Source organism: Janthinobacterium glycogeni (assembly GCF_051380725.1).
Lineage (GTDB): Bacteria > Pseudomonadota > Gammaproteobacteria > Burkholderiales > Burkholderiaceae_D > Janthinobacterium.
The window spans coordinates 451,877-506,317 of record NZ_JBNYXP010000002.1 but is presented as its reverse complement, the minus strand read 5'-3'; the positions used below and the strand labels follow the sequence as shown (position 1 = coordinate 506,317).

Genomic DNA, 54,441 nt, shown 5'->3' with positions numbered 1-54,441 from the left:
TAAAAACAATTCGCATTCATGTTTATAATGCTGGTATTGTCTCGGACGGTCGCCGTCTGGACACATTGAAAGGCCGCTTGTCGGTAATGCGCAACAGTTGCGTTTTACCTCACAACATCGGGGCATGCGCCACGCGCAGCAGTCTGTCCCCGGTGTTCTTAATTTGAACGGAATTTGCTCATGACTCTAGTTCCACCCCTGATGACGCTCGACGCGCTGGCAGTCGGCCAGAGCGGCACGGTGTTGCATATCACGCCCCACGCGGCAGGACAGACGGAAGATGGCGTCGACCTCGTCCGCCGGTTGATGGAGCTGGGATTCGTTCCCGGCGAACGTATCCGCATGCTCAAGCGCGGTATTCCCGGCGGCGATCCGCTGGCCATCAAGGTCGGCAATGCCACGTTCGCACTGCGCCGCTTCGAAGCGGCGCTGATCACGATTCAACCGCTGCTTCAACCGGAATAAATATGGGTGCCGTAGAAACTATCGTGGAAGCGGGCGCGCACAAGCCGCCGCACCAGCCACAAATCGCCTTGTTGGGCAATCCGAACTGCGGCAAGACCGCCCTGTTCAACCGTTTGACGGGCGCGCGCCAGAAAGTGGCGAACTACGCCGGCGTGACCATCGAGCGCAAGGAAGGTCATTTCACGTCGCCAAGCGGCAAGCCCGTGCGCGTGCTCGATCTGCCGGGCGCCTACAGCCTGTCGGCCACCACGCCCGACGAAGCCATCACGCGCGACGTGGTGGGCGGGTTGCGCCGCGGCGACCCGCGTCCGGACGCCATCATCTGCGTCGTCGACGCCACCAATCTGCGCTTGAATCTGCGCCTGGTGCTGGAAGTCAAGCGCCTGGGCCTGCCCATGCTGCTGGCGCTGAACATGACGGACGTGGCGCGCAAGCGCGGCATGCTCATCGACACGGCCAGGCTGTCGCAGGAACTGGGCATGCCCGTGGTGGAAACCGTCGCGGTGCAGCACGACGGCGAAAAAGCCCTGCTCGACGCCATCGACGCCATGCTGCCGCTGCCGGTGGTGGACGCGAAACCGCTGGCGGCCATCGACGCCGTGACCGTCGAAGAGACCCAGCGCGAAGTGCGCCGCATCCTGGCCGCCGTCAGCAACGACACCAGTGATAGGGGCAACCTGACGGAAAAGATCGACGACGTGGTGCTGCATCCCGTCTTCGGCCCCCTCATCCTGGCCGTGCTGATGTTCCTGATCTTCCAGGCCGTGTTTGCCTGGGCTGCCACGCCGATGGAAATGATCACCGATGGCGTGGGCCACCTGGGCGCCGTGCTGACGGCGAACATGCCCGACGGCCACCTGAAAAGCCTGCTGGTCGAAGGCATCATCGGCGGCGTCGGCAGCGTGCTGGTGTTCCTGCCGCAAATCCTGATCCTGTTCTTCTTTATCCTGAGCCTGGAAGACTGCGGCTACCTGCCGCGCGCGGCTTTCCTGCTGGACCGCCTGATGGGCGGCGTGGGCCTGTCGGGGCGCGCCTTCATCCCGCTGCTGTCGAGCTTTGCCTGCGCCATCCCCGGCGTGATGGCGGCGCGCACCATCCAGAATCCGCGCGACCGCCTGGTCACCATCATGATCGCGCCGCTGATGACGTGCTCGGCGCGCCTGCCCGTGTATGCGCTGATCATCGCCGCCTTCATCCCGCAGCGCGAGGTTTGGGGCTATCTGAGCCTGCAAGGCCTGGTGTTGTTCGTGCTGTACTTCGCCGGCATCATCTCGGCCATGGCCGTGGCCTGGGTCATGAAGCGCAGCATGGGCGTGCGCGGCAACCAGCCGCTGATGCTGGAACTGCCGGCCTACCACTGGCCGCATCTGCGCAACCTGGCCGTCAGCCTGTGGGAGCGCGCGAAGATCTTCCTCACGCGCGTCGGTACCATCATCCTGAGCCTGATGATCATCCTGTGGTTCCTCAGCACCTTCCCCGGCGCGCCGGACAACGCGATCCACCCGCCGATCTATTACAGCCTGGCCGGCATCCTGGGCCGCGGCCTGGAAGTGATCTTCGCGCCCATCGGTTTCAACTGGCAGATCTGCATCGCGCTGGTGCCGGGCATGGCGGCGCGCGAAGTGGCCGTCGGCGCCCTGGGCACCGTGTACGCGCTGTCGCAAACGGGCGACGCGCTGGCCTCCACCTTGGAACCGCTGATCGCCCATTCGTGGTCGATGGCCACCGCGCTGTCCTTGCTGGCCTGGTATGTATTCGCGCCACAGTGCCTGTCGACCCTCTCCGTGGTGAAGCGTGAGACGGGAGGCTGGCGCTATCCGCTGCTGATGGCCGGCTACATGTTCGCCCTGGCCTACGCCGCCTCGTTCATCACATACCGCGTCGCCCTGCTGCTGGGCGCTTAGGAGAAAACCATGTGGCAAACCCTCATCGTCGCCCTGATCGTCGCAGCCGCGCTGCTGCATTTCTCGACCAAGTACCTGCCGGCGGGCGTGCGCCGCGCCATCGTGCGGGGCCTCGTGCGCTGCGGCCTCGATGAGGCGAAGCTGTCGACTTTCTTCAGGGTGGCGCCGGGTTGCGGCAGCGGCTGCGGTTCCTGCGGCTCTTGCGACAGCCCGCCGCCGCCGTCAAACACGCCGCCGGCCGACGGCAGCAGCAAGCGCGTGATCCTGATGCAGGTGCAGCGCCAGGACTGATGTTGATGTACGTCTGGCCACGGGTGCGCCCTTGGGCTACACTGGGCTTTCCGCATGGCAAGGAGTGGCAATGGCGATACTGTTGATCTTCATGTTTTTATTTGCGGTCGCCACCTGGCTGCTGGCCAGCCGGCGCGGCCGCCACGGGGCACTCTGGTTCGGCATCGGCTTGTTGCTCGGGCCCTTTGCCTTGCTGGCGGTGGCGGCCCTGCCGCCCGTGTCGACGCGCTGACCCTGTATGGTTAAAACCCGCAATCGCGGGTTTTTTTACGCCTGCGCATCCGCGTGGCGCAGCCGGTACTGGCGCGGCGAGCACGCCATGATGCGCTTGAAGGCGTGGCTGAAGGCGCTGTCCGATTCGTAGCCCAGCGCCTGCGCGATCGACGTCACGGTCGCGCCACTGTCCCTCAGGCGCCGCGTGGCCAGGCGCATGCGCCAGCGCAGCAGGTAATCGAGCGGCGTCACGCCCACTCTGTTCTTGAAGTGCAGGGCAAAGGCGGAGCGCGACTGCCCGGCGACGGCGGCCAGTTGCTGCAAGGTCCAGCGCTGCGCCGGCTGCGCATGCATGGCCTCGATGGCGGCGCGCAGCCGGGGATCGGCCAGCGCGAACAGCCAGCCTGCCGGATGCGACGCCTGCGCTGCCAGGTACTGGCGCAGCATCTGCAGCAGCATCATGTGGCCCAGGTGGCGCGTCATTAGCGCCGCGCCGGGCGCCGTCGCCTGCAGTTCCTGCGCCAGGCGCTGCAAGGCCCAGTGCAGCACGCTGGCCTGGTCCGTATCGCCGCGCACGTGCAGCAGGGGCGGCAGGCAGTCGAGCAGGATGGACGCCTCGTCGCCAAAGCTGAAGCGTCCGCCGATGAGGAAAAAATCGTGTTCCGGCGCGCCGTGACGGGCCACGCCCTGCTGCGCGTGCCGGTACACGTCCAGCGCCGGCGCGGCCGGCAAGCCGGGCGTGCTGGCCAGGGTAAACGCGCGTCCGGGCGCCAGCAGGAAGCAGTCGCCCGTCCGCAGCCGCACGGGCGCGTCGATGCCCGCGACCGTCAGCCAGCAGCTTCCCTCGATCACGGCATTGAACTTGATGCCGTCCGGGGGCGGAAAATCGATGGCCCACTCGCCGCCCGCCTTCAGGCCGGCAAAATAGGAGCTGCACGTATCGAGCAGCGAGAGTACATCGGAGAGCAAATCCATGGCGGATGCAATTCTGGACGATGGCGACAGTATTGCGGATTTTACGCCATTCACAGTCCAGTTCCTTGCGCGCACAATGTCCATCTCGCCAGCCATTCGGACTGGCGCCACTTGCAAAGGCAGACCCCATGGACAGCATCGGCAACAAACAAACTCCCCTGCGCTCCGGCTTCGACGCCGGCACGACCGCCACCGAGGCGCTGGCCGGCCGCGACCTGTCCGGCGTGCAGGCCATCGTCACGGGCGGCGCGTCCGGCCTGGGGCTGGAAACGGTGCGCGTGCTGGCCGGCGCCGGCGCCAAGGTACTGGTGCCGGCGCGCGACCCGCGTCAGGCGCAAGCGGCCCTGGACGGCATGGCCGGCGTGGAGGTCGCCGCGCTCGACCTGCTCGATCCGCAGTCGATCGATGCCTTTGCCGCCGCCTTTCTTGCCACCGGCCGCACCCTGCACGTGCTGGTCAACGGCGCCGGCATCATGGCCACGCCCTTGCTGCGCGATGCGCGCGGCTACGAGGGGCAGTTCGCGACGAATCACCTGGGGCATTTCCAGCTGACCGCGCGCCTGTGGTCCGCCCTGCGGCAGGCGCAGGGCGCGCGCGTGGTGTGCGTGTCGTCGCTGGGCCACCGGCAGGCGGGCGTCGACCTGGACGACCCGCATTTCCTGCGCCAGCCGTACGACAAATGGCGCGCGTATGCGCAGTCGAAAAGCGCCAATGCGCTGTTTGCCGTGGAGCTGGACCGGCGCGCTGCGGCGCACGGCGTGCGCGCCTTTTCGCTGCATCCGGGCGCCATCCTGACGCCGCTGGTGCGCCACCTGGACCTTGACGACTTGCGGCGCGTGGGCGCGCTCGATGACGAGGGCCAGGTGAATCCGCCGCCGCAATCGGGTTTCAAGAATGTGGCGCAGGGCGCCGCCACCGCGGTCTGGTGCGCCACCAGCGCGCAGCTCGAGGGTATGGGGGGCGTGTATTGCGAGGATGGCGACATTGCCGCCCTGGTGGCGGACGACAGCGCGGGGCCGGGCGTGCGGCGCTGGGCGGTCGATCCTGCGCAGGCACGCCAGCTATGGGTGCTGAGCGAACAGATGACGGGCGTGCGCTTCGATTGCGACGCGGCATAAAAAATGCCGGGCAATGCCCGGCATGTACAGGATGGCGGCGTGAATTTACGCCTTGCCCGCCAGCTTGTCGACGACCGGCACCAGCGCGGCCGGGCGGCAGCCGAAGGCGGCCAGGCGGCCTTGCGCGTGGGGCGCCAGATCCAGGTCGTAGGGCAAACGGCCCGCCACCAGCCACAGTCTGTCGTGCGGCAGGGCCTCGACCAGGCGGCGCTGGCCGTCGACGAACATGGCGTTATACGTTTGCAGCACGATCTGCTGCGCACCTTGCGCAAAAGCGATGGCCTCGTCGACCTCTTCGTCCAGCGCCTCGGCCGACAAGGCATACTCGCGCACGTTCAGGCCCGCTGCCAGCAGCGCCGGCAGCATCGAGCTGCGCGCTTCCTTGTTGCGGCCTAGCGCCACTTCGTCGATTTCGCTGCGCGAACGCACTTCCACCGTCAGCAGGGTCACGGGCAGGCCCGCGTCAAGCGGGCGGTAGTCGCCTTGCACGCGCAATGCCGCCTTTTGCAGCAGCTGCGACAGGGCCATGGCGGCCGGCTGCATCAGCGCCGGCGGCGTGACGGGGCGTTCGCGCCAGTCGCGCACGGCGCGGTTGCGCTTGAGTTCCGCCACGCGCGCGCAAGCCGCCTCGATGCGGGAGAGCGCGATGTCGCCGCGCTCCACGGCGGCGAGGACGGCGTCGATGGCCGCCGTCTGCTGCGCTTCGCGGTGCGAGATGAGGACGATGTCGGCGCCCGCCTGCAAGGTGGCGACGGCGCCCTGGGCGATGCCGATGCCGTCGGCAATCGCCGCCATTTCCAGGCAGTCCGTGATGACGACGCCCTTGTATTTCAACTCGCCGCGCAGCAGGTCCGTCAGCACGCCTTTTGAAAGCGTCGCCGGCACGCTGGTGTCGGCCTCGAAGGCGGGGAAGACCACGTGCGCCGTCATGATGGCGTCCACGCCGCCGGCGATGGCCGCGCGGAAGGGCGCCAGTTCCACGGCGCGCAGGCGTTCCTTGTCGTGCGGGACCAGCGCCATGGCGTAATGCGTGTCGGTGGCCGTGTCGCCGTGGCCGGGAAAGTGCTTGGCGGTGACGGCCACGCCGCTGGCGCGCTGGCCGCGCATGGCGGCCATGCCGTAGTCGATGACGGTGGCGGCATCCTCGCCGTACGCGCGCACGCCGATGACGGGGTTGTTGCGGTTGTTGTTCACGTCCAGCACGGGCGCCAGCAGCAGGTTGATGCCCACCTGGCGCATTTCATCGCCGCTGATCTGGTTCATGCGTTCGCAGTCTTCGATGGAGCCGGCCGCCTGGAAGGCCATCGCCGCGGGAATCGGCGTGACGCCCTGCTCGATGCGCATGACCATGCCGCCTTCCTGGTCGATGGAGATCAAGAGCGGGATGTCGGACACTTCCGCGTTGATTTCCTGCAGTTCGCGGCACAGGGCCGACACTTGCGCGGGCGTGTGCACGTTGCGGCGGAACAGGATCACGCCGCCCACTTTCTTTTCGCGGATCAAGGTCTTGATATGCTCGTCCGCCTGCAGGGCGTCGAAGCCCACCATGAACAACTGTCCTACTTTCTCGCGCAAACCCTGCTCCATGCTGCAACTCCTCCTGTATGTATTGTGACGACGGCATACGTATTCTGGCACCGTGGTGGCGCATCGTGGCGGTCACCGGAAAAGCTGCCTTGGTTTTGTACTTGTTTTGGTATTGTATTGGATTTGGGTTTTTGCGCAAGTGGTTATTAAGTGGTATTGCTCCACTTGCGCAAACACCGTATCAATCGAGGCGTTGGAACGATGCCGATTGCGCTTTGGGCCAGTACAGGCCGAACACGGGCGGCAGCTGCGGCAGCTGGCTCGGGTCGAGCAGCTGGCCCGCTTCCAGGAAGGGCAGCAGGGCCGAGGCCAGTTTGACCTGATTCGGCGAGATGCGCCGCACCAGGTGGTGCGGGCGCAGTTCCTGCGGGTGCGCCAGGCCGGCGGCGGCGATCAGTTCGGCCAGCGCCTTCATGGTGTTCTGGTGGAAGTGCGCTACGCGGGCGATCTTGTCGGGCACCACCAGCGCGCGCTGGCGCTGCGGGTCTTGCGTGGCGACGCCCGTGGGGCAGCGGTCCGTGTGGCAACTTTGCGACTGGATGCAGCCCAGCGCGAACATGAAGCCGCGCGCCGAATTGCACCAGTCGGCGCCCAGCGCCAGCAGGCGGGCGATGTCGAAGGCCGTGATGATCTTGCCCGAGCAGCCGATCTTGATGCGCTCGCGCAGGTTGGCGCCCACGAGGGTGTTATGCACGAGTACCAGCGCTTCCTGCAGCGGCGTGCCCACGTGGTCCGTGAATTCCAGCGGTGCCGCGCCCGTGCCCCCTTCGCTGCCGTCGACGACGATGAAGTCGGGCGTGATGCCCGTTTCCAGCATGGCTTTGACGATGGCGAAAAATTCCCACGGATGGCCGATGGCCAGCTTGAAGCCCGTCGGCTTGCCACCCGAGAGCGTGCGCAGGCGGTCGATAAAGTGCAGCATTTCCAGCGGCGTGGAAAAGGCGCTGTGCGCCGCCGGCGAGACGCAATCCTCGCCCACCATCACGCCGCGCGTGGTGGCGATCTCGATCGTCACTTTCGGGCCCGGCAGCACGCCGCCGTGGCCCGGCTTGGCACCCTGCGACATCTTCAGCTCGATCATTTTCACCTGCTCCGAGCTGGCGTTGGCGATGAAGCGTTCCTCGGAAAACGTGCCGTCCTGGTTGCGGCAGCCGAAGTAGCCGGAGCCGATTTCCCACACCAGGTCGCCGCCGTTTTCGCGGTGGTAGGGGCTGATGCTGCCTTCGCCCGTGTCGTGCATGAAGCCGCCGCTGCGGGCGCCGCCGTTCAGGGCCAGGATGGCGTTGGCCGACAGGGCGCCAAAGCTCATCGCCGAGATATTGAAGACGCTGGCCGAATACGGTTTGGCGCGCGGGCAGTCCGGATGGTTGCCGATGTCGATGCGGAAGTCGTGGCCCGTCACCTTGGCGGGGGCGATGGAGTGGTTGATCCATTCATAGCCCGCCTCATATACGTCGAGCTGGGTGCCGAACGGGCGCTTGTCCGTCTGCTCCTTGGCGCGCTGGTAGACGATGCTGCGCTGGCTGCGCGAGAACGGCGTCGCCTCGCTGTCGCTTTCCAGGAAATACTGGCGGATCTCGGGGCGGATGCTCTCGAAAAAGAAGCGGAAGTGCGCGAGGATGGGGTAGTTGCGGCGCAGGGCGCGCTTCGTTTGCAGCAGGTCGCTGATGCCGACCAGGGTCAGCGCACCGGCCAGCACGGGCAGCCAGTAATGGTCATAGTAAAACAGGGACAGGACAAAGATGGCTGCCGTCGCAATGAAGGTCAGGTAGCGAAATGGTACTAGGTGCATGGGCACTCCGGTGAATTCAGACTGATACTGCTGAGTGTACCGGTGATTTGTATATCTTGCTGACTGGCAAAGTGTACTGTCAGAGTGACGCTATCCATACGTGCGACACCTGACAAAACCGTAGCGAGCGGCAGCGATTTGTGGCCGAGAAGCGCAACCATACTTTAGTACGGTGAGCATCGCCGGCCGCAAAGCGCGACGCGCAGTAGGTTTGGTCAGGTGGTCACCGCTGAGCGGCGCGGATGCGTGCGACGCGTTCGACGCTGGCCGGATGGCTCGACAAATAGGGCGTGCCCTCGTCCAGCTTGCCCAGGGCGACAAACACCTGCGCCAGGTGTTCCAGCGCGATGCCGTTCTGGCGCAGCATGGCGATCGCGTAGTCGTCCGCCTCGCGCTCGACGTCGCGCGAATATTTCAAGTCTAGCAGCAGCGGCGGCAAGGTCGCCACCACGGTCGACACGTCGCCGAACAGCAGCGCCGCGCCGGCGCCCACGGCCGAGGTCTGGATCAGGCGGCGCGTCAGGTGGCGCTGCTGCAGGTGCCCCAGTTCATGCGCCAGCACGCCCATGATGGCGTCGTCGTCCGGCAGCAGCTCCACCATTTCATCGGTCAGCACGATGTCGCCGGATGGCAGGGCAAACGCGTTCGGACCGATCTTGCTCTTGCGGAAAACGATGCGGTGCACGGGCGCGCTGTCGCCAGGCGTTGCCAGGCGCGCGAAGCGGGCGCGCAAGGCTTGCTGGCGCGCGCCATCGAGCTTGCTCGCTTCAAACACGTGCTTGTCGAGGAAATCGAGCACGCCCTGGCCCAGCTGGCGCTCGACGGACTGGGGAATCGCATACGCGACCCCTTTCGCCACCACGGGCAACAGGTACTGATAGCTGAGCCACAGGGCCAGCACGGTGGCGACCGTGGCCAGCAGGGCGCCGCGCCAGCTTTGCTGCAGCCGCACCACCCAGCCATCGCGGTGGCCCGTCTCATGCAGCACGTCGTTGAAGGCCGCCTGGTCGGCGATCTCCAGATAGGCGCCGTCGGGAAAGCTGACCTTGCGCACGGCGTGGCTGCTGCGTTCGGACACGTGCAGCTCGCCGAGCGGGCAGCTGCGCTCGATATCGCCGGCCAGCAAGGCCATGCCATCGCGCACGCTGAGCGTGACGTGGTACAGGCGCGAGGTCTGGCCGTCGAAATAGCGCGCGGGCACGGGGGCCGCGCCCGGCGCGTGGTGATCGAGCGTCATGCTACAGCGACAGGTCGAAGTCCAGCAGATCGACCATGCCTTCGCCCGTGGCAGAGACTTGCTCGCCGGTGGCGGCGACAAAGGCGTCCAGGCTGCCGTGCACCAGCATCGACGTCGCTTCCAGGCGGTACTTCAGCCAGCGCACCTGGGCGAATGGCGAAAATAGGCCCAGGGTGACGACGATACCGAGCAGGTTGGTCAGCATGACGAACGTGGTGCGGCCCCAGGTCAGCTGCGACTGAAACTGGTGCTGCTGCAGGCGCGTGTGGTTCCAGATCAGGTTCTGGATCATGGTCAGGAACAGCGGCAGCACGATAAAGGCCCACGCATACAGGGCGGCCACGGCGCCGAAGATGCTGCCGGCCTTGGTGACATCGTTGGCGTTGCTGGCAAAGGTGGCGAAGACGCTGGCGAAGACGACAAAGATCAGGACCAGGAAACCGGCCAGCAGCAGGGCGAAGAACAGCAAATAGGTCTTGTAGAAGCTGCCAACCGAGGCATCAAAACTGAAATTGCTGCTGCCGAAGCGGCTTTGCGTGTGCTGGAAGCGCTTCAGGCGCTGGTGCAGGAACGGCGTCATCAGGCCAGCCGTGAAGGTGTTCAGGATGGGCAGCCACAGGAAGTATTTGTAGGCTTCCCTGGCGCTGCCGTCGAAGCCGAAGCGGATGCCGCGGTAGCTGGTGTTGTACAGCTTGAACTGCAGGCTTTTCCAGACCAGCCATGGCAGCACGGCCATCATCAGCACGAGCATGATCAGGCCGACGATGGGCGAGATCTGGAAGGCGATGTTGTAGCCGCCGATCAATACCACGGCCGCGATGCGGCCCTTCAGGATGGCGACGGCATTGCCGTGGTATTCGAAGCTGCTGCCAGCGAGGTGGGTGCTGGAATAGAAATAGCGGTTGCGGCGGACCTTGGCCCAGGCGGAATAAATGCCCAGGGTGACGATGCTCAGCAGCAGGTTGACGATCCAGATACGGAAGTATTCGCTGCCGGTGGCGCTGAAGGTAATGGCTTCACGCTTGGGCGTGGTGTTGTTGGTGTCGAAATCCACAGGGGGTTTCCTTACTTATTGGAAACAAAACAAGATAAGGGAAGATTGAAAAGTTATCAATTGAAAATAGTGTTTTTCGCAATTATTTTTGGTGCACGGCCCCTGCGGCCGCGATTTTCCCGTCCCGGCTATACTGGGACTCAACCATTGCCAACGGAAATCGCCATGATCGTCGTCCACCATCTGAACAATTCGCGCTCGCAGCGCGTGCTATGGCTGCTCGAGGAGCTGGGCCTCGACTACGAGGTCAAGCGCTACCAGCGCGACCCGAAAACCATGCTGGCGCCCGCCTCGCTGAAGGCCGTGCATCCGCTGGGCAAGTCGCCTGTGATCACGGACGGCGCCAACACCATCGCCGAATCGGGCGCCATCATCGAGTACCTGGTCGAGCGCTACGGCAATGGCCGTTTGATCCCGGCGGCCGGCACGCCCGAGAAGCTGCGCTGGACTTATTGGCTGCATTTCGCGGAAGGCTCGGCCATGCCGCCGCTGCTGCTGAAACTGGTGTTCGACAAGATCGAATCGTCGCCGATGCCGTTTTTCGTCAAGCCGATCGCGCGCGGCATCGCCGGCAAGGTCAAGAGCAGCTTCATCATGCCCAATATCAACAGCCAGCTGGCCTATATGGAAGCGGAGTTGGAGAAAAGCAAATGGTTTGCCGGCAATGAATTCACGGCGGCCGACATCCAGATGAGCTTTTCGCTGGAGGCGGCCGCCATGCGCGGCGGGCTCGATGCGCGCCAGCCGAAACTGACGGCCTTCCTGCAGCGCATCCACGCGCGCCCGGCCTACCAGCGTGCTCTCGAACGTGGCGGACCCTACGATTTCGCCAAATAAGGGGCATGCAAGGCCGATATGCGGGGAACCATACGGTAAAATGCCCGATTCAACCAGCATCGACTAACCGCATGGCCAGACTCCTCGCTATCGACGGCTTGAATATCGTACGTCGCGTCTACGAAGCCAGTCCTGAACCCGATTCCGACCTGAAGGCGGAGATCGCGCTGCGCCATGCGCTGTCGTCGTTCCGCACCCTCATCAACGACCACGAGCCGACGCACATCCTGCCGGCCTTCGATTTCGGCGGCCCCACCTGGCGCCACGCCCTGTACGCCGGCTACCGCGAGGGGCGCCAGCCCATGCCGCAGGTGCTGCGCGACGCCTTGCCCGGCTTTTACGCCACCCTGGCCAGCTTCGGCATGCACGTGGTCAGCATTCCCGAGGTCGAGGCCGACGACGTGATCGGCACGGCCGTCATGCGCTGGCTGCACGAGGGGCGCGGCGCGGCCGTCATCGCCACCACGGACAAGGATTTGCACGGCCTGATCGCGCACGGCGCGCTCGTGTGGGACCATTTCAAGGGTGTCTGGCACGACCACGCCTGGGTCGAGAAAAAGTTCGGCGTGCCGCCGGAACTGCTGCCCGACCTGCTGGCGCTGATGGGCGATGTCACCGACAGCATTCCCGGCGTGTCGAAGATCGGACTGAAGACGGGCGCGAAACTGTTGCGCGCTTACGGCAATATCGACGCCGTGATGGCCGGCGCGGGCATTTTGCCCGGCGCGCTCGGTGAAAGCCTGCGAAAAGAGCGGGAAATACTGTATCTTTCAAGAAAGTTAGTGGAACTCAAGACGGACGTGACCTTAGGCGTGACCTGGAACAAGCTGGCGTGGGAGAAGTAAGCGCCGGCGCAACACAAGAACAATCAAGCAAGGGATGTAAATCATGATGTTAAAGACAGTCCTGATCGATAGCAGCGCCGTGGCGCGCGGCCTGCTGAACACGGTCCTGACCGATGGCGGCTACGATGTCTGCGGGCAGACGCATACGAGCGCGCTGGGATTGGCGCTGCTGGTCAAGCACCACCCGCATTTCGTCTGCATCGCGCGCGAGCAGGTGGAAGACGGGACGAATGTGGTGCAAACCATCCGCGCCCAGTATCCGAAGACGCTCATTTTCATGGTCTCGGGCGGCATCGACGCCGCCTCGCTGCAGGCGGCCCACGCCATGGGCGTGTCGGGCTTCATCGTCAAACCGTTCATGGCCGACACGGTCCTGAAAACCGTGCGCAATACGGTGATTGCCATGGTGCGCAAGCAGCAGCAGGCGCTTGCTGCCGCTGCGCAATCGAGCAACCAGCCCGACTGAGCTGTTGGCATTGTCAGTGGGTCAGGTAATACAGTGCCTGGCCCAGTGATTTTCCGAGATGCAGCAAACAGTACGCTGTGGCGCCCAGCAGCAAGCTCGCTTGCAGGACTACGGGTAAGGCATTCCATGCGGCGACAATCCGGGCGTGCAGTGTGTGCATCAGCGTATCCTTTCAGTCCATGATCAGGGCATGCCCGTGGCGCTGGCGATGATGCCGCCACCGAGGCAAACGTCCCCATCATACAACACGGCCGACTGGCCCGGCGTGACGGCCCATTGCGCCTGGTCGAAGGCCAGGCCGAAGTGTTCATTCCCGTCCGGCAGCAGCTGGCAAGCCACGTCGGCCTGGCGGTAGCGCGTCTTGGCGCTCAAGGCGCCTGCCTGCGGCGCCGTGCCGGCGACCCAGCTGGCCTGATCGGCGCTCAAGGCCGGCGACAGCAGCCACGGGTGGTCGTGGCCCTGCACTACCCACAGGGTGTTGTTGGCGATATCCTTGCGCGCCACATACCAGGCGTCGCTGCTGCCGTCCGCGTTCTGGTACGACTTCACGCCGCCGATGCCGATGCCCTTGCGCTGGCCCAGGGTATAAAAACTCAGTCCCACGTGTTCGCCCACGGTCTTGCCGTCGGCCGTCTTCATGGGACCCGGCTTGTACGACAGGTAGCGGTTCAGGAATTCGCGGAACGGGCGTTCGCCAATGAAGCAGATGCCCGTCGAATCCTTCTTCTGCGCGTTCGGCAGCGCCAGTTTTGCGGCGATCTGGCGCACCTGCGTCTTCGGGATTTCACCGAGCGGGAACAAGGTCTTGGACAGCTGCGCCTGGTTCAGGCGATGCAGGAAGTAGCTTTGATCCTTGCTGGCGTCGACGGCTTTGAGCAGTTCATAACGGCCCGCGTCGGTCGGCGCCTGGCGCACGCGCGCATAGTGGCCGGTGGCGATCAGGTCGGCGCCCAGGGTCATGGCGTGATCGAGGAAGGCCTTGAACTTGATTTCGGCGTTGCACAGCACGTCCGGATTCGGCGTGCGGCCGGCCTGGTACTCGCGCAGAAAATCGGCGAACACGCGATCCTTGTATTCGGAGGCGAAATTGACGGCTTCGATATCGACGCCGATGACGTCGGCCACGCTGGCCGCATCGATCCAGTCCTGGCGCGTGGAGCAGTATTCCGAATCGTCGTCATCTTCCCAGTTTTTCATGAACAGGCCGATGACTTCATAGCCTTGTTCCTTCAGCATCCATGCCGCGACCGAGGAATCGACCCCGCCCGACATGCCGATCACGACTTTCTTCTTGCTCATCTTGCTTTCCAGTTACTTTTAGATAATATTGCTATGCGCTATTGAAAACGGACGCATGCGTGTGCAGCAGGGCCAGCGGCGCGCGCCGGCCAGCCAGGTATTCATCCACGCACTGCAGCACCAGCGGGCTGCGGTGGCGCTCCTGGCACGCCGCCAGTTCGTCGCGCGTCATCCACAGGGTGCGGATGATGCCTTCGTCCAGCGGGCGATCGTGCTCGGCGCCGGCCGTGCCGCAAAAGGTGAAGCGCAGATAGGTCACGTCCTCGCCCGTGCGCAGTGACTGGTAGCGCGACATGTACATGCCGACCAGTGCCGTGGGGATGAAATCGTAGGCCGCCTCTTCCAGCGTTTCGCGGATCACCGCCTGCTCCAGCGACTCGAACGGGTCGAGGTGGCCGGCTGGCTGGTTGAGCTTGATGCCTTCGCTGGTCTCTTCTTCAATCAGTAAAAACAGGCCATCGCGCTCGACGATGGCGGCCACGGTGACAGAGGGTTTCCAGATTCTCGGCATGATTCCATCCTTGAAAGAGCCGACATTTTATCTTGTTCTGCGCGCGCGGTTTGAAGCCGGCCTTTTGTTGCGCGGACATATTGATAAATGACAACGTTTTAGCAAATAGCGGTGGGAGGTACTTACGTCTTTCCCGGGGAGCGCACTAGCATGGGGGCTTAGTTGGCAAGATGGCAGGAAGCGCCCGCTAATATAGGCTTTCCCTGTGGTCAAAACAAGCGCGCACGCTTGCTCGACTGTGGTGAGATTGACACACCTTTCCCACAATATGGGCGCCGCGCCGCATGGTGAAACAAATCATGGATGCGGATGAAATTAGTGTCGTACGACTAAAAGTTGCTGGTTCACAAACGTTTAACGCGCTGCTTTCCGTGTTAGATTCTAGTCAGTTTATCAATTAGCGGAGGCATCATGAGGATAGGCATACCGGCCGAAACACGGCCTGGTGAAACCCGGGTGGCAGCCACGCCCGAGACAGTCAAGAAGCTGGCAGCCAAGCATCAAGTCGTCGTGCAGTCGGGAGCGGGCCTGCAAGCCTCGATTCCCGACGAGGCCTATGCCGCCGCCGGCGCGCAGGTCGGCACCGCACAGGAAGCCTATGGCTGCGCCATCGTGCTCAAGGTGCGCGCGCCCGATGCCGAAGAACGGGCCCTGATGGCCAGCGGTACGGTGCTGATCGGCATGTTGAACCCGTTTGACGCGGACAATATCGCCGCCATGGCCACGGCCGGCCTGTCCGCCTTCGCCCTCGAAGCCGTGCCGCGCATCACGCGCGCGCAGTCGATGGACGTGCTGTCGTCGCAGGCGAACATCGCCGGCTACAAGGCCGTGCTGGTGGCGGCCAATACCTACCAGCGCTTCATGCCGATGCTGATGACGGCGGCCGGCACCGTCAAGGCGGCCCGCGTGCTGATCATGGGCGTGGGCGTGGCAGGGCTGCAGGCGATCGCCACGGCCAAGCGCCTGGGCGCCGTCATCGAGGCGTCCGACGTGCGCCCGCCCGTCAAGGAACAAGTGGAATCCTTGGGCGCCAAATTCCTCGACGTGCCGTTCCTCACGGAGGAAGAAAAGGAAATCGCCAAGGGTTCGGGCGGCTACGCGCGCGCCATGCCGGCCGACTGGATGCGGCGCCAGGCCGAACTGGTGCATGAACGGGCGAAACTGGCCGACATCATCATCACCACGGCCCTGATCCCCGGCCGCGCCGCGCCCGTGCTCATTTCCGAAGAGACGGTGAAGGCCATGAAACCGGGTTCCGTCATCGTCGACCTGGCCGTCGAGCAGGGCGGCAACTGCCCGCTCTCGGAACTGGGCAAGACGGTGCTGAAACACGGCGTCTACATCGTGGGCGAGCCGAACCTGGCGACCCTGGTGGCGGCCGACGCCTCGGCCCTGTATGCGCGCAACGTGCTGGACTTTTTAAAGCTCATCATCGACAAGGACGATCAATTGCTGATCGACCGCGAGGATGAAATCATCAAGGCCAGCCTGGTTTGCGCGGACAGCGTGATCTTGCGTAAATAAGTTACGAAAATAATGCGGCACAGGGAGAAAACAACATCATGGAAATCAGTCACACCATCACCAACCTGATCATCTTCGTGCTGGCCATTTATGTCGGCTACCACGTCGTCTGGACCGTCACGCCGGCGCTGCATACGCCGCTGATGGCCGTCACCAACGCCATTTCCGCCATCATCATCGTCGGCGCCATGCTGGCGGCCGGCCTGACCGATGGCCCGCTAGCGCAAGTGGCCGGCACCCTGGCCGTGGCGCTGGCCGCCGTCAATGTGTTCGGCGGCTTCCTCGTCACGCAGCGCATGCTCGAGATGTTCCGTAAAAAAGAACCGAAGGCCAAGCAAGGAGCAAAAGAATGAGTCACGCCATGAGCTTCGTCACCATGAACCTGGTGACGATGATGTACCTGATCGCCTCGGTGTGCTTCATCCAGGCCTTGAAAGGGCTGTCGTCGCCATCGACGGCGCGCCGCGGCAATGCCTTCGGCATGAGCGGCATGGCCATTGCCGCCGTCACCACCGTGGCGCTGATCCTGAAACTGAAGGAACAGCAGACGGGCGGCATGGGCCTGACCCTCGTCATCATCGGCATCGTCACGGGCGGCGCCATCGGCGCCTACCTGGCGAAAACCGTGGAAATGACGAAGATGCCGGAACTGGTGGCGGCCATGCACTCGCTGATCGGCCTGGCGGCCGTCTGCATCGCCGTGGCGGCCGTGTCGGAACCGTGGGCCTTCAATATCGCGAAACACGGCGAGGCGCTGCCCATCGGTAACCGCTTCGAACTGTTCATCGGCACCTTTGTCGGCGCCATCACGTTCTCCGGTTCGGTGATCGCCTTCGGCAAGCTGTCGGGCAAATACAAGTTCCGCCTGTTCCAGGGCGCGCCCGTCAGCTTCAAGGGCCAGCACATGCTCAATCTGGTGCTGGCGCTGGTGATGGTGGGCCTGGGCCTGGCGTTCTGCTTTGCCGACGGGGTGGAGCCGGCCTGGACGCCGTTCGTCATCATGACCCTCATCGCCTTTGCGCTGGGCGTGCTGATCATCATCCCCATCGGCGGCGCAGACATGCCGGTGGTGGTGTCGATGCTCAACAGCTACTCGGGCTGGGCCGCGGCCGGCATCGGCTTTTCGCTGAATAACTCGATGCTGATCATCGCCGGCTCATTGGTCGGTTCGTCCGGCGCGATCCTGTCGTACATCATGTGCAAGGCCATGAACCGCTCGTTCTTCAACGTCATCCTCGGCGGTTTCGGCGGCGATGCGCCGGCCGCAGGCGCGGCCGGCGCGCAGGAACAGCGCCCGGTCAAATCGGGGTCGGCCGACGATGCCGCCTTCATCATGAGCAATGCGGAAACCGTCATCATCGTGCCCGGCTACGGCCTGGCCGTGGCGCGCGCGCAGCACTCGTTGAAAGAACTGGTGGAAAAGCTCACGCACAAGGGCGTCACCGTCAAGTACGCGATCCACCCTGTGGCGGGGCGCATGCCGGGCCACATGAACGTGCTGCTGGCCGAGGCGGAAGTGCCGTACGACCAGGTCTTCGAGATGGAAGACATCAACGGCGAATTCGGCCAGACGGACGTGGTGCTGGTGCTGGGCGCGAACGACGTCGTCAACCCGGCGGCGAAGGACCCGAAATCGCCGATCGCCGGCATGCCGATCCTCGAAGCCTATAAGGCCAAGAGCATCATCGTCAACAAGCGCTCGATGGCGTCCGGCTATGCGGGCCTGGACAACGACCTGTTCTACCAGCCGAACACGATGATGGTGTTTGGCGACGCCAAGAAGGTGATCGAGGATATGCTCAAGGCAGTTGAGTAAGGTAATGCATTAGGCAACTGAAGATGGCCCGCCTTGCGCGGGCCGTTTTTATTGGGCGGCGGCGACGACTTTATTGCGTCCCTGGTGCTTGGCTGCGTACAGGGCCTTGTCCGCTTCCGACATGGCCGCGTCCAGGCTGACGCCTTGCACCAGCGACGCCACACCGATGCTGATGGTGACGTGCAACGGGCCGCCGTCAGGCAGTACGGTGACAGCCGCCGCCACGGCCGCGCGGATGCGTTCGGCCACCTGGTGCGCCTGCTGCAGGCTGGCGTCGGGGAACAGCAGGCCGAACTCCTCGCCACCGAGGCGCGCTGCCACGTCGGTGATGCGTCCCGTGTCGCGTAGCGCCTGCGCCACCGTGCGCAGCACGGCGTCGCCCACGGCATGGCCGTAGCGGTCGTTGATCTTCTTGAAATGGTCGAGGTCGGCCACGCCCACGGTCAGGGCGGCGCCGCTGCGTGCCGCGCGCGCCATCGCTTGCTCGGCTTGCGCTTCATAGGCGCGCCGGTTGGGCAGCGACGTCAGCGCATCGTGCAGCGCCTGCTGTTCCAGCTGCGCCAGCAGGCTGGCGTTCTTTGCCGCCAGTTCCCGCCGTTCGCGCACGTCGAGCAAGAAGGCGCCGAAATAGCGGATGCCGTCGACCACGCCCAGGTCCAGCGCCTTCATCTCGATGGGAATCATTTGCGCATCGCGGTGGCGGATGGCGAATTCGCGTATCTTGCCCAGCACGCTGGAGGTGCGCGAGCTGCGGATGTAATTGATCACGTGGTTGTCGTGCTGCGCGCCGACGGCGTCGGGCAGCAGGCCGTTCAGGGTCTGGCCCAGCAATTCCCCGCTGGCATAGCCCGACAGCGCCTGCATGGCGCCATTGATATAGCGGATGCGGCAGTGTTCATCGATGATGATGACGGCGTCGAGGGCGTCTTCCAGCAGGCGGGAAAAGAGCACTTCGGGAAGAGCGGCAGGCGGTGCTGCGGGCAATGCATCTGTCATGGAACGGTCGCCAAAAACCAGGTGACAGCCATTGTCGCATCCGCAGGCCGTTTACTCCATGCCGGAGATGTCCCCTGTTTCTTTTTCGCCCGTGCCCTTTACTTATTGCCAAGGTTCAGCGGCGGCCGTACATCATCAGCGTGGCCAGGCTTTTGCGCGCGGGACTGAAAACGTCCAGCAAGCCCAGCGACAGGCCCAGCAAGCCTTGCGTGGGGGCGCTGCCCGTGAAGATGCGCGCCATGGTGTCGGTGACGCGCACGGTCAGGCCCCGGTCGGCCTGGCGCAGGCTGGCGTAGCGTTCCAGCCCGGCCGGGCTGCTGTCCTGCGCCAGCACGCGGGCCAGCACGGCGGCGTCGCGCAAGCCCAGGTTCAAGCCCTGTCCCGCCACCGGATGCAGGGTTTGCGCCGCATTGCCGATGGCGACCGTGCGCGCCGTGCCGTTCGCCTGCGCGTTCAGGCCCAGCGGATAGGCCAGGCGCGCCGTCGTGTGCGTAAAGCGTCCCAGGCGGCTGCCGAAGGCTGCGCCCAGGCGGGCCAGGAAGGCAGCGTCGTCCAGGGCCAGCAACTGCTCGGCGCGCGTGGGCGGCACGCACCACACCAGCGCGTAGCCGTCGTCCTGCGGCAGCAGGGCCAGCGGGCCTTCGTCGGTGAAGCGCTCATATGCGCGGTGCGCGATGGGGGCGCTTGTACGCACATGGGCGATGATGGCGCTTTGCCCATAATCGCGGCTGACGGCGCGTTCCGGCTGCTGGCCGAACAGGCCGCCCTCGGCCTGCACCAGCAGGCCGGCGCGCAAGCTTGACGGGACGCCCGCCTGGTCGATCTGCACGGACACGCCATCGGCATCCTCCGCGCTGCCGGTCACCAGCGCCGGACGCAGGCTGGCCACGCCCAGGCGCTCGCATACGTCGGCCAGCGCGCTGACGACGGCGCCGTAACGGGCGACATAACCGAGCGCCTCGACGCCATGCTCGCTGCGGTCCATCAGGCTGCGCCCGAAATGGCCGCGGCGCGACACGTGGATCTGGTGAATAGGCGTCGCCTCGACGGGCCAGGCGCCCGCTTCCTCGAGTATCTGGCGGCTGCCGTGCGACAGGGCGATGGTGCGCGGGTCGCGCCGGGCCTGTTCGATGGATTTGGCGTCGAGCAGGGCGATGCCGGCGGCGCGGCTGCCGCGCTGCACCAGCAGGGCGGCCAGCGCCATGCCCACGGGGCCGGCGCCGCAGATGGCGAGATCGAAAGTGGACGGTGTATGCATGCGGCGGGGTTAATCCTGTGACATCAATTGTTCGATTTCAGCGACGCTCCTGGGCGCCGTGCTGAAGACTTCATGGCCTTGCGGCGTGACCAGCACATCGTCTTCGATGCGGATGCCGGTATGCCAGAACTGCTCGGGCACGCCCGTACCCGGGCGCACGTAGATGCCTGGTTCGACCGTCAGCACCATGCCCGGTGCCAAAGCGCGCCACGGCTTGCCGGGTGCGGTGGTGTCGCGGTAGGCGCCCACGTCGTGCACGTCCATGCCCAGCCAGTGGCTGGTGCCGTGCATGTAGAAGGGCATATAGGCCTTGTCGGCGATGACGTCCTGCGCGCTGCCGCTTTTCTGGCGGTCCAGCAAACCCAGGTCCAGCATGCCTTGCGCCAGCACTTGCACGGCCGCTTCGTGGATGGCGCTGTGCGGCAAGCCGGGGCGCACCATGTCCAGCGCCGCCTGTTGCGCCGCCAGCACCAGCTCGTACAGCGCCCGCTGCGGGCCGCTGAAACGGCCGTTGACGGGCCAGGTGCGCGTGATGTCCGAGGCATAGCCATCGAGTTCGCAGCCGGCGTCGATCAGGACCAGCTCGCCGTCCTTTAATACCGCGTTGTTGGCGCTGTAGTGCAGGATGCAGGCGTTGCCGCCGCCCGCCACGATGGAGGAATAGGCGGGAAACTGCGCCCCGCTGCGGCGAAATTCGTACAGCAGCTCCGCTTCGAGCGCATATTCGTGCATGCCGGGCCGCGTGGCACGCATGGCGCGTACGTGCGCGGCGCTGGAAATGGCGGCCGTGCGGCGCATCAGCTGCTGTTCCTGCGTGTCTTTCAGCAGGCGCATGGCGTCGAGCATGCCATTGATATCATGCGCGATGGCGGGCGCCGTGACGCCGCTGCGGGCCTTTTGCCGCACGTTATGCCGCCACAGCTTCACTTGCGCATCGAGGCTGCCGCCCAACGCATAGTAGATGGCGGGCGAGTCGGCCAGCAGGCGCGTCATTTCCACGTCGAGTTCTTCGATGGGGAAGGCGGCGTCAAAGCCGAAACTGGCGCGCGCCGCCTCGGGGCCGTGGCGGAAACCGTCCCAGATTTCGCGTTCCGTACTCTTGGCGCGACAAAACAGGATGGCGCGCGCGGGCGCCGTGGCGCTGGCGGCCACGAGGGCCACGGCGCTGTCGGGTTCCGTGTAACCGCTCAGGTAATAGAAATAGCTGTCGTGGCGATACGGATAATCGCAATCGCTGTTGCGCGGCACTTCGGGCGCCGTGGCGAGGATGGCCACGCTGCCCGGCAGCATCTGCGCCAGCAGCGCCGCGCGCCGTGCCGCGTAATTGGCCATCATGTTGCGCTGGCCTTGGCCGTGATGCCGTTGAGGGCGTCGAGCTGAGCCGGCGTGCCCACATTCGTCCATTCACCCGGATAGACTTCGCCGCCCACGCGGCCTTGGTCCGCGTAGCTGCGCAGCAGGTCGCCCAGTTTGGCGTGGCTGCCGGGCGCGATGCCATCGAACATCTCGGGACGGTATACGCCGATATTGGCGAAGGTCCACTTGGTCTCGTCCGTATTGTTGATCGCGAACAAGGTCAGGCCGAAGTCGCCCTTGGGATGGAAGTCGGGATTGGGCACCAGGTAGGCCCAGGCGATGTCGCGCTGGTCGGCCGGATACGGCGTGCCCAGCACATCCTTGTCGGCAAGCACGTCGAGCACTTGCTTGAAATCAAAGTAGGGGCAATAGATGTCGCCGGAAATGGCGAGGAACGGTTCCTCGCCCAGCAAATGGCGGGCCTGGGCGATGCCGCCCGCCGTTTCCAGCGGCGTGGTCTCGGGCGAGTACGCGATGCGCGCGCCATACGCGCTGCCGTCGCCCAGGGTTTCCTCGATCAGGTGGCCCAGGTGGGAATGGTTGATGACGATGTCCGTGATGCCGGCGCGCACCAGGTTCAGCACATGCCAGACGATCAGCGGGCGGCCGCGCACTTTCAGCAGCGGTTTGGGACAGGTATCGGTGAGCGGACGCATCCGTTCACCGCGGCCTGCGGCAAAGATCATGGCTTTCATGGGTAGTCTTTTCTGATTTGTTCAGTAATTTTTCTGTGGTTATGACATCGGACAAAACTGTAGCGAGCGGCAGTGATTTGTGGCCGAGAAGCGCAACCGTACTCTAGTACGGTGAGCATCGCCGGCCGCAAAGCGCGACGCGCAGCAGGTTTTGGCCGGTGTCATCAGAATGTGTAGCCGACTTGCGGCGTCTTGTTTTCGAGGGCATCGAGCAAACGCACCAGCGGCTTGAGTTCCGTGTAGCGGTTGGCCGTCTTGCGCACATAGTCGAGCACGGTCGGCAGGTCGCCCATGTACAGATCCTTGCCGTCGCGGTAATTCAGGCGCGCGAACAGGCCGAGGATTTTCAGGTGGCGCTGCAGGGCCGTGAATTCGAAATCGCGGTAGAAGGCGTCGATGTCGGGATTGACCGGCAAGCCCAGCTGCTTGGCGCGTTGCCAGTAGCGGATCACCCAGTCCAGCACCAGTTCTTCATCCCACTGGATATACGCGTCGCGCAACAGCGAGGCGATGTCGTAGGTGACGGGACCGAAGACGGCGTCCTGGAAGTCGAGGATGCCGGGATTGGGGATCGAACCATCATTGATGTGCATCAAATTGCGCGAATGGTAGTCGCGGTGCATGAATACTTGCTGCTGCGACAAGATATTCGCGGTGATGGCTTCGAAGACCTTGTCCAGCTGAGCTTGTTGCACATCCGTCAAGGTGGCGCCCAGGTGCTTGCCGATAAACCATTCCGGGAACAGATTCATTTCGCGCAGGATGAAGGCGCGGTCGAATTCGGGCAGCACGTCGGGTTGGCTGGCCAGCTGGATTTTCATCAAGGATTCCAGCGCTTCGGCATACAGCACGCTGGCATTGTCGTGGTTCAGGGCGTCGAGATAGGTGGTCGTGCCCAGATCGGACAGCAGCAGGAAGCCCTGCTCCAGGTCTTGCGCGAGGATTTCGGGCACGGACACGCCGGCGCCTGTCAGCAAGCCGGCCACCTTGACAAAGGCGGGCACGTTTTCGCGCTCAGGCGGCGCATCCATGGCGATCAGTGTCTTTCCTGATAATGTTGTGTTGCCTGGCAGCACATCGAGACGGTAGTAGCGGCGGAAGCTGGCGTCGCTGGAAGCGGGGCGGGCGGATTCGGGCGCGACGAGGTTAAGCGAGGTCAACCAGGCTTTCAACAGGGTCAGGCGAGCGTCGGCGGAGACCGGCGCGGTGGAGGAATTGGGGGAGAATGACATTAAGCGGCCTGTGGAATCGGGTTGATGGTGCAGATTCCCATATAATAAGGGATTCAAATTAAAAAATCGCCTGTCAATGGTGCTTGCCCCTTCCAATTCATGAGCTGGTTTTCGGCCTCCCCCCCTTCGCAGCGCTGGGCTTTCGCCATCAGCGCGCTCGTCGCCGCCACGACGGTGCCTGTCCACGCCCAGAAAGCACCGCGTCCGGTTCATGTGGAAGATCCCGACGCGCCCACCGTCATGACGGCGAACAGCATGAACGGTCGACCGGAAAGAGAGATCAATCTCGACCAGAATGTCGTGATTGAGCGCGGAAAAACCACAAAAATGACGGCCGATACAGCTTGTTACAAACAAGTTGAAGATCAGTTCGACGCCGAGGGTCATATCAAGATGTGGCGTTTCGGGGATTACTACACGGGTGACGTCTTGAAGCTGAACATGGAGACCGGCAAGGGTTTCCTGCTCAACCCGACATATCGCTTCGCAGTGGGCGGCGGCCAGGGCAAGGCCGAGCGCGTCGACTTCATCAATCCAGACGAAGCCAATGTTATCGAAGGCACCTACAGTACCTGCGAAGGGCCGAATCCGGACTGGTACCTGAAATCGAGCACCTTGAACCTCGATACGGGCCGCGACGTGGGCACGGGCAGCAAGACCATCATCTATTTCAAGGACGTGCCGATCCTGGGCACGCCGGGCATCTCGTTTTCGTTGTCGGGTGCGCGCCGCTCGGGCTGGCTGGCGCCCACGCCGGGCTTTGCCTCGAAGAACGGTTTCGAGCTGCTGATGCCGTATTACGTGAACATCGCGCCGAACCGCGACCTGACCCTGTATCCGCGCTACATCCAGCGGCGCGGTATCCAGCTCGGCGCGACGGGCCGCTACATGGGCGAGACGGATGCCGGCTTGTACAGCGGTGAAACGTCGTTTGAGTTCTTACCGAACGACAAGCAGACCAAGACCAACCGCTACATGATCAAGTCCAAGCACGAGCAGGCGCTGGCCAAGGGCTGGACTTACAGCTGGGATCTGCGCGAGGCGTCGGACAATAATTACCCGAACGATTTTTCGAAAACCGTCGCCACCGCCACCGAGCGCCAGTTGCTGCGCGAATTGCGCACCGATTACCGTACCGAGGACTGGAGCCTGACCGCGCGCGTGCAGAATTACCAGGTGCTGCAGGATCCCGATCCCAACGTGGTCGTGCCACGCCCGTATGACCGTTTGCCGACGGTGAACTTCCATGCTGGCAAATACGATGTCTGGGGCGGTTTCGACTGGACCTTTGACGCGGAAGCGACGCGCTTCGCGCATCCGACACAGGTGCAAGGCTCGCGCTTCGTCGCCGTGCCGCAGGTGAGTTTCCCCATCATGCGCCCTGGCTACTTCATCACGCCCAAGCTGATGCTCAATGCCAGCGCGTATCAGCTCGACAATGACGCTCGGACCAAGGCGCTATTTAAAACCACCTCGTTTACGCGCGCCGTGCCGACCTTCTCGGTCGACAGCGGCCTGGTGTTTGAACGCGACACGAATCTGTTTGGCGCCAAGGGCGGCACGCAAACGCTGGAGCCGCGCCTGTTCTACGTCTACACGCCGTACCGCGACCAATCGCAGTTTCCGAACTTCGATACGGCCGATGGCACGTTCAACCTGACGCAGATCTTCACGGAAAACCGTTTTGTCGGCAGCGACCGCATCGGCGACGCCAATCAGGTCACGGCCGCCATCGTATCGCGCTTCCTGCAATCGGACGGCACGGAGCGTATGCGCCTGACCTTCGGCCAGCGTTTCTATTTTGCCGACCAGCGCGTGCAGCTCAATTCGACGACGCCCGTCAACCAGTCGCGTTCCGATATCCTGCTGGCCGCAACGGGTCGCGTGTCCGAGACTTGGACCGTCGACAGCCTGGTGCAGTACAATCCCAGCGATCGCCAGTTGATGAGCTACAACTACACCTTGCAATATCAGCCTGGTGCCAAGAAAGTATTGAATTTCAGTAACCGTTTTCAACGTGGCGTGCTGCGGAATGCGGAAGTGTCGACGCAGTGGCCGTTGACGGACCGCCTGTACGGCGTGGGCCGCATCAGTTACTCCATCAAGGATCGCAGCATGCTGGAAAGCCTGGTCGGCCTCGAATACAAGGGCGACTGCTGGGTGTTCCGCATGGGAGCGCAGCGTTTCGTGACGACGACCAAGACTGTCTCGACGCCGATCTTCTTCCAGCTGGAATTGACGGGCTTGTCGAGTGGCCTGGGTCTGGGCGCGAATGGCCTGGAAACTTTTACAAAAACTATCCCTGGTTACCAGACATTGAGCCAGCCACTCCGTTAAGATAGTCACCGTTGCCGCCGCCGGTGTTCCCGGCGCTGGCACAAACCGGTTTTTTTCATTCACCTGAACTCATGAGCGCTCTACACATTATGCGTAATGCCAGTATGCACCAACTCAAAATTGCAACGGTTTTGTTGTGCGCCATTTCCGGCGCCACGACCAGTAGTGTCTGGGCGCAACAGGCTGCGCCAGCTCCTGCGGCCAAGCCCGCTGCCGCTGCCCCCGCGCCAGTCAAGGGATTTACGCCACCGGCGTCGAGCAGTGGCCAGACCATCGACTCCATCGCCGTCGTCGTCAATGACGATGTGATTACGCGCAATGAAGTGGCGGCCCGTATCAAGAGTGTGGAGCAGCGCATGAAAGCGCAGAACGTGCCCTTGCCCGATCCTGCCGACCTGCGTCGTCAATTGCTCGAACGTATGATTGTCGAGCGCGCACAAATGCAGCTGGCCAAGGAAATGGGCGTCCGCGTGGATGACCTGACTCTGGACCGCGCGATTGGGCGTATTGCTGAACAGCAAAAGATGACGGTGCAAGAGCTGCGCAACCAGATGGAAAAAGAAGGCACGCCGTTTGCGACCTTCCGCGAAGAAATCCGCGATGAAATCATCATGCAGCGCCTGCGCGAACACGAAGTTGACGCCAAGATCCAGATTTCCGACTCCGAAGTGGATAACTTCCTGGAAGCGGAAAAAGCGGCGGCCAGCGAACAGGTGGAGCTGAACCTGGCGCAAATTCTCGTGCGCATTCCGGAAAACTCCAGCCCGGAACAGATCGCCGCACGCCGCGCGCGCGCCGAAGAAGTCAGTCGCCAGCTGCGCACGGGCGCCGATTTCGCCAAGATGGCCGCCACCTATTCCGACGCCAGCGATGCGCTGAGCGGCGGCGATATCGGCTGGCGCAACAGCGACCGTCTGCCGCCCCTGTTCACGGAGCAACTGCTGAAATTGAAGCCGGGCCAGATCACGCCCATCATCAAGAGCAATACGGGCTTCCATATCCTGAAACTGGTGGACCGCCGCAGCGCCGCCGAGGCGCAAGCCGTGGCCGCCGTGCAGCAGACGCATGCCCGCCACATCTTGCTGAAAGTGACGCCGACCCTGTCGGCGGCCGAAGCCAAGCGGAAATTGCTGGAACTGAAAGAGCGTCTCGATAACAAGGCCGCCAAGTTCGAAGACCTGGCCCGTTTGTTCTCGAACGACGGTTCCGCGGCCAAAGGCGGCGACCTGGGCTGGCTGTATCCGGGCGACACCGTGCCGGAATTTGAAACGGCGATGAATGCGCTGAAACCGGGCGAAGTGAGCCAGCCGATCGAATCGAGCTTTGGCTTCCATCTGATCGAAGTGCTGGAACGTAAGAGCGACGACGTCTCGAAAGAGAAGCAGCGCGCTGCCGCACGCAATGCCTTGCGCGAACGCAAGCTGGAAGAAGCGACGGAAAACTGGGCGCGCGAAGTGCGCGACCGTGCTTACGTCGAATTCCGCGCGGACGACCAGTAATGCTGCTGACTGATTGCGCATGAGTAACTTGCCTGTTGTACGCCGCCCGGCCATCGCCATTACCTGTGGCGAACCGGCCGGTGTCGGCCCGGAAATTTCCATCCGCGCCGCCTGGGCCATGCGCCACGAGGTCAACTGCATCTTGCTGGGCGACGCCGCCTTCCTGGCACTCACCGCCACCCTGATCGATCCTGAGATCCGCCTGGCGGCGCTGTCGCTGCAAGCCGTGCGCAACAGCGGCTTGCCCCAGTTCGGACCCGGCCGCCTGGCCGTGATCGATATTCCCACTGTGAACAATGTCATTCCTGGCGTGCTGGACAAGGAAAACGGGCGTTCCGTGCTCGCGACCCTGGACGCGGCCGTGGAAGGCATAGCCGCCGGCTGGTTTGGCGCCATGGTCACGGCCCCTTTGCAGAAGAGCACGATCAACGACGCGGGCGTGGCCTTTTCCGGCCACACGGAATACCTGGCAGAAAAAACCGGCACGCCGCAAGTGGTGATGATGCTGGCCGGCGAACCGGGACACGGCGAGCCGACCCTGCGCGTGGCGCTGGCCACCACGCATTTGCCATTGAAGGACGTGTCCGCCGCCATCACGCTGGACAGCCTGGCCGTCACCCTGGATATTCTCCAGCTTGATTTGCAACAGAAATTCGGCATCGCCGCGCCGCGCATCCTCGTCACCGGCCTGAACCCGCATGCGGGCGAGGGGGGGTATCTGGGGCGCGAAGAAATCGATGTCATCACCCCGGCGATTGCGGCGGCGCAAGCGCGCGGCATCGATGCGCGCGGACCGTACCCAGCGGACACCTTGTTCCAGCAAAAATATCTGGCGGACGCCGACTGCGTGCTGGCCATGTACCACGACCAGGGTTTGCCGGTGCTGAAATACGCGACCTTCGGGCGCGGTATCAATATCACCCTGGGCTTGCCGCTGATCCGCACCTCGGTCGACCATGGCACGGCGCTGGACCTGGCCGCGCAAGGGCTGGGCCTGGCCGATTGCCACAGCATGGAACAGGCCCTGCAAACGGCGCTCGACATGCTGCGCGCGAGTACCCCGACCAGAGCATAGAGCGTAGGTCGGGTTCGCCGGCACGGCCTAACCCGACGCTGCTTGCTCAACCGATCCCGCCGGCCTGTGCCGGCTTTACCGCATTGATAGAAAACACATTATGAAACACGTTGCCCGCAAACGCTTTGGCCAGAACTTCCTGCATGACCGCTTCGTCCTTGACGACATCACGGCCGCCATCGGGCCGCAGCCGGACGATGCCATGGTCGAGATCGGCCCCGGCCTGGGCGCCATGACGGAGCAGCTGCTGCGCCATCTGAAGCAGATGCACGTGGTGGAACTGGACCGTGACCTGATCGTGCGCCTGGAAAAAACGTTTAATCCGGCCAAGCTGACGATCCATTCGGGCGACGCGCTGAAATTCGATTTCGCGCAAATCCCCGTGCCAGCCGGCCAGAAGTTGCGCATCGTGGGCAACTTGCCATATAACATTTCCAGTCCCCTGCTGTTCCACCTGGCGGACTTCGCGCCGCTGGTGCAGGACCAGCATTTCATGCTGCAAAAGGAAGTGGTCGAACGCATGGTGGCCGAACCGGGCAGCAAGGCGTATGGCCGCCTGTCCGTGATGCTGCAATGGCGCTACAAGATGTCGCTGCTGTTTATCGTGCCGCCGACGGCCTTCGACCCGCCGCCGAAAGTGGAATCGGCCATCGTGCGCATGATTCCCGTGGCCGAGCGCCTGGCGTGCGACCAGGCCACGCTGGAAGCTGTGGTCATGAAGGCGTTCTCGCAACGCCGCAAGGTGATCCGCAACTGCCTGGCCGGGATGTTTACGGAAGAGCAGATCAAGGCGGCCGGTATCGACCCGACCCTGCGTCCGGAAACCGTGGGCCTGGAGCAATACGTGGCACTGGCGAACTTATTGAAAGCGCCCGCGTAAACCTCGGGTTTCACTTAAAACCAATGATCGACCTGCTGCAAATCCTGGCGCAACGCTGAAAAACAGTCGTCCACATGGTGATTGCGGCTGATTTCATTGCGCCGCATCAGGGCGATCTTGCGCTTGCACGTGGGTTGGCGCAGCGGCGCCACATGCAGATCCTCGTCGTTGAGGAACGTCGTGTACAGGCTGGGCATGATGCCCACGGCGATGCCGGCGCGCACCACGCCGTACAGCGATTCGCTGTGGATCATCTGGTACAGGTTTGACGGGCTCAAGCCATGCTGGCGCAGGGCGCTCGAGGCGAACTCCCAGATGCTGCCCTTGGTAAACACGACGATCTCCTGGCCCGCCAGCTGTTCCCAGCGCACTTCCTTGAGCGGCGCCAGCGCATGGCGTCCCGCCGTCACCAAGACCAGCTCGTCCTCGAACAGGCCCACGCTTTCCAGCGAGACGGAACCGGGCACCTCGATGCCCACGCAAAAGTCCAGCTGGCCCGAATGCAGCGCATGCAGCAAGCCGTCGTTGGGCATGTCCGACAGGACGATTTCCACTTCATCGCCATGCTGCTCGCAGTAGCGCGCCACCACAACGGCCGTCATCGCCATGGCCGAGGGAATGGCGCCGATGCGGATACGGTGCCGGCCGCTGCCGATGGCGCGCTGGATATCGGCAAAGGTATTGCTCGCCGTATTCAATAAATGCGTAGCGTAGTCGAGTGCCAGCTTGCCTTCGCGCGTCAGTTCCAGCTGGTGGGTTGTGCGGTTAAACAACTTTTTTCCCAGTTGATTTTCCAGCAGCTTGATCGACGCGCTGAGGGCCGGCTGGGTCACGCACAATTCCTGTGCAGCCTTGCTGAAGCTGTTTACCCGGGCTAGGGTGGAAAACGCTTGTAAATGTCGTAAGGAAATCTTCTTGCTCAGTTCATGCATGGGCGTTGCTTATTAGAAAAAGTAATGGATTTATAAAAATAAACAAATTTTCTTATCCCGCAATTTACCATATTCTGGACTGGTCCTTACTTGTCTTGAAAGCAACAATATTCAGGAGAAGAGCCTGGAATGCGGTGCCGGCATGTGCGGCGGCGCACCAGGCAAGGGATGCATCAATAAAATAATTCCAAAAAAACTCAGGGTTTATTCTTTTTAGGGTGGCGGCGATGAACAAATGGATGACGGGAACGATGGTAGTGGGTGGCTTGCTGGCGGCGCACGGCGCGGCGCAGGCGCAAAGCAGCGTGCAAGTGTATGGACTGCTGTCGGCCGGTATCGGCTATGTGTCGGATGAGGGCAAGGGCAGCCGCACGCATGCGCTGAGCGGCACGAATCAGAATCCCCGCATCGGTTTCCGCGGCCAGGAAGACCTGGGCGACGGCACCAAGGCTATCTTCGTGCTGGAAAACGGTTTTAACGTGATGACGGGCACGGCTTCGCAAAGCGGCCGTCTGTTCGGCCGCCAGTCGTATGTCGGCCTGTCGAGCAACGACAAGGGTACGCTCACCCTGGGCCGCCAGTACGAAGCCGTCAAGGATCTGCTGGGTCCCGTGGTCATCGCCAGTAACGGCGTGCACATCGGCGACAACGACAATGGCTACAACAACCTGCGCGTGCAAAACGCCGTCAAGTATGTCAGCCCGAATATCAGCAACCTGTCGTTCACGGGCTTGTACGGCTTCAGCGAGAACCCGGAAGATTCGAACCGCAACCGCGTCTACAGCATGGGCGCCGGCTATAAGGTCGATGCCTTCAGCTGGGCCGTCGCCTACACCAAGATGGATCGCCCGAACAGCCCCGATGCGCCGAATGGCGCCATCGGCAATGATTATGCCAGTTCCCTGTTGATCTTCAACAAGAGCGCCGTCAAGGGCGCCGGCGTGGACAGCCAGGCCATCGCCGGCACGGGAGGCTTTTATAATGTGGGCAAGACCAAGTTTGGCGCCTTGTACACCAACGTGCGCTACCACTACCTGGATCAAAGCAATCTGACCCTGCAAAACGTGGACCTGAACGTGAACCACAAGCTGACGGAAGCGTTGAACCTGGGCGCGTCGTATTTCTATACCACCGGTAAATATGACGTGATCAACAAGACGCCGAAATGGCATCAAGTTAACTTCCAGGCCGATTACTTCCTGTCCAAGCGCACCGATGTCGCCATCACCTGGAGCTACCAGAAAGCGGCCGGCGATGCGACGTTCGCCCGCGTGTTCGGCTTTGGCGCCTCGGGCGGCAAGACGCAAAGCGTCCTGATCGTCGGCATGCGACATTATTTCTGAGTCTGATTCATCTTTACAGGCGCTGTCCCGCAGCGCCGTCCCCTGAAAGGAAGCATCTTGAAAAAGCACCTCATGTTGGCGTTGAGCCTAGGCTTGCTGGCCAACGCCGCCCACGCGGAAAAACGCGAGCTGGTCATTTCGGCCTATCCGATTGCCCAGCCCTTGTTCATGAAGTATGTGTACGAGCCGTTCAAGGCCAAATGCGGTTGCGATATCAAGGTGGAAACGGGGAATAATGCGGACCGCATCGCCAAGCTGGTGGTGCACGCCAAGAACCCGGTGATCGACCTGGTGCTGCTGTCCGATTCCGGCATGCTGGAAGCGGCGCAAAAAGGCGTGATCCAGCCCATGGATTACTCCAAGCTGAGCAATTACAAAGCCCTGTACGACGTGGCGAAAAACCCTATCGGCGGCAACTTCGCCGTCGGCTACACCTTGTATTCCGTCGGACTGGTGTACCGCAGCGACAAGGTTGCCCCGCTGACATCCTGGAAGGACCTGTGGCGCCCCGAACTGAAGGGCCGCGTGGCCTTTCCCGACGTGAGCACCACGCAGGGGCCCCTGATGCTGCGCATGGCCGACGCGGCCTGGGGCGGCAAGACGGACGACTATGCCACCGGCTTTGCGAAGATCGTCGGCATGAAGGGCAACGTCGTCACGTTCTCGAAAAACAGCGCGCAGCTGGCCGCGCTGTTCGCGCAGGATGAAATCTGGGCCGCACCCGTGGCGCGCTTTACCTGGTCGCAAATGCTCAAGACGGGCCTGCCCCTGAAATGGAGCATCCCGGCCGAAGGCCAGGCGGCCGGCATGAACGTGATGGGCATCGTTGCCGGGTCGAAGAATGCGGACCTGGCCTACCAGCTGATGGACTTCTGGCTGTCCAAGGAAGTGCAGACGCAGCTGGCGACCAATCTGGTCGACTCGCCCGTCAACAAGGACGTGCGCCTGTCGGTGGCGGCCGCGCAATTCAATACCTATGGCGCCGATCAAATCAGCTCGCTGAAATTCGTCAAGCCGGAAACCATCATCAAACAGCGCAGCAACTGGATGACGCAGTGGAACAAGGCCATGAGCAAATAGTGGTGACGAGGAGAAAACACCATGTTTGCTGATCCAAAAAAGCGCCTGGGACTGCTGCTGGTACTGCCGGCGCTGATCTTTATCGTCGTCTGCTTCCTGCTGCCCGTGCTGGCCTTGCTGATCGACGCCTTCCGCGTCGGCGACGGCATGCAGTGGGGTGTTGAGCGCTTCATCGCATTTTTCTCGCAGGAATTCAACCGCACCATCTTCTGGCGCACCCTGCGCATCGCCGCGCTGGTGACCCTGGCGTCGATTATCCTCGGCTATCCGGCCGCGCAAGCCGTGGCGCGCGTGTCGCCGAAGTGGCGCGGGCTGGTGGTCGGCATGATGATCTTGCCGCTGATGGTCTCGCCGATCGCGCGTACCTATGCGTGGATCGTGCTGCTGGGCCGTAACGGCGCCCTCAACGCGGCGCTCGTCAACATGGGTTTCACGGACGAGCCGCTGCGTTTGCTGTTCAGCGAGTTCGCCGTCTTTGTCGGCCTGCTGCAATTGCTGTTGCCATTGATGCTGATGTCGCTGGCGGGCGCGCTGGAAAACCTGCCGCGCGACGTGGAACCGGCTGCCGCCACCCTGGGCGCCAATCCATGGCAAGTGTTCTGCAAGGTCACCCTGCCGCTGACGCAGGAAGGCCTGGTGGTCGGCGGCACGCTGGTGTTTACGGGCTGCGTGACGGCCTATGTGACGCCGGCCCTCTTGGGCGGCACCAAGGTGCTGATGCTGGAAACGCTGCTGTACCAGAAGGTCAGCGTGGAGAGCGATTTCGGTGCCGCGAACGTCATCGCCGTCATCCTCGTCTGCATGACCCTGCTGGTGAATGCCGGCCTTAAACGTATTTCCTCGAGCCGGAGTTCCGTATGAAAGAAAGCCTGTTTTCACGTGCCGTCTTATGGCTGGTATTCCTGTTCCTGCTGGGGCCTTTCGCCATCGTCGTGCTGGCCGGCTTTTCCGGCGGCGAAACCCTGGCGTTCCCGCCCGAGTCGTACTCGCTGCGCTGGATCCTCGAAGTGTGGGCTGCGCCCGAGTTCCGCCGCGCCTTCCAGACCAGCCTGGAAATCGGCCTGATCGCCACCGTCATCGCGCTGCTGCTGGGCATACCCGTCGCGTATGCGTTTTCGCGCATGCCGCCGCCCGGTATCGGCGCCATCCGGCAAATCCTGACGTCGCCGCTGATCATTCCCGCCATCCTGGTCGGCCTGGGCTTGCTGCACCACCTGGTCCTGACGATCAATGCGCCCGTCTACGTGGGCCTGCTGATCGGCCATATCGCGCTGTTGATCCCGTACTCGGTGCGCGTGGTGTACGCCAGCCTGGTGAACCTGCGCGTGGATATCGAGGATGCCGCCATCACCCTGGGCGCGTCGCGCCTGCGCGCCTTCTTCATGATCGTGCTGCCGAATATCCGCAACGCCGTGATCGCCGCCTTCTTCCTCGCCTTCGTCACCTCGTTCAACCAGGTGCCCGTCTCGCTGTTCCTCACGGGCCCCGGCATCAGCACCTTGCCGATCGAGATGCTGGGCCATATGGAAAACAGTTTCGATCCGTCGATCGCTGCCCTGTCGACCTTGCTGGTCTTGTTCACCATGGCCTTCGTGATGGTGACCGAGAAGGTGCTGGGCATTTCTAAATACATGTAAGAGGCAACACACGATGAGTTATCTGGAACTGCACAAGCTGAACCTCGGCTACGCCAAGAACACGACGTCCGTGAAAGACCTGGACCTGCACGTCGAGCAGGGCGAGCTGATTTCCCTGCTGGGCCCCAGCGGCTGCGGCAAGACCACCACCATGCGCGCCATCGCCGGCCTGATGCCGCTGCAGTCGGGCCGCATCGTGCTCGACGGCCGCGAAATCGGCAAGCTGGCGCCGAACAAGCGCAATATCGGCATGGTGTTCCAGTCGTACGCGCTGTTCCCGCACCTGAACGTGTACGACAACATCGCATTCGGCCTGCGCCTGCGCAAGGTGGCGCCGGCGCTGCTGAAAACGAAAGTGGAAGCCGTGATCGCCGCCGTGGGACTGACAGGGTTCGAGACGCGCCTGCCGGCGCAGATGTCCGGCGGCCAGCAGCAGCGCGTGGCGCTGGCGCGCGCCATCGTCGTCGAACCGGCCTTGCTGCTGCTGGACGAGCCGTTGTCAAACCTGGACGCCAAGCTGCGCGTGCAGATGCGCGCCGAGCTGCGCCGCATCCAGCGCGAACTGGGCATCACCATGCTGTACGTGACGCATGACCAGGAAGAAGCGCTGGCCCTGTCCGACCGCATCGTCGTCATGAATGGCGGGCGCATCGAGCAGCTGGCCGCGCCGGAAGCCGTCTTCAATACGCCGTCGACGCGCTTCGTCGCCAACTTCATGGGTTTCGAAAACCTGTTCGATTACCGCGACGGCGCGCTGCACCACGCCGGCGCCAGCCTGCCGTACACGTCTCCCGTCGCTGCCGGCACCACGGTGCTGGGCTGGCGTCCGGACAAGGTGCGCGTCTGTGCCGCCGACGACGCGGCAGGTAACTACCCGGGCACCGTGCTGGCGCGCGGCTTCCTGGGCGACACCGTCGAATACCTGCTGCAAACGCCGCTGGGGCAGGTCAAGGGTATTTGCGCGGCTGGCGGCGCCGCCTGGCGCGAAGGCACGGCCGTCTCCTTCGTGCTGCCGTCCGACAGCGCGCTGTGGCTGGCTGCCTGATTTTTAACCTGAGACCATCATGACCCAAGCCTTGAAAAAGATCTGGCTCGACACCGACCCCGGTTTCGACGACTGGCTGACGATGCTGCTCCTGGGCAGCAATCCCGATATCGAGTGGCTGGGCGTGAGCGTGGTGGCGGGCAATGCGCCCGTCGTCATCACCTACGACAACGCCTTGCGCATCAAGGCCCATGACGGCTTGACGGTGCCGATCTACCGCGGCTGCGAAGAACCGCTGGCCGGCGTCATCGAGACGGCGCAGCGCATCCTCGGCGACAGCGGCATGCCGACCACGGGCGAGATCCTGCCGCCCGGCGCCGCCAGCGATGCGGCGGGCCATGCCGTCGACGCGCTGATCGCCGCCGTGCGCAAGTATCCTGGCCAGATCACCATCATGGCCATCGCGCCGATGACCAACCTGGCGACAGCCTTGAGCCGCGCCCCCGATATCGCGGAAAAAATCGTCGAAATCATCCTGATGGGCGGCTCGACCGACCAGGGCAATCATACGGCGGCGGCCGAATTCAATATCTATGCGGACCCGGAAGCGGCCGCCCAGGTCTTCCAGGCCGGTATTCCGCTGCGCATGTTCGGCTTGAACCTGTGCCGCCAGCTCTTGGTGACGAATGCGGAAGTGGAACGCCTGCGCGCCCTCGGCACGCCGCGCGCGCAGCGCCTGGCCGGCTACCTGGAAGCGTATGTGCGCATCCGCAGCGCCGACGGTTCCGTGCCCATGCCCATGTACGACCCGGTGGTGGCCCTGTACCTGGAAGCGCCGCAGCTGTTCCAGTTCCAGCCGGCTCACGTGGCCATCGAATTGACGGGCGAACTGACGCGCGGCATGACGGTGTGCGAATTCCGCGTGCCGCGCCGCGCCGCCATCAACACGCAAGTGGCGATGCTGGCCGATGGCCCCGCCGCCATCGAGCGCCTGATGCGCCGCCTGGCCGCCATTCTCGTCTGACCCACTTCACTACGAAACGAGCTTCATGTCTAATTCCCCCCTGAGCATCGAACAGTTTTTACGCGCCATGCCGAAGGTGGAGCTGCATTGCCACCTGTTCGGCACGGTGCGCCAGGCAACCTTCCGCGCGCTGGCCGCCAAGACGGGCAATGTCGTCACCCCCGAGGAAATCGACGCGTTTTACACGCGCGGCGACAAGCCCGTCGGCGTGCTGCGCGTGCTGCGCGCGCTCGACGCGCACCTGATCGTCTCGCCCACGGACCTGTATTGCCTCGCCTATGAATACCTGGAAGACGTGCATGGCCACGGTGTGCGCTATGCGGAGTTTTTCTGGAATCCGACCGGCACGGTGCGCGTGTCGGGCATCCGTTACGAGTCGGCGCAGGATGCCATCGTGGCCGCCATCCGCGACGCGCAGCGCGACTTCGGCGTCATCGGCCGCCTGATCCCCAGCATCGACCGCGAAGCGGCTCCCGCCGAAGCCGTGCAGATGGTGGAATGGATGAAGGCTTACCGCGCGCCGGAAGTGATCGGCATCGGCATCGACTACCGCGAAAACGACCGGCCGCCGGAACTCTTCATCGAAGCCTACCGCGCCGCGCGCGCAGCCGGCTTCAAGTGCACGGCGCACGCGGGCGAATTCGGCATGCCGTGGATGAACGTGGAGACGGCCATCGAGCAGTTGCAGGTGGACCGGATCGACCACGGCTACACTATCGTCGACAATCCTGAATTGGCGCAGCGCTGCGTGGAGCGGGGCCTGGTATTTACGGTCGTGCCCACCAATTCGTATTATCTGCGCACGCTGACGCCCGAACGCTGGGCGCTCGACCACCCGATCCGCGCCATGGCCAAGCTGGGTCTGAAACTGCATCCGAACACGGACGATCCAACCCTGCACCACGTGACGCCGACGGGCGCCTGGATGATGATGCGCGAATTCGGCTTCGGCCTCGACGACATGCGCGGCTTTATGCTGAATGGCCTCGACGCGGCCTGGATAGACGAGTCCACGCGGCGCGACTGGCGCGCGGAATTTGCGCGCGAATTCGACGCGCTGCGCGCAAGAGTCGTCGAAGAGTCTTAAGCCGATACGGGCGGCGGCAGCAGCAGTGACGGAAACGCCCGCTGCGGGCAGCTTTGGCGCTCGCACACCTTGCAGCCCGTGCCGATGGGCGTGGCGCTGGACGGGTCGTGCAAATCGAGCCCCTTCGAATAGATCAGCCGGTGCGCCTGCGAAATGTCGCAGCCCAGCGCCACGGCAAAGGTCTTGCCGGGCGCGCGGAAGCCTGGTGACGCCGTGCTGACCTGGCGCGCGATCCACAGATACGTGCAGCCGTCGGGCATGCTGGCCACTTGCGTCAGTACCTGGCCCGGATAGCTGAAGGCGTCGTAGACGATCCACAGCGGGCAGGTGCCGCCCACCCGTGAAAAGTGAAAGTCCGTGGCCGACTGGCGCTTCGAGACATTGCCCGCGCGGTCGACGCGCACGAAGAAGAAGGGCAGCCCCGCCGCATCGGGACGCTGCATGGTGCTCAGGCGGTGGCACACGGCCTCAAAACCCACGCCGAACTGGTGCGCCAGGCGCTCGATATCGTAGGCGCGCGTTTCCGCCGCCTGCAAAAAACGCTGGTACGGCATCAGCAGGGCGCCCGCAAAATAATTGGAAAACGCCAGGCGCGCGCCCGTTTGCGCGGCCGCGCCGGAGAGTCCCGCCGCCAGCACGAGGGAGTCGATCAGATCGCTGTGCTCGAGCAGGCTGATTTGCGCCGCCATCTGGAAGGCGCGCTGGCCGCCCGTCAGGGTGTCGGGCAGCCACAGGATGTGTTGCTGGGCGTCGTAGCGGTGCTTGCGCACCATGCCCGCATCGCCATCGGACAAGCGCACCTGGATGCCGTGGCGCTCCAGCAGCCGGCTTTGCAGCGCGTCGAGCGTGCGCAGTTGCGGGTCGAGTTCGCCCGCCACCAGTTCCGCCGCCCGGTCCAGTTCATCGATGTAGTTTTGCCGCCGGTTCAGGTATTCGCGCACTTCCTCGTCCGTGGAGGGCGCCGCCGAGCTGGCGCCGCGGCTGCCATCGTCGAGGCGCGCGGCCAGGGTATCGGCCCGTTCCGCCATCACGCGGTAGCGCCGCTGCAAGAGCAAAATCGAGCGCGCCAGTTCCGGCATATTCTCCACCAGCATTTTCAGTTCCGCCATCGAGGTGGGCGGCGCGTCGGGCAATTCGCCGAACACGTCGCGCACGTCGGCCACCAGGCTGGCGCTGTCGTGCTCGGAAAAGATCTGCGGATCGACCCCGAGTACCGTGCCGATGCGCAGCAGGATCGGCACCGTCAGCGGGCGCTGATTGCGCTCCATCTGGTTCAGGTAGCTGGGCGAGATGCCCAGGGCCTTGGCCAGCGCCACCTGCGTCATGCGCCGTTCCTCGCGCAGCCGCTGCAGGCGCACGCCCATGAAAACCTTCGCCATCGCGTTTCCTCTTCCCCGTTTGTGGAATCTGCAAATTTACAATCTTTGCAGATTAACAGATTCAGCTTTGCATTATCTCGCATTTTCACGCCTTGTTTGCAGCGGCGATTGTGCGAATAATGCAAACAGACCTATACCCACACCAGGAGACACCGAGTGACCACGCAAACCGCAATTCCGACCGTTCCCCTCTTGATCAACGGCGAGTGGGTTCAATCCCGCACCACCGTCTGGCGCGACGTCGTCAACCCCGCCACGCAGGAAGTCCTGGCCAAGGTACCGTTCGCCACGCCGGAGGAAGTGAACGCGGCCATCGCCTCGGCCCAGCGCGCCTTCAAAACCTGGCGAAAGACGCCGATCGGCGCGCGCGCGCGCATTTTCCTCAAGCTGCAACAGCTGATCCGCGAAAATATGGCCGACCTGGCCGCCACCTTGACCATGGAACAGGGCAAGACCCTGCTCGACGCGGAAGGCGACGTCTTCCGCGGCCTGGAAGTGGTGGAACATGCCGCCAATATCGGCACCCTGCAGATGGGCGAGTACGCGCAGAACGTGGCCGGCGGCGTCGATACCTACAGCGTGATGCAGCCGCTGGGCGTGTGCGCCGGCATTACCCCATTCAACTTCCCCGCCATGATTCCCCTGTGGATGTTCCCGATGGCGATTGCCTGCGGCAATACCTTCGTGCTGAAACCATCGGAGCAAGATCCGCTCGTGACGGAAAAACTCGTGCGCCTGGCCTTGCAGGCGGGCATCCCGGCTGGCGTGCTGAACGTCATTCACGGCGGCGAAGACGTGGTCAATGCCCTGTGCGACCATCCGGATATCAAGGCGATCTCGTTTGTCGGCTCCAGCAAGGTCGGCACGCATGTGTACCAGCGCGCCAGCCTGAACGGCAAGCGCGCGCAATGCATGATGGGCGCCAAGAACCACGCCGTCGTCTTGCCGGACGCAAATAAAGAACAGACCTTGAACCAGCTGCTGGGCGCCGGTTTCGGCGCGGCCGGCCAGCGCTGCATGGCCGCCTCTGTCGCCGTGCTGGTGGGCGAGGCGCGCGAGTGGCTGCCGGAACTCTCTAGCAAGGCGCAAACCCTGACGGTCGGTGCGGGCAAGGACAATCCCGACCTGGGTCCCGTCATTTCTTGCGCCGCGAAAGAACGCGTGTTTGGTCTGATCGCCAAGGGTGTGGAGCAGGGCGCCGTGCTGACGCTCGATGGCCGCGACGTGAAAGTCGATGGCTATCCGAACGGCAACTTCGTGGGACCGACGATTCTCTCCGGCGTGAAACCCGGCATGGTCGTGTATGACCAGGAAATCTTTGGCCCCGTCCTGATCGTCGTCGAAGTCGACACCCTGGACGAAGCGATTGTCCTCGTCAACGCGAATCCGAACGGCAACGGCACGGCCTTGTTCACGCAAAGCGGCGCCGCCGCCCGTTACTTCCAGGAAGAAATCGATGTGGGCCAGGTCGGCATCAACGTACCGATTCCCGTGCCCGTTCCCCTGTTCAGCTTTACGGGGTCGCGCGGCTCCAAGCTGGGCGATCTGGGCCCGTTCGGCAAGCAGGTCGTGCTGTTCTACACGCAGACGCAGACGATTACCCAGCGCTGGTTCACGGATGCGGCCTCGGTGGGCAAGGTCAACACCACCATCAGCCTCAAGTAAGGAGCTGCCATGGACTTTGAACTGAGCGACGAGCAGCGCGAGTTCCAGCAGGCGGCGCGTGCGTTTGCCGAAGGTGAACTGGCGCCGCACGCGGCGCATTGGGATGCGGAATCGATCTTCCCGGTGGAAACCATCGCCAAGGCGGGCGAGATGGGCTTTTGCGGCCTGTACACGCCGCAGCGCTGGGGCGGCCTGGGCCTGTCGCGCCAGGACGCCGCCATCGTCTTCGAAGAGCTGGCCGGCGGTTGCACCTCGACTACGGCCTACATCACGATCCACAACATGGCCACCTGGATGCTGTCGCGCTGGGGCCAGGAAGCCCTGTGCGACGAGTGGGTGCCGGCCCTGGCCGCCGGCCAGAAGCTGGCCAGCTATTGCCTGACGGAACCACAATCGGGTTCCGACGCGGCCTCCTTGCGCACGAAAGCCGTACGGGATGGCGACTTTTATGTACTCGACGGTACGAAAGCGTTTATCTCCGGCGCGGGCCAGACGGACATGCTGATCGTCATGGCGAGAACCGGCGGCGAGGGCGCGGCCGGCATTTCCGCCTTTGCCGTGCCGGCGAATCTGCCCGGCATCGTGTATGGCAAGAAAGAGGAAAAGATGGGCTGGAACAGCCAGCCCACGCGCATCATCAGCTTTGACCAGGTAAAAGTGCCGGTTGGTAACTTGCTGGGCGCGGAAGGCGAGGGCTTTGCCATCGCCATGAAGGGCATCGATGGCGGACGCATCAATATCGCCGTGTGCTCGGTGGGCACGGCGCAGGCTGCCCTCACGCGCGCGCAGGTCTACATGAAGGAGCGCACGCAGTTCGGCCGCGAGCTGGCGCAATTCCAGGCCTTGCAATTCAAGCTGGCCGACATGCTGACGGAACTGGTGGCGGCGCGCCAGATGGTGCGCCTGGCGGCCTGGAAACTGGACCAGGAAAGCCCGGATGCCACGGCATATTGCGCGATGGCAAAACGTTTCGCCACGGATGTGGGGTTTAATGTGGCCAACGATGCGCTGCAATTGCATGGCGGCTACGGCTACATCCGCGAGTACCCGCTCGAGCGCCACGTGCGCGACACGCGGGTACACCAGATCCTGGAAGGGACGAATGAAATCATGCGCCTGATCGTCGCGCGAGCGATCTTGAAAGACGGCGCCACGGAGACCTTACGATGAGCAAAGTGTATACAAATTTACTGCTGGAACGCCGTGGCCATACGGCCCTGGTGACCCTCGACAACCCGCCCGCCCACACGTGGACCCTGGCCAGCCTGAACGCGCTGAGGGACCTGGTGGCCGACCTGAATGGGGATCCGGACGTGTACGCGCTCGTGATCACGGGCGGCGGCGCCAAGTTCTTCTCGGCCGGCGCCGACCTGAACGTGTTTGCCGACGGTAACAAGGATACGGCCTTCGCCATGGCGGCCGCCTTTGGCGAGGCGTTCGAGGCGCTGTCCGCATTTCGCGGCGTCAGCATTGCCGCCATCAATGGCTATGCCATGGGCGGCGGGCTCGAATGCGCGCTCGCGTGCGACATCCGCATTGCCGAGGAGCATGCGCAGATGGCCTTGCCGGAAGCCTCGGTCGGCCTGCTGCCATGCGCGGGCGGCACGCAGCACTTGCCGTGGCTGGTGGGCGAAGGCTGGGCCAAGCGCATGATCTTGTGCGGCGAGCGCGTCGACGCGGCCAAGGCCCTGGCCATCGGCCTCGTCGAGGAAGTCGTGCCGACCGGCAAGGCTGCCGCCACGGCGCTGGCTCTGGCCGCCAAGGTGGCGCGTCAGAGCCCCAGCAGCGTGACGGCGTGCAAGACCCTGATCCAGGGCGCGCGCAGCCATCCGCTCGTCGATTCCCTGCCCGATGAACGCACCCTGTTCCTGGGCCTGTTCGATACGCAAGACCAGAAGGAGGGCGTGCAGGCCTTCCTGGAAAAACGTCCGGCGGAGTGGAAGAATGGCTGAAATCGTCAATGTTGAGACAGTGAAACTGGAAGAGCGCGACTGTCCTGGCGGCATGAAGCTGGGCGTCATCACCCTCGACGCGCCGAAGTCCTTGCACGCGCTGACCCTGGACATGATACGCGCCATCGATGGCGCTCTCGTGCGCTGGGCCGCTGACGACGCCATCGCCTGCGTGGTGCTGCAATCGTCGACCGACAAGGCCTTCTGTGCCGGCGGAGACGTGCGCAGCCTGCGCACGGCCGTCGTCGAGCAGCCGGACGTTGTGCCGAACCCGCAGGCGCTGGCCTTCTTTGCCGAGGAATACCGGCTCGACCACCGCATCCATACCTATGTGAAACCGTTGCTGGTATGGGGCGGCGGTATCGTCATGGGCGGCGGCCTGGGCCTGATGGCCGGCGCCAGCCACCGCGTGGTCACGGAAAGCACGCGCATCGCCATGCCGGAAATCACGATTGGCCTGTTCCCCGATGTGGGCGGCAGCTGGTTCCTGGGCCGCATGCCGGGGCGCAGCGGCCTGTTTCTGGGCTTGACGGGCGCGCCCTTGAACGCGGCCGATGCCCTGTTCGCGGACCTGGGCGACTATTTCCTGCGCCAGGAAGAGCGCGCCATGGTGCTCGATGCGCTGGCGCTGGCGCAATGGCAAGCCAGTCCGCAGGCGAACAGCGAGCAACTGGACCGCCTGCTGCGCGGTTTCTCGGCGCCCACGGCCATGCTGCCCGTGTCCGAAGTGCGCGCCAACTTCGACGCCATCGCCGCGCTGACGCAAGCGCCGACCCTGGCCGAAGTGGTGGCCGCCATCGCCGCCTACGACGGCGATTCGGTGTGGCTGCAAAAGGCGGCCCACTCGCTGGACAAGGGCGCGCCCAGCTCGGCCGCCCTCGTGTGGGCCATGCGTGTACGCACGCGGCATCTGAGTCTGGCGCAAGTGTTCCAGCTGGAACTGATCGTCGCCGTGCAATGCTGCGCTCATGCAGACTTCAGCGAAGGCGTGCGCGCCTTGCTGATCGACAAGGACAACGCGCCGCAGTGGCAGCCGGCCAGCCTGGCCGAGGTCGGCGATGCGTATCTGAATGAATATTTCACGGCGCCATGGACACAGCATCCATTGGCCGACCTGCATTAAAAGAACAACAGGAGATCTACACATGCAACATATCGCTTTCATCGGCCTGGGCAACATGGGCGCGCCGATGGCCCGCAACCTGGTGGCCGCCGGCTTCCACGTATCCGTGTTCGACCTGGCGCCGGCCGCCGTGGCGTCGCTCGTCGAGGCGGGCGCCACGGCGGCCGCGTCCGCCAGCGCGGCCGTGCAGACGGCCGACGCCGTCATCACCATGCTGCCAGCCAACAAGCATGTGCAGGAGCTGTACCTGGCGGCCGGCGGCGTGCTCGATTCGGCCAAGCCGGGCGCCCTGTTCATCGATTGCAGCACCATCGCCGCCGACGTGGCGCGGCAGGTGGCGCAGGCGGCCAGCGAGCGCGGCTTTGCCATGATCGATGCGCCCGTCTCCGGCGGCACGGCGGGCGCGGCGGCCGGCACCCTGACTTTCATCGTCGGCGGCAGCGAAGCGGCCTTGCAGCAGGCGCGTCCCCTGCTGGAAAAGATGGGCAAGAACATCTTCCATGCGGGCGAGGCGGGCGCGGGTCAGGTGGCGAAGATTTGCAACAACATGCTGCTGGGCATTCTGATGGCGGGGACGGCCGAGGCGCTGAACCTGGGCGTGGCGCATGGCCTGGATCCGAAAGTGTTGTCCGACATCATGGCCAAGAGTTCGGGCCGCAACTGGACCCTGGAAGTGTATAACCCGTGGCCCGGCGTTATGGACGGCACGCCCGCGTCGCGCAATTACACGGGCGGCTTCGGCACGGCGCTGATGCTGAAAGACCTGGGCCTGGCGCAGCAGTCTGCCCTGTCGGCCAACGCGCCCACGCCCTTGGGCGGGCTGGTGCGCCAGCTGTACCAGATGCATGCGCAAGCCGGTTATGCGCAGCAGGATTTCTCCAGCATCGTGCAGATGCTGCAGCCGGGCTTGAACAAGCCTGCCTGAGAAATTTTGGACAAAAAAAAGCCCGCTGGTAAAAGCGGGCTAAATCCAATTCTTGGAAGAGTTGGAGGAGACAGATGCATTATGCTGCATCGCCACATATAACTCCAATTTATCTTTGGAATATCAGTTATATATTTCCGTGATATCTCTTCCTGGCAGCCGCGTGGCGGCTGCCAGCGCCGTAGCGTTAGCCCGGATTGCAGGCGATCTGCACGGTGGTCACGTTTGCTTCACCCATGACGCCGACGCCCGTGTTGGGCGCCACGCTGCATTGCAAGCCTGTTGGCTGGGTAAAGACGCTGATGCCATACTTGTCTCCATCGGCCACAGGCGACGCCAGGGTGAAGGTCGTGCTGCCTTTGGCCACTGTGGTTTGCGCATTGCCGTTGATCAGGATCAGGCCGTCGGCTGTCAGGCCCGTCACCGTGCCGCCTACCGTATACACGTTTCGCGCACAGGAAACCGATGCCTGGATACTCACGTAGTGACCGGCCGAGCCGGTTCCGCCGCTGACGGTGCATGTCATGTGGGCTGGCTGGGTCTGCACGGTGATGTTGTAGTCGGTGCCATAGTCGATGCGCTTGGCAAAGGTAAACGAGGTCTGGCCGGCTTTGATCGGGAGGTTGACGCCGCCATTGGCCAGGACCAGGCCTTCGGTGTTCAAGTTGCTGACGGTGCCGCTGACATCATACGAGGCCTTGCCGCCGCAAGCAGCCAATCCCAGGGTCAACAGCAGCGCGGCGAGTGGGCGCAGGCAGGATAACTTCATGTATTTCTCCAATCCAATATAGTGGTGACGAATCGCGTGGCTTACTGCGCCGTGCAGTTCAGTGCGGCGCCGGTCGTGGCGGCTGAGCCCATGGTGCCGACGACATCGCGGCCGTTGGCGCTGGCAGAGCCCACGAACTTGCACGTCTGGCCCGTTGGATACGTCGCTATGGAAATATTGTAGGCGATGCCGTCATTGACATTCGGGAACGTATAGCTGGTGCTGCCTTTCAGCGGGCTGGTGGTGGTATTGCCGATGGCCAGGGTCAAGCCGTCGGCGGTCAGGCCTGTGATCGTGCCGCTCAGCGGGTAGGTATTGGTCACGCAGCTCACCAAGGCAGTGGTCACGGTATAGCTCGATGCCTTGCCCGCGCCATTGGTAATCGTGCACACGGCGCCTTTTGGCTGTTGCGCAATGGTGATATCGTAGCGGTCATCGGTGTTGACCAGCTTGGTGAAAACAAAGGAAGTCTGGCCTGAGGAGACAGGCAGGCGTTCGCCATTATTCAGGAGAATCAGGCCATCTTTTGCCAGATTGACGACTTGGCCGCTCAGATACAGATTGCCGCCGCTGCCGCCGCAGGCCGCCAGTGTGACGGCGCAAGCCGTCGCCAGCATCGAGCGCAGGTACAAATTTTTCATACATTCTCCAAAACGAATTAGGGTGGGTAGCGCAACGCGGACGCTGGCGCCGCATTGGAATGGCGCCTATTTTAGTCTATCTGGCAAGCCGGATGATCTTGCCTTGTATCACCCTGTAACAATTTTTTGCCGGGAAGCGCCGGCCCGGCCCCATTTCAACGGGGCGCCGCCATGCCGGCGGCGGCGATCGGTGCGACAATAGATGCAGGCTGCGCACCGTGACGCGGCATCTATAGTGAGTTCCATGTCTCTTGTCCCTGTAAAACCAGCCGTGCCGCCCAAGGCCATCCTGTTCGACCTCGACGATACCCTGTGGCCCATCGCGCCCGTGATTGCCGCCGCCGAAACCCTGCTGCACGACTGGCTGGCCACGCATGCGCCCAAGGTGGCGCAGCAGTTTTCCATCGAGCTGTTGCGCCAGCATCGTCTGGCCATGCTCAATGAACAACCGCATTTCCATGGCAATTTGATCGAGTTGCGCCGCGCGGGCTTGCTGACCGCCTTCGAGGCCGCCGGCGAAGATCCCGCCCTGGTCGATGGCGCCATCGCGCAATTTCTGGCGGCGCGCCATCGCGTCCAGCCGTATGACGATGTCTTGCCCGGCCTGGCCTGGATGGGCCAGCGCATGCTGGTCGGCTCGATCTCGAACGGCAATGCGGACCTTGAAATTATCGGCCTGGCGCAGCATTTTAAAGTGTCGATTGCCGCCAGCGATTTTGGCGTCGCCAAGCCTGACGCCAGCATCTTCCTGGCCGCTTGCGCCGCGCTGGACGTGGCGCCCCACGAAGCCGTGTATGTCGGTGACGACCTGTATTTCGACGTGACGGGCGCGCAGGGGGCCGGCATGCGCGCCGTCTGGATGAATCGCAAGGGCAGCGATGCTCACCTGGCCGCCGGCGTGCAGCCAGACGCCATCTGCGCCAACTTTGATGAATTGCTGCTGTGGCTGCAGAGGCAACTGGAAGATTGATCGCCGCCGGACGGGCGAACGTGCATAATAGGCGCTGTTGATGCACGTTCGGCTGCTTTCGTTGCCGCTTGCTTAACAAAATACTTGCTTACATAAAACACCATGCAACTCGATACACGTGCCCAAACACTGCTGAAAGCCCTGGTCGAGCGATATATCGCCGATGGCCTGCCGGTCGGTTCGCGCGCCTTGTCGAAAATTTCTGGCCTCGATCTGTCGCCGGCCACGATCCGCAACATCATGTCCGATCTGGAAGAACTCGGCTATGTGTCCAGTCCGCACACCTCGGCCGGACGCATTCCCACGCCGCGCGGCTACCGCATCTTTGTCGACACCTTGCTGACCGTCCGGCACCTGGACGAGCACATGGTGGAATCGCGCATGCGCCTGCAGACGCCGCAGCCGCAAAAAACCATCGCCAACGCGGCGCAGATGCTGTCGTCGCTGTCGCAGTTTGCCGGCGTCGTGCTCAGTCCGCGCCGCGAGTCCGTGTTCCAGCAAATCGAATTCCTGCGCCTGTCCGAAAAACGTATCCTGCTCGTCATCGTCGCTCCCGGCGGCGACGTGCAGAACCGTTTATTGCTGACGGAGGCCGACTATACGCCGGCGCAACTGGTGCAATCGGCCAATTACATCAACCAGAATTATGGCGGCCTGTCCTTCGACGCCGTGCGCGTGCGCCTGCAAGGCGAGCTGCGCCAGTTGCGCGACGACATGGGCAGCCTGATGCAGGCTGCCGTGGAGGCGGGCAGCGAAGCGATGGCCGACCATAGCGACGACATGGTGATTTCCGGCGAGCGCAACCTGCTCAGCGTGAGCGATCTGTCATCGAATATGCATTCGCTGCGCCAGATGTTCGACATGTTCGAGCAAAAGACGGGCTTGATGCAGCTGCTCGACGTGTCGAGCAAGGCGACGGGCGTACAGATTTTCATCGGCGGCGAATCGAACCTGGTGCCGATGGATGAGATGAGCGTGGTGACGGCGCCGTATGAAGTCAACGGCAAGATCGTGGGAACGCTGGGAGTGATCGGACCGACGCGCATGGCTTACGAGCGCGTCATCCCGATTGTCGATATCACCGCTAAATTACTGTCGAGCGCGCTCAGCCATCATTGATGCGGTTCAATGCTGCGCCGGCTGGCCCCTTGCGGGAACGGCCGGCGTGGGTCAGGCTGTTTTGTGCGGGCAAGCTGTCTTGGTGCAGTTGCCGTAGATGGCCAGGGCGTGTTCGGCGATCTTGAAGCCGCGCTCTTCGGCCACTTTTTGCTGGCGGATTTCGATTTCTTCGTCGAAGAATTCTTCGACCCGGCCACAATCGAGGCACACCAGGTGGTCGTGGTGGGAGCCTTCGTTGAGTTCGAAAATCGCCTTGCCGGTTTCAAAATGGTTGCGGTTAAGCAAGCCGGCTTGTTCGAATTGCGTGAGGACACGGTAGACAGTTGCCAAACCGACATCCATATTGTCGGCCAGCAGAATCTTGTAGACGTCTTCCGCGGTCAGGTGGCGTACCGGGCTACTCTGGAAGATATCGAGTATCTTCAGCCGTGGCAGGGTGGCTTTCAGGCCGCTTGCCTTGAGATCACTAGGATTGTTACTCATGTTTGTTGCTCGTATGTGGGTCAGGTGCTTTATCATATAGCGTTTTGTCGGGGAGTGCCAAAATATGCTTTTTTTTGGCGGGCCGGTCACTCCTGGCGTTTTGTTCATCCAATTGAGGTCATTTATGCGCGTAACCCCGGCTGTATTGCCATCTCTCTGGCACCGTATTTCATTTCGAGCACCAGTCGTGGCAGGCATGGTCTGTGTCGCGCTGGCCGTGTCCGGCTGCGCCAACCGTGGCATTCTTGGCGAAAAGCCGGCAGCCGCTCAAAAAGAAGGCAAGGAACTGGTCCCCGAACAGGGCGCACAAACGACCACCATTACGCCGCTGCAAAAATTCATGTGGTTTTTCTCGCCCTACCGTCCTGACATTCAACAAGGCAACTTTGTCTCCGAAGAGATGCTGGCCCAGTTGAAAGTGGGCATGACGCGTGACCAGGTGCGTTTCGTCCTCGGCACTTCGCTGCTGACCGATATCTTCCATGCGGACCGCTGGGATTATCCATTCCGCCTGGCGCGGGGCAGTGGCGAAACCACCAGCAGCCGCGTGGTCGTGTACTTCGGCAAGGATGGCAAGGTTGAACGTTTCGAAGGCGGCAACTTGCCGACGGAGAAAGAATATATCGACCGCATCGCTGGCCCATCGCGGTTCGCCAAGGTCGCCAAGGCCGACGTGCCTGCCGCCGCCGTGCCATCGCCCGTGGCGCCAAGCGCCGTGCCGGTGCCGGCCGATGCCGCGCCCGCCATTCCTGTGAGCAAGCCTGAAGTTGTGCCAGCACCGGCGCCTGCCGTCGAACCTGCACCGGCACCCGCTGCTGAACCCACCAAATAAGTTGCTGTAAGAGAATAAAATGACTGAACTGAAAATTGCCATCGCTGGCGCCAGCGGCCGCATGGGCCATATCCTGATCGAAGCGGTCAGCAACGCGCCGGACGCCGTGCTGGCCGGCGCCCTCGACCGTGCAGGCTCGCCGACCGTCGGCCAGGATGCCGCTGCCTTTCTCGGCAAGCCTGCTGGCGTGCTGATCGAGTCAAGCCTGGCTGCCGGCCTGGCCAATGCCGATTATCTGATCGACTTCACGCGCCCCGAAGGCACTTTGCAGCATCTGGCGTATTGCGCCGAGCACGGCATCAAGATGATCATCGGTACCACCGGTTTCGATGACGCGGGCAAGGCCGCCATTGCCGCCGCCGCCGAAAAGACGGCCATCATGTTCGCGCCGAACATGAGCGTGGGCGTGAATGTCACCATGAAGCTGCTGGAACTGGCCGCGAAAAGCCTGTCCGAAGGCTACGACATCGAAATCATTGAAGCGCATCACCGCTTCAAGGTCGATGCGCCGTCGGGCACCGCCCTGCAAATGGGGGAAGTGGTGGCCGGCGCCCTGGGCCGCGACCTGAAGGAATGCGCCGTGTACGGCCGCGAAGGCGTGACGGGCGAACGCGATCCGTCAACCATCGGCTTTGCCACCATCCGCGGCGGCGATATCGTCGGCGACCATACGGTACTGTTTGCCGGCATCGGCGAGCGCATCGAGATCAGCCACAAGTCGAGCAGCCGCGTCACCTACGCCCACGGCGCGCTGCGCGCTGCGCGTTTCCTGGCCGACAAGCCGACGGGCCTGTACGACATGCAGGATGTGCTGTCGCTGAAGAACTGAGGAAGACCATGGCCACTGCCATCCTGAATGGAAAAGACATCACCGATGAAGCGAGCTTCCACGCGCAATGCGTGCAAGCCTTCGGTTTCCCCGAGTTCTACGGCAACAGCATGGATGCCTGGGTCGATTGCCTCAGCTATTTGCGCGACGATGAAAACATGACGCAGTTCCGTTTGAAACCGAACGAAGTGCTCGACATCGTCGTGCAGGATGCGGAAGCGATGAAGGCGCAAGTGCCTGATTTACTGGAAGAAATCACGTTCTGCATCGCCGGCATCAATGAGCGCTATGACGATTACGGTGAAAAGCCGGCGCTGAAGCTGGTATTGAAGTAGGTCGGATTAGCGCGCAAGCGCGTAATCCGACGTTACCAGCACCAACCAATGCGTCGGATTACGGCCCGCAGGGCCTAATCCGACCTACCCAACATTTACACGACCTTGCGTTCGCGCAAGCCGTCGATCTGGCTGTTATCCAGGCCCAGCCATTGCTGCAACACCTCCTGCGTATGCTGTCCCAGCAAGGGCGGCGGCAAGCGGTACTGCACCGGAGAAGCTGACAGGCGCACGGGATTGGCCACCAGCGCCACCGTGCCCGCCGTCGGATGCGCCATCTCCACTTTCAAGCCGCGCGCTACCACTTGCGGGTCGGCAAAGACCTGGTCGATGCGGTTGACGGGGCCGCACGGCACGGCTTGCGCTTCGAAGGCGCTGATCCACTCGGCCGTCGTGCGCATGACCGTGGTCTGGCGCATCAAGGGGATCAAGATCGCCCGGTGCGCCACGCGTTGCGGATTGGTGGCGAAGCGTTCATCCTGCGCCCATTCCGGGTGGCCGGCGATGGCGCAGAAGCGTGAGAATTGCCCATCGTTACCGATCGCCAGAATCATGTCGCCATCGGCCGTGGGGAAGTCTTGATACGGCACGATGTTCGGATGCGCATTGCCCATGCGCTGGGGCACCTTGCCGCCGCACAAGTAATTGGCGGCCTGGTTGCCCAGCGCCGCCACCTGCACGTCCAGCAGTGCCAGGTCGATATGCTGGCCCAGTCCCGAGCGCTCGCGTTCGGCCAATGCCGCCTGCACGGCGATGGTGGCGTACAGGCCCGTCAGGATGTCCGTCTGCGCCACGCCCACTTTTTGCGGTCCCGCGCCCGGCTGGCCATCGGGCACGCCCGTGATGCTCATCAAGCCGCCCATGCCCTGGATCAAAAAGTCATAGCCGGCGCGCGCCGCATACGGCCCATCCTGGCCGAAACCCGTGATGGAGCAGTACACGAGGCGCGGGTTGAGCGCCAGCAAGCTGGCCGCATCGAGACCGTATTGCTTCAAGCCGTCCAATTTGAAATTTTCCAGCAGCACGTCCGATTCGGCTGCCAGCTTGCGCACCAGGGCTTGCCCTTCAGGGGAGGCCAGGTCGATGCACAAGGAGCGCTTGTTGCGGTTGGCGCACTGGAAGTAGGCGGCCTCGGCCGTATCGCGGCCGTCCTCGTCCTTCAGATACGGCGGCCCCCAGGAGCGCGTGTCGTCGCCGCGGCCCGGCTGCTCGACCTTGACGACATCGGCGCCGAGGTCGGCAAGCATTTGTCCGGCCCACGGGCCGGCCAGCACGCGCGACAGGTCGAGCACGCGCAAGCCGGTCAGCGGCGCGGGCCGCAGGGTGGAGGCGAGGGTGGAAGCCAAGGCGTCCATCAGTTGCTGAAGGCGGCGATGCCGGTGATGGCGCGGCCGATGATCAGCGCGTGCACATCGTGCGTGCCTTCATAGGTGTTGACCACTTCCAGGTTGACCAGGTGGCGGATGACGCCGAACTCGTCGGAAATGCCATTGCCGCCCATCATGTCGCGCGCCATACGGGCAATGTCGAGGGCCTTGCCGCAGCTGTTGCGTTTCATGATGGATGTGATTTCCACGGCAGGCGAACCCTCATCCTTCATGCGGCCCAGGCGCAGGCAGCCTTGCAAGCCCATGGTGATTTCCGTCAGCATGTCCGCCAGTTTTTTTTGCACCAGCTGGTTTGCAGCCAGCGGACGGCCGAATTGCTGGCGGTCCATCGTGTACTGGCGTGCCTTCAGGTAGCAGTCTTCGGCCGCGCCCAGCGCGCCCCAGGCGATACCGTAGCGGGCGCTGTTCAGGCATGTAAATGGACCTTTCAAGCCGCGCACGTCGGGGAAGGCGTTTTCTTCCGGGCAAAATACTTCATCCATGACGATTTCGCCGGTGATGCTGGTGCGCAAGCCGACCTTGCCGTGAATTTCCGGCGCCGACAGGCCTTTCCAGCCTTTTTCCAGCACGAAGCCGCGGATCGCGCCTTCATCGTCCTTGGCCCAGACGACGAACACGTCGGCAATCGGGCTGTTGGTGATCCACATCTTGGCGCCGGACAGGCTGTAGCCGCCCGGCACCTTGCGCGCGCGCGTGACCATGCTGCCAGGGTCGGAGCCGTGGTTCGGTTCCGTCAGGCCGAAGCAGCCGATGTATTCGCCCGTCGCCAGTTTCGGCAGGTACTTCTGTTTGGTTTCTTCATTGCCGAAGGCGTTGATCGGCACCATCACCAGCGACGATTGCACGCTCATCATCGAGCGGTAGCCCGAATCGACGCGCTCGACTTCGCGCGCGGCCAGGCCGTAGCAAACATAGTTCAGGCCGGCCCCGCCGTATTCTTCGGGAATGGTCGTTCCCAGCAAGCCCAGCTCTCCCATTTCGCGGAAGATGGCGGCGTCCGTGCGGCCATGGCGGAACGATTCGAGCACCCTGGGCACCAGGCTGCCCTGGCAATAGTCACGGGCCGCTTCCAGCACGGCGCGTTCGTCGCCCGTCAGTTGTTCTTCCAGCAGCAGGGGGGAATTCCAGTCGAATACGGTTTTGCTCATCACAGGCCTCGCAGGTGAGCGCCGGTGATCGGCGCAAGATTGAATATGGCTCATGGTAGGTTCTTGCCTAGCCTTGCGCAAACGATTTTTTCGCACGCAGACATGCGTGTTGCGCATATCTTGCGGCATACTGGGGTCTTTATTCCTTTGCTGGTGTACCGATGACACGCAAGATTCCCATGCTGCAAGCCTTGAATTGCTTCGAGGCGGCCGCGCGCCACCAGAGCTACACGCATGCGGCGCGCGAATTGTCGCTGACGCAAAGCGCCGTCTCGCGGCAGATATCCTCTCTGGAAAGCTTTCTTGGCGTGCAGCTGTTTCAGCGCACGCGCCATGGCGTGCTGCTGACGAGCGCCGGGGCCGCGTATGCGCGGCAGATCGCGGCCCGTCTCGATGGCCTGGAGCGCGACACGCTCGACACCATGGCGCGCCAGGGCGGCGGCGGGGCCTTGCAGCTGGCCTCCGTGCCCACGTTTGCCACGCGCTGGCTGATGCCGCGGCTGTCTTCGCTGGCGCAGCTGCACCCGGATATCGTCGTGCATATCGACGCGTACACAAAACCGTTCATGTTTGCCGATACGGAATACGACGGCGCCCTGTACGCGGGCACGCCCGAGCAGCTGGCGCGCTGGCCCGGCACGCGCGCCACCTTGCTCATGCACGAAGAAATCGTGCCTGTCGCCAGCCCGCGCCTGTTGGCGGCGCGCAGCGCCTGGCAGCCGCAGGATTTATTGGAACTGACCCTGTTGCAACAAAGTACGCGTCCCGGCGCCTGGCGCCAGTGGTTTGACGCCATGCAGGTCGATGGGGAACTGGCGCGCTACGGCGCCCGCTATGAACTGTTTTCCATGCTGGCCATGGCGGCCGTGCAGGGACAGGGCGTGGTCTTGCTGCCCCGTATGCTGGTCGAAGCGGAACTGGCACGCGGCGAATTGCGCATTGCATGCGAGCGCCCACTGCGCGGCCAGCGTGCGTATTACCTGATCACGCCCGAGGCGGCGCATGAAAAACTGGCCTTGCAGCAGTTCCGCGTTTGGCTGCAAGACGAGGCCGCCTAGATGACCTTGGCGGTATCGAAGTGGGGATTGTCGATCAGACCGATCTGGTTGCCGAACGGGTCGAGCAATTCCACCGTGCGGATGCCGTCGCCCACGTCCGTGATCGGATGGTGCAGGCTGCCGCCCAGCGCAACGATGCGTTCGACCTCCTGCTCGATGCCGTCCACGCCCCAGTACGTCACGCTACCCTGCGTGCCGGGCTCGCCACCGGGCATCAGCCCAAGCTCGAAGCCGCCGATGGCAAAGCCGACATAGAACGGCTGGTCGAAATACGGCGTCGTGTTGAACACCTGGCTGTACCAGGCTTTGGCCTGGTCCAGGTCGGGGACGGGATAGGTGACGGTGCGTAAACCCTTGATCATGTTCTGCTCCTGGTGAATGAAGAATACGCCATCATGCCACTGGCGCTTGCCGCGCGATTGGAAAAATGGAAGGTGCTCAGGTGCTCAGGTGCTCAGGCGCGCCGGCCCGTCAG

General features: G+C 63.2%; 55 protein-coding genes (1 of these 55 running past the window's edge). 33 read left to right on the top strand and 22 right to left on the bottom strand.

Annotated features, from left to right (window positions below):
• The first annotated feature begins 180 nt into the window (after nt 1-180).
• The 4 genes from ACQ4W4_RS07890 (at nt 181) to ACQ4W4_RS07875 (ending at nt 2,892) form a co-directional block, all read left to right on the top strand.
• Nucleotides 181-465: a FeoA family protein gene (locus ACQ4W4_RS07890; RefSeq protein ID WP_219115091.1), complete on the top strand. Its 285-nt coding sequence runs from the start codon at nt 181-183 to the stop codon at nt 463-465.
• A 2-nt stretch (nt 466-467) separates the two neighbouring features.
• Nucleotides 468-2,369, top strand: coding sequence for a ferrous iron transporter B (feoB, locus tag ACQ4W4_RS07885; RefSeq protein WP_436541482.1), 1,902 nt, complete (start codon nt 468-470; stop codon nt 2,367-2,369).
• A gap of 9 nt (nt 2,370-2,378) precedes the next feature.
• Complete coding sequence (locus ACQ4W4_RS07880) at nt 2,379-2,660, top strand: DUF6587 family protein (protein WP_436541481.1); 282 nt, start codon at nt 2,379-2,381, stop codon at nt 2,658-2,660.
• Between the two features lie 70 nt (nt 2,661-2,730).
• Nucleotides 2,731-2,892: a hypothetical protein gene (locus ACQ4W4_RS07875; RefSeq protein ID WP_436541480.1), complete on the top strand. Its 162-nt coding sequence runs from the start codon at nt 2,731-2,733 to the stop codon at nt 2,890-2,892.
• A 35-nt stretch (nt 2,893-2,927) separates the two neighbouring features.
• Here the strand turns inward: ACQ4W4_RS07875 and ACQ4W4_RS07870 are convergent, their stop codons facing one another.
• A complete protein-coding gene (locus tag ACQ4W4_RS07870) occupies nt 2,928-3,848 on the bottom strand; it encodes an AraC family transcriptional regulator (protein WP_436541479.1) in 921 nt (306 codons plus the stop codon).
• Between the two features lie 137 nt (nt 3,849-3,985).
• Here ACQ4W4_RS07870 and ACQ4W4_RS07865 point away from each other — a divergent pair, with 137 nt between their 5' ends.
• Nucleotides 3,986-4,966, top strand: coding sequence for an oxidoreductase (locus tag ACQ4W4_RS07865; protein ID WP_436541550.1), 981 nt, complete (start codon nt 3,986-3,988; stop codon nt 4,964-4,966).
• Between the two features lie 45 nt (nt 4,967-5,011).
• Here the strand turns inward: ACQ4W4_RS07865 and nagZ are convergent, their stop codons facing one another.
• From nagZ to ACQ4W4_RS07845, 4 genes are all read right to left on the bottom strand, one after another.
• Nucleotides 5,012-6,553, bottom strand: coding sequence for a beta-N-acetylhexosaminidase (gene nagZ / locus ACQ4W4_RS07860; protein ID WP_436541478.1), 1,542 nt, complete (start codon nt 6,551-6,553; stop codon nt 5,012-5,014).
• 181 nt (nt 6,554-6,734) lie between these two features.
• Complete coding sequence (locus ACQ4W4_RS07855) at nt 6,735-8,345, bottom strand: FMN-binding glutamate synthase family protein (RefSeq protein ID WP_436541477.1); 1,611 nt, start codon at nt 8,343-8,345, stop codon at nt 6,735-6,737.
• A gap of 223 nt (nt 8,346-8,568) precedes the next feature.
• On the bottom strand, nt 8,569-9,582 hold the full coding sequence (locus ACQ4W4_RS07850; protein ID WP_436541476.1) for a M48 family metallopeptidase: 1,014 nt from the start codon (nt 9,580-9,582) through the stop codon (nt 8,569-8,571).
• Nucleotide 9,583: 1 nt separating this feature from the next.
• Nucleotides 9,584-10,636, bottom strand: coding sequence for a YjgN family protein (locus ACQ4W4_RS07845; protein WP_436500162.1), 1,053 nt, complete (start codon nt 10,634-10,636; stop codon nt 9,584-9,586).
• 165 nt (nt 10,637-10,801) lie between these two features.
• Here ACQ4W4_RS07845 and ACQ4W4_RS07840 point away from each other — a divergent pair, with 165 nt between their 5' ends.
• The 3 genes from ACQ4W4_RS07840 (at nt 10,802) to ACQ4W4_RS07830 (ending at nt 12,784) form a co-directional block, all read left to right on the top strand.
• Nucleotides 10,802-11,473 (top strand): glutathione S-transferase, encoded by a 672-nt coding sequence (locus tag ACQ4W4_RS07840; RefSeq protein ID WP_436541475.1) that lies wholly within the window; start codon nt 10,802-10,804, stop codon nt 11,471-11,473.
• Between the two features lie 71 nt (nt 11,474-11,544).
• The gene (locus ACQ4W4_RS07835) at nt 11,545-12,318 is read left to right on the top strand and encodes a 5'-3' exonuclease (RefSeq protein ID WP_070220600.1); all 774 of its coding nucleotides are present in this window, start codon (nt 11,545-11,547) and stop codon (nt 12,316-12,318) included.
• Nucleotides 12,319-12,364: 46 nt separating this feature from the next.
• Nucleotides 12,365-12,784 carry a response regulator gene (locus ACQ4W4_RS07830; protein ID WP_436541549.1) on the top strand — a complete coding sequence of 140 codons (420 nt, stop codon included), beginning with the start codon at nt 12,365-12,367 and terminating at the stop codon, nt 12,782-12,784.
• 13 nt (nt 12,785-12,797) lie between these two features.
• Here ACQ4W4_RS07830 and ACQ4W4_RS07825 read toward each other — a convergent pair whose 3' ends face one another.
• From ACQ4W4_RS07825 to ACQ4W4_RS07815, 3 genes are read right to left on the bottom strand one after another with little or no spacing between them, the layout of a single operon-like run.
• Entirely contained in the window at nt 12,798-12,944 is a 147-nt protein-coding gene (locus ACQ4W4_RS07825) for a hypothetical protein (protein ID WP_436541474.1), read from the bottom strand.
• A gap of 23 nt (nt 12,945-12,967) precedes the next feature.
• Complete coding sequence (gene mnmA, locus ACQ4W4_RS07820; RefSeq protein WP_436541473.1) at nt 12,968-14,083, bottom strand: tRNA 2-thiouridine(34) synthase MnmA; 1,116 nt, start codon at nt 14,081-14,083, stop codon at nt 12,968-12,970.
• 31 nt (nt 14,084-14,114) lie between these two features.
• A complete protein-coding gene (locus ACQ4W4_RS07815; protein WP_010401817.1) occupies nt 14,115-14,594 on the bottom strand; it encodes an NUDIX hydrolase in 480 nt (159 codons plus the stop codon).
• Nucleotides 14,595-15,005: 411 nt separating this feature from the next.
• Here ACQ4W4_RS07815 and ACQ4W4_RS07810 point away from each other — a divergent pair, with 411 nt between their 5' ends.
• From ACQ4W4_RS07810 to ACQ4W4_RS07800, 3 genes are read left to right on the top strand one after another with little or no spacing between them, the layout of a single operon-like run.
• Nucleotides 15,006-16,118, top strand: coding sequence for a Re/Si-specific NAD(P)(+) transhydrogenase subunit alpha (locus tag ACQ4W4_RS07810; protein ID WP_436541472.1), 1,113 nt, complete (start codon nt 15,006-15,008; stop codon nt 16,116-16,118).
• A 38-nt stretch (nt 16,119-16,156) separates the two neighbouring features.
• Entirely contained in the window at nt 16,157-16,471 is a 315-nt protein-coding gene (locus ACQ4W4_RS07805) for an NAD(P) transhydrogenase subunit alpha part 2 (RefSeq protein ID WP_034745644.1), read from the top strand.
• 8 nt (nt 16,472-16,479) lie between these two features.
• A complete protein-coding gene (locus tag ACQ4W4_RS07800; protein WP_070220594.1) occupies nt 16,480-17,934 on the top strand; it encodes an NAD(P)(+) transhydrogenase (Re/Si-specific) subunit beta in 1,455 nt (484 codons plus the stop codon).
• A 48-nt stretch (nt 17,935-17,982) separates the two neighbouring features.
• Here ACQ4W4_RS07800 and ACQ4W4_RS07795 read toward each other — a convergent pair whose 3' ends face one another.
• The 5 genes from ACQ4W4_RS07795 to ACQ4W4_RS07775 form a co-directional block, all read right to left on the bottom strand.
• Nucleotides 17,983-18,930 (bottom strand): GGDEF domain-containing protein, encoded by a 948-nt coding sequence (locus ACQ4W4_RS07795; protein ID WP_436541471.1) that lies wholly within the window; start codon nt 18,928-18,930, stop codon nt 17,983-17,985.
• Between the two features lie 115 nt (nt 18,931-19,045).
• Nucleotides 19,046-20,188, bottom strand: coding sequence for a UbiH/UbiF/VisC/COQ6 family ubiquinone biosynthesis hydroxylase (locus ACQ4W4_RS07790; RefSeq protein ID WP_436541470.1), 1,143 nt, complete (start codon nt 20,186-20,188; stop codon nt 19,046-19,048).
• Between the two features lie 9 nt (nt 20,189-20,197).
• The gene (locus ACQ4W4_RS07785) at nt 20,198-21,520 is read right to left on the bottom strand and encodes an aminopeptidase P N-terminal domain-containing protein (RefSeq protein WP_436541548.1); all 1,323 of its coding nucleotides are present in this window, start codon (nt 21,518-21,520) and stop codon (nt 20,198-20,200) included.
• On the bottom strand, nt 21,520-22,239 hold the full coding sequence (gene murU / locus ACQ4W4_RS07780) for an N-acetylmuramate alpha-1-phosphate uridylyltransferase MurU (RefSeq protein ID WP_436541469.1): 720 nt from the start codon (nt 22,237-22,239) through the stop codon (nt 21,520-21,522). Before murU ends, ACQ4W4_RS07785 begins: the two co-directional genes overlap by 1 nt.
• Nucleotides 22,240-22,403: 164 nt before the next feature.
• Nucleotides 22,404-23,471, bottom strand: a complete 1,068-nt coding sequence (locus ACQ4W4_RS07775) for an aminoglycoside phosphotransferase family protein (protein ID WP_436541468.1) — start codon at nt 23,469-23,471, stop codon at nt 22,404-22,406.
• A gap of 99 nt (nt 23,472-23,570) precedes the next feature.
• Between ACQ4W4_RS07775 and ACQ4W4_RS07770 the strand changes: the two genes are divergently transcribed.
• From ACQ4W4_RS07770 to rsmA, 4 genes are all read left to right on the top strand, one after another.
• A complete protein-coding gene (locus ACQ4W4_RS07770; RefSeq protein ID WP_436541467.1) occupies nt 23,571-25,808 on the top strand; it encodes an LPS-assembly protein LptD in 2,238 nt (745 codons plus the stop codon).
• Between the two features lie 104 nt (nt 25,809-25,912).
• Entirely contained in the window at nt 25,913-27,307 is a 1,395-nt protein-coding gene (locus ACQ4W4_RS07765; protein WP_436541466.1) for a peptidylprolyl isomerase, read from the top strand.
• A 19-nt stretch (nt 27,308-27,326) separates the two neighbouring features.
• Nucleotides 27,327-28,382: a 4-hydroxythreonine-4-phosphate dehydrogenase PdxA gene (gene pdxA / locus ACQ4W4_RS07760; protein WP_436541465.1), complete on the top strand. Its 1,056-nt coding sequence runs from the start codon at nt 27,327-27,329 to the stop codon at nt 28,380-28,382.
• A 100-nt stretch (nt 28,383-28,482) separates the two neighbouring features.
• A complete protein-coding gene (gene rsmA / locus ACQ4W4_RS07755) occupies nt 28,483-29,262 on the top strand; it encodes a 16S rRNA (adenine(1518)-N(6)/adenine(1519)-N(6))-dimethyltransferase RsmA (RefSeq protein ID WP_034745667.1) in 780 nt (259 codons plus the stop codon).
• 14 nt (nt 29,263-29,276) lie between these two features.
• On the opposite strand, the gene ACQ4W4_RS07750 is transcribed toward rsmA, so the two are convergent.
• A complete protein-coding gene (locus tag ACQ4W4_RS07750; RefSeq protein ID WP_436541464.1) occupies nt 29,277-30,194 on the bottom strand; it encodes a LysR family transcriptional regulator in 918 nt (305 codons plus the stop codon).
• A 227-nt stretch (nt 30,195-30,421) separates the two neighbouring features.
• Here ACQ4W4_RS07750 and ACQ4W4_RS07745 point away from each other — a divergent pair, with 227 nt between their 5' ends.
• The 7 genes from ACQ4W4_RS07745 to ACQ4W4_RS07715 are packed head-to-tail and all read left to right on the top strand — an operon-like array spanning nt 30,422 to nt 37,350.
• Nucleotides 30,422-31,537, top strand: a complete 1,116-nt coding sequence (locus tag ACQ4W4_RS07745; RefSeq protein WP_230501727.1) for a porin — start codon at nt 30,422-30,424, stop codon at nt 31,535-31,537.
• A gap of 57 nt (nt 31,538-31,594) precedes the next feature.
• Nucleotides 31,595-32,617, top strand: a complete 1,023-nt coding sequence (locus ACQ4W4_RS07740; RefSeq protein WP_230501729.1) for an ABC transporter substrate-binding protein — start codon at nt 31,595-31,597, stop codon at nt 32,615-32,617.
• Between the two features lie 21 nt (nt 32,618-32,638).
• Nucleotides 32,639-33,478: an ABC transporter permease gene (locus ACQ4W4_RS07735; protein ID WP_436541463.1), complete on the top strand. Its 840-nt coding sequence runs from the start codon at nt 32,639-32,641 to the stop codon at nt 33,476-33,478.
• On the top strand, nt 33,475-34,254 hold the full coding sequence (locus ACQ4W4_RS07730) for an ABC transporter permease (protein ID WP_070290842.1): 780 nt from the start codon (nt 33,475-33,477) through the stop codon (nt 34,252-34,254). Before ACQ4W4_RS07735 ends, ACQ4W4_RS07730 begins: the two co-directional genes overlap by 4 nt.
• Before the next feature lie 13 nt (nt 34,255-34,267).
• Complete coding sequence (locus ACQ4W4_RS07725) at nt 34,268-35,299, top strand: ABC transporter ATP-binding protein (protein ID WP_436541462.1); 1,032 nt, start codon at nt 34,268-34,270, stop codon at nt 35,297-35,299.
• Nucleotides 35,300-35,318: 19 nt separating this feature from the next.
• Nucleotides 35,319-36,263, top strand: a complete 945-nt coding sequence (locus tag ACQ4W4_RS07720; RefSeq protein WP_436541461.1) for a nucleoside hydrolase — start codon at nt 35,319-35,321, stop codon at nt 36,261-36,263.
• A gap of 25 nt (nt 36,264-36,288) precedes the next feature.
• A complete protein-coding gene (locus ACQ4W4_RS07715) occupies nt 36,289-37,350 on the top strand; it encodes an adenosine deaminase family protein (RefSeq protein ID WP_436541460.1) in 1,062 nt (353 codons plus the stop codon).
• On the opposite strand, the gene ACQ4W4_RS07710 is transcribed toward ACQ4W4_RS07715, so the two are convergent.
• Nucleotides 37,347-38,729, bottom strand: coding sequence for a short-chain fatty acyl-CoA regulator family protein (locus tag ACQ4W4_RS07710; protein WP_436541459.1), 1,383 nt, complete (start codon nt 38,727-38,729; stop codon nt 37,347-37,349). The genes ACQ4W4_RS07715 and ACQ4W4_RS07710 overlap by 4 nt on opposite strands.
• A 156-nt stretch (nt 38,730-38,885) precedes the next feature.
• Between ACQ4W4_RS07710 and ACQ4W4_RS07705 the strand changes: the two genes are divergently transcribed.
• The 5 genes from ACQ4W4_RS07705 to mmsB are packed head-to-tail and all read left to right on the top strand — an operon-like array spanning nt 38,886 to nt 44,394.
• On the top strand, nt 38,886-40,394 hold the full coding sequence (locus tag ACQ4W4_RS07705) for a CoA-acylating methylmalonate-semialdehyde dehydrogenase (RefSeq protein WP_436541458.1): 1,509 nt from the start codon (nt 38,886-38,888) through the stop codon (nt 40,392-40,394).
• A 9-nt stretch (nt 40,395-40,403) separates the two neighbouring features.
• Entirely contained in the window at nt 40,404-41,564 is a 1,161-nt protein-coding gene (locus tag ACQ4W4_RS07700; protein ID WP_425253191.1) for an acyl-CoA dehydrogenase family protein, read from the top strand.
• Nucleotides 41,561-42,346 (top strand): enoyl-CoA hydratase, encoded by a 786-nt coding sequence (locus tag ACQ4W4_RS07695; RefSeq protein ID WP_436541457.1) that lies wholly within the window; start codon nt 41,561-41,563, stop codon nt 42,344-42,346. Before ACQ4W4_RS07700 ends, ACQ4W4_RS07695 begins: the two co-directional genes overlap by 4 nt.
• Nucleotides 42,339-43,469 carry an enoyl-CoA hydratase/isomerase family protein gene (locus ACQ4W4_RS07690; RefSeq protein WP_436541456.1) on the top strand — a complete coding sequence of 377 codons (1,131 nt, stop codon included), beginning with the start codon at nt 42,339-42,341 and terminating at the stop codon, nt 43,467-43,469. Before ACQ4W4_RS07695 ends, ACQ4W4_RS07690 begins: the two co-directional genes overlap by 8 nt.
• Nucleotides 43,417-44,394, top strand: coding sequence for a 3-hydroxyisobutyrate dehydrogenase (mmsB, locus tag ACQ4W4_RS07685; RefSeq protein ID WP_436541455.1), 978 nt, complete (start codon nt 43,417-43,419; stop codon nt 44,392-44,394). Before ACQ4W4_RS07690 ends, mmsB begins: the two co-directional genes overlap by 53 nt.
• 187 nt (nt 44,395-44,581) lie before the next feature.
• On the opposite strand, the gene ACQ4W4_RS07680 is transcribed toward mmsB, so the two are convergent.
• Both ACQ4W4_RS07680 and ACQ4W4_RS07675 read right to left on the bottom strand, forming a co-directional pair.
• Complete coding sequence (locus ACQ4W4_RS07680) at nt 44,582-45,163, bottom strand: hypothetical protein (RefSeq protein WP_436541454.1); 582 nt, start codon at nt 45,161-45,163, stop codon at nt 44,582-44,584.
• A 41-nt stretch (nt 45,164-45,204) separates the two neighbouring features.
• Nucleotides 45,205-45,804 (bottom strand): hypothetical protein, encoded by a 600-nt coding sequence (locus ACQ4W4_RS07675; RefSeq protein ID WP_436541453.1) that lies wholly within the window; start codon nt 45,802-45,804, stop codon nt 45,205-45,207.
• 244 nt (nt 45,805-46,048) lie between these two features.
• Between ACQ4W4_RS07675 and ACQ4W4_RS07670 the strand changes: the two genes are divergently transcribed.
• Together ACQ4W4_RS07670 and hrcA are read left to right on the top strand one after the other, a co-directional pair.
• Nucleotides 46,049-46,774, top strand: coding sequence for an HAD family hydrolase (locus ACQ4W4_RS07670; RefSeq protein ID WP_436541452.1), 726 nt, complete (start codon nt 46,049-46,051; stop codon nt 46,772-46,774).
• Between the two features lie 102 nt (nt 46,775-46,876).
• On the top strand, nt 46,877-47,893 hold the full coding sequence (gene hrcA / locus ACQ4W4_RS07665; protein WP_436541451.1) for a heat-inducible transcriptional repressor HrcA: 1,017 nt from the start codon (nt 46,877-46,879) through the stop codon (nt 47,891-47,893).
• Nucleotides 47,894-47,944: 51 nt separating this feature from the next.
• Here hrcA and fur read toward each other — a convergent pair whose 3' ends face one another.
• Nucleotides 47,945-48,376 carry a ferric iron uptake transcriptional regulator gene (gene fur, locus ACQ4W4_RS07660; protein ID WP_034745717.1) on the bottom strand — a complete coding sequence of 144 codons (432 nt, stop codon included), beginning with the start codon at nt 48,374-48,376 and terminating at the stop codon, nt 47,945-47,947.
• 64 nt (nt 48,377-48,440) lie between these two features.
• Here fur and ACQ4W4_RS07655 point away from each other — a divergent pair, with 64 nt between their 5' ends.
• Genes ACQ4W4_RS07655 through ACQ4W4_RS07645 form a run of 3 tightly spaced genes read left to right on the top strand, consistent with a single transcriptional unit; the run spans nt 48,441 to nt 50,372 of the window.
• Entirely contained in the window at nt 48,441-49,208 is a 768-nt protein-coding gene (locus tag ACQ4W4_RS07655) for an outer membrane protein assembly factor BamE (RefSeq protein WP_436541450.1), read from the top strand.
• Nucleotides 49,209-49,227: 19 nt separating this feature from the next.
• Nucleotides 49,228-50,037 (top strand): 4-hydroxy-tetrahydrodipicolinate reductase, encoded by an 810-nt coding sequence (gene dapB, locus ACQ4W4_RS07650; protein ID WP_436541449.1) that lies wholly within the window; start codon nt 49,228-49,230, stop codon nt 50,035-50,037.
• Nucleotides 50,038-50,045: 8 nt separating this feature from the next.
• Nucleotides 50,046-50,372, top strand: coding sequence for a barstar family protein (locus ACQ4W4_RS07645; protein WP_305049482.1), 327 nt, complete (start codon nt 50,046-50,048; stop codon nt 50,370-50,372).
• Between the two features lie 95 nt (nt 50,373-50,467).
• Here ACQ4W4_RS07645 and ACQ4W4_RS07640 read toward each other — a convergent pair whose 3' ends face one another.
• Together ACQ4W4_RS07640 and ACQ4W4_RS07635 are read right to left on the bottom strand one after the other, a co-directional pair.
• Nucleotides 50,468-51,727 (bottom strand): CaiB/BaiF CoA transferase family protein, encoded by a 1,260-nt coding sequence (locus ACQ4W4_RS07640; protein WP_436541448.1) that lies wholly within the window; start codon nt 51,725-51,727, stop codon nt 50,468-50,470.
• Nucleotides 51,727-52,908, bottom strand: coding sequence for an acyl-CoA dehydrogenase (locus tag ACQ4W4_RS07635; protein ID WP_077408772.1), 1,182 nt, complete (start codon nt 52,906-52,908; stop codon nt 51,727-51,729). The genes ACQ4W4_RS07640 and ACQ4W4_RS07635 overlap by 1 nt, the downstream gene beginning before the upstream one ends.
• Nucleotides 52,909-53,069: 161 nt before the next feature.
• Between ACQ4W4_RS07635 and ACQ4W4_RS07630 the strand changes: the two genes are divergently transcribed.
• Complete coding sequence (locus tag ACQ4W4_RS07630) at nt 53,070-53,966, top strand: LysR substrate-binding domain-containing protein (protein WP_436541447.1); 897 nt, start codon at nt 53,070-53,072, stop codon at nt 53,964-53,966.
• On the opposite strand, the gene ACQ4W4_RS07625 is transcribed toward ACQ4W4_RS07630, so the two are convergent.
• Together ACQ4W4_RS07625 and ACQ4W4_RS07620 are read right to left on the bottom strand one after the other, a co-directional pair.
• Nucleotides 53,963-54,328, bottom strand: coding sequence for a VOC family protein (locus tag ACQ4W4_RS07625; RefSeq protein WP_436541446.1), 366 nt, complete (start codon nt 54,326-54,328; stop codon nt 53,963-53,965). The genes ACQ4W4_RS07630 and ACQ4W4_RS07625 overlap by 4 nt on opposite strands.
• A gap of 92 nt (nt 54,329-54,420) precedes the next feature.
• Nucleotides 54,421-54,441, bottom strand: partial view of a DUF6597 domain-containing transcriptional factor gene (locus ACQ4W4_RS07620; protein ID WP_436541445.1) — the 3' end only. Its footprint extends 768 nt past the window's final position; the window shows 21 of its 789 coding nt (coding positions 769-789); the start codon falls outside the window, past its right edge; the stop codon is at nt 54,421-54,423.

Coding starts and splice junctions, on each gene's coding strand:
- ACQ4W4_RS07795 (WP_436541471.1), bottom strand. CDS start 18,930: ATGACAGATGCATTGCCCGCAGCACCGCCTGCCGCTCTTCCCGAAGTG.
- ACQ4W4_RS07810 (WP_436541472.1), top strand. CDS start 15,006: ATGAGGATAGGCATACCGGCCGAAACACGGCCTGGTGAAACCCGGGTG.
- ACQ4W4_RS07805 (WP_034745644.1), top strand. CDS start 16,157: ATGGAAATCAGTCACACCATCACCAACCTGATCATCTTCGTGCTGGCC.
- ACQ4W4_RS07700 (WP_425253191.1), top strand. CDS start 40,404: ATGGACTTTGAACTGAGCGACGAGCAGCGCGAGTTCCAGCAGGCGGCG.
- ACQ4W4_RS07695 (WP_436541457.1), top strand. CDS start 41,561: ATGAGCAAAGTGTATACAAATTTACTGCTGGAACGCCGTGGCCATACG.
- ACQ4W4_RS07670 (WP_436541452.1), top strand. CDS start 46,049: ATGTCTCTTGTCCCTGTAAAACCAGCCGTGCCGCCCAAGGCCATCCTG.
- pdxA (WP_436541465.1), top strand. CDS start 27,327: ATGAGTAACTTGCCTGTTGTACGCCGCCCGGCCATCGCCATTACCTGT.
- ACQ4W4_RS07830 (WP_436541549.1), top strand. CDS start 12,365: ATGTTAAAGACAGTCCTGATCGATAGCAGCGCCGTGGCGCGCGGCCTG.
- rsmA (WP_034745667.1), top strand. CDS start 28,483: ATGAAACACGTTGCCCGCAAACGCTTTGGCCAGAACTTCCTGCATGAC.
- ACQ4W4_RS07680 (WP_436541454.1), bottom strand. CDS start 45,163: ATGAAGTTATCCTGCCTGCGCCCACTCGCCGCGCTGCTGTTGACCCTG.
- ACQ4W4_RS07640 (WP_436541448.1), bottom strand. CDS start 51,727: ATGGACGCCTTGGCTTCCACCCTCGCCTCCACCCTGCGGCCCGCGCCG.
- ACQ4W4_RS07625 (WP_436541446.1), bottom strand. CDS start 54,328: ATGATCAAGGGTTTACGCACCGTCACCTATCCCGTCCCCGACCTGGAC.
- murU (WP_436541469.1), bottom strand. CDS start 22,239: ATGAAAGCCATGATCTTTGCCGCAGGCCGCGGTGAACGGATGCGTCCG.
- ACQ4W4_RS07635 (WP_077408772.1), bottom strand. CDS start 52,908: ATGAGCAAAACCGTATTCGACTGGAATTCCCCCCTGCTGCTGGAAGAA.
- ACQ4W4_RS07840 (WP_436541475.1), top strand. CDS start 10,802: ATGATCGTCGTCCACCATCTGAACAATTCGCGCTCGCAGCGCGTGCTA.
- ACQ4W4_RS07815 (WP_010401817.1), bottom strand. CDS start 14,594: ATGCCGAGAATCTGGAAACCCTCTGTCACCGTGGCCGCCATCGTCGAG.
- ACQ4W4_RS07675 (WP_436541453.1), bottom strand. CDS start 45,804: ATGAAAAATTTGTACCTGCGCTCGATGCTGGCGACGGCTTGCGCCGTC.
- ACQ4W4_RS07835 (WP_070220600.1), top strand. CDS start 11,545: ATGGCCAGACTCCTCGCTATCGACGGCTTGAATATCGTACGTCGCGTC.
- ACQ4W4_RS07765 (WP_436541466.1), top strand. CDS start 25,913: ATGCACCAACTCAAAATTGCAACGGTTTTGTTGTGCGCCATTTCCGGC.
- ACQ4W4_RS07850 (WP_436541476.1), bottom strand. CDS start 9,582: ATGACGCTCGATCACCACGCGCCGGGCGCGGCCCCCGTGCCCGCGCGC.
- ACQ4W4_RS07880 (WP_436541481.1), top strand. CDS start 2,379: ATGTGGCAAACCCTCATCGTCGCCCTGATCGTCGCAGCCGCGCTGCTG.
- ACQ4W4_RS07770 (WP_436541467.1), top strand. CDS start 23,571: ATGAGCTGGTTTTCGGCCTCCCCCCCTTCGCAGCGCTGGGCTTTCGCC.
- ACQ4W4_RS07785 (WP_436541548.1), bottom strand. CDS start 21,520: ATGGCCAATTACGCGGCACGGCGCGCGGCGCTGCTGGCGCAGATGCTG.
- ACQ4W4_RS07790 (WP_436541470.1), bottom strand. CDS start 20,188: ATGCATACACCGTCCACTTTCGATCTCGCCATCTGCGGCGCCGGCCCC.
- ACQ4W4_RS07775 (WP_436541468.1), bottom strand. CDS start 23,471: ATGTCATTCTCCCCCAATTCCTCCACCGCGCCGGTCTCCGCCGACGCT.
- ACQ4W4_RS07630 (WP_436541447.1), top strand. CDS start 53,070: ATGACACGCAAGATTCCCATGCTGCAAGCCTTGAATTGCTTCGAGGCG.
- ACQ4W4_RS07890 (WP_219115091.1), top strand. CDS start 181: ATGACTCTAGTTCCACCCCTGATGACGCTCGACGCGCTGGCAGTCGGC.
- nagZ (WP_436541478.1), bottom strand. CDS start 6,553: ATGGAGCAGGGTTTGCGCGAGAAAGTAGGACAGTTGTTCATGGTGGGC.
- mmsB (WP_436541455.1), top strand. CDS start 43,417: ATGAATATTTCACGGCGCCATGGACACAGCATCCATTGGCCGACCTGC.
- ACQ4W4_RS07645 (WP_305049482.1), top strand. CDS start 50,046: ATGGCCACTGCCATCCTGAATGGAAAAGACATCACCGATGAAGCGAGC.
- ACQ4W4_RS07800 (WP_070220594.1), top strand. CDS start 16,480: ATGAGCTTCGTCACCATGAACCTGGTGACGATGATGTACCTGATCGCC.
- ACQ4W4_RS07710 (WP_436541459.1), bottom strand. CDS start 38,729: ATGGCGAAGGTTTTCATGGGCGTGCGCCTGCAGCGGCTGCGCGAGGAA.
- ACQ4W4_RS07870 (WP_436541479.1), bottom strand. CDS start 3,848: ATGGATTTGCTCTCCGATGTACTCTCGCTGCTCGATACGTGCAGCTCC.
- ACQ4W4_RS07655 (WP_436541450.1), top strand. CDS start 48,441: ATGCTTTTTTTTGGCGGGCCGGTCACTCCTGGCGTTTTGTTCATCCAA.
- ACQ4W4_RS07690 (WP_436541456.1), top strand. CDS start 42,339: ATGGCTGAAATCGTCAATGTTGAGACAGTGAAACTGGAAGAGCGCGAC.
- ACQ4W4_RS07735 (WP_436541463.1), top strand. CDS start 32,639: ATGTTTGCTGATCCAAAAAAGCGCCTGGGACTGCTGCTGGTACTGCCG.
- ACQ4W4_RS07725 (WP_436541462.1), top strand. CDS start 34,268: ATGAGTTATCTGGAACTGCACAAGCTGAACCTCGGCTACGCCAAGAAC.
- ACQ4W4_RS07855 (WP_436541477.1), bottom strand. CDS start 8,345: ATGCACCTAGTACCATTTCGCTACCTGACCTTCATTGCGACGGCAGCC.
- ACQ4W4_RS07745 (WP_230501727.1), top strand. CDS start 30,422: ATGAACAAATGGATGACGGGAACGATGGTAGTGGGTGGCTTGCTGGCG.
- dapB (WP_436541449.1), top strand. CDS start 49,228: ATGACTGAACTGAAAATTGCCATCGCTGGCGCCAGCGGCCGCATGGGC.
- ACQ4W4_RS07825 (WP_436541474.1), bottom strand. CDS start 12,944: ATGCACACACTGCACGCCCGGATTGTCGCCGCATGGAATGCCTTACCC.
- mnmA (WP_436541473.1), bottom strand. CDS start 14,083: ATGAGCAAGAAGAAAGTCGTGATCGGCATGTCGGGCGGGGTCGATTCC.
- ACQ4W4_RS07730 (WP_070290842.1), top strand. CDS start 33,475: ATGAAAGAAAGCCTGTTTTCACGTGCCGTCTTATGGCTGGTATTCCTG.
- feoB (WP_436541482.1), top strand. CDS start 468: ATGGGTGCCGTAGAAACTATCGTGGAAGCGGGCGCGCACAAGCCGCCG.
- ACQ4W4_RS07750 (WP_436541464.1), bottom strand. CDS start 30,194: ATGCATGAACTGAGCAAGAAGATTTCCTTACGACATTTACAAGCGTTT.
- hrcA (WP_436541451.1), top strand. CDS start 46,877: ATGCAACTCGATACACGTGCCCAAACACTGCTGAAAGCCCTGGTCGAG.
- ACQ4W4_RS07875 (WP_436541480.1), top strand. CDS start 2,731: ATGGCGATACTGTTGATCTTCATGTTTTTATTTGCGGTCGCCACCTGG.
- ACQ4W4_RS07720 (WP_436541461.1), top strand. CDS start 35,319: ATGACCCAAGCCTTGAAAAAGATCTGGCTCGACACCGACCCCGGTTTC.
- fur (WP_034745717.1), bottom strand. CDS start 48,376: ATGAGTAACAATCCTAGTGATCTCAAGGCAAGCGGCCTGAAAGCCACC.
- ACQ4W4_RS07715 (WP_436541460.1), top strand. CDS start 36,289: ATGTCTAATTCCCCCCTGAGCATCGAACAGTTTTTACGCGCCATGCCG.